Genomic DNA, 57,671 nt, shown 5'->3' on the forward strand with positions numbered 1-57,671 from the left:
AACCTGCTCCTCTATTTTGAAGGGTCCCGATAGCTATCGGAAGAGGAGAGGCCCTACCCTTTCAAATTCCTCTCATACAATTCGATCCAGCCTTGCACTGTCATTTTAGAGGCCAATTCGCCGATCAGTTCAAAGGGTATCGCCTCCGGCTTCTTGAAGCGAATACAGCTTTTGCCCATGTCAAGTTTGGTCTTTACGTGTTTGGGGTATTCAGCTGTGAACCAGTTAAGCAGTTCAGGACTGGCATACATTCCCATATGGTATACTGCGATAAAGTTCTTTTGCGAGGCAATGCTCAGGAACGGTAGCGGCAGCTTTGGATCGCAGTGATAGCCCGGCGCGTAAGCCGAATGCGGCACCACCCAGCCTATCATGCCGTAACTTATACGTTCATCAAAGCCTTCCGGTAAATTTTTATTGATAACTTCTCTAAGCTTCTGCATAGGAGCCTTCCTGTCCTCTGAAAGTGATCCTATATATTCACTGACCGTTCCCATTTTTATCGATTATATTATTCATAATTTACGATCGAGCAGGAGTGAAGCTCGATCTGAGATCTACGTTCGGAGATCTGAAATGGCTATTCTATTATCGCCTCCTGTATCACCTTCTGAATATCTTCCCTGATGTTCTCTTTAGACAGGCGGTTCTCCCCTGCCTCAGGATACGTCCTGTTGGAGAGGAAAACATATACTAGTCCTGTTTCCGGGTCGGCCCACGCCATCGTTCCCGTAAAGCCGGTATGTCCAAAGCTTTCTTTAGAAACGCACCCACAGGTCGGGCCCGGGTTGCTGCCTATTTGCGGCTTGTCGAAGCCCAGTCCGCGGCGGTTGCCCTGCTTGCAGGCATGGCAGGTATTAAAGGTTTCGAACGTCTTGGCAGAAAAATATTGCTTCCCTCCATAGTTGCCCTCCTGCAGGTACATCTGCATGATCTTGGCCACATCCATGGCATTGGAGAATAACCCCGCGTGGCCCCCTACCCCGTCCTGCATTGCGGCGGCCATGTCGTGTACATAGCCCTGTATCGTCTGGTAGCGGAAATAGTTGTCTATCTCAGTTGGCGGAATGTCGTCCATGTCGAATTTATGCAACGGGTTATATGTCGTAAAGGCAGCTCCCAACGGCTTGTAGAACTGCTGTTCGCTAAGCACGTCTATCTTCTTTCCTGTGTGCTTCTCCAAAAATTCTTTAAGCAGTATAAATGAAAAGTCGCTGTACTTGTATTCTTTCTTTTTCAGCAGCTTGCTTTGTGCGATCTTCGCAATGATGGTATCGGGGTAGTCCCTGCGCAGGTAAAGGTTTTCGGCCACCTGGTGTGGAAAATCATCACTAAAGCTTTTACGATAGTACATAGTATCGGGGTGCTTTCCGGCATCCAGCGTTTCCTGGTAGAATGGCATCCACGCCTGGAACCTCGCCTGGTGCAGCAGCATGTCCTTAAGGATTATCTTTTTCTTATCGGTCCTGGCAAATTGTGGCAACATTTCGCCCAGCTTATCGTCAAGCTTTACCTCGCCTTTATCATACAGCTGCATGATGTTAGGCAGGGTCGAGAGCACTTTCGTTAATGAAGCCACATCATAAATATCCGAATCCTTTACTTTGGTCATGCCGTCGTATGTATGGTGGCCAAATGATCTTTGGTACACTACCTTACCGTTTCGCGCTACCAATACCTGTAAGCCCGGGGTCATTTTCTCATCGATGGCCTTTTTCGCAAGCAGGTCGATCTTGGCAAGCACCTTCGAGCTCATCCCGGCATTCTCAGGAGTGGTAAAGCCCAGGCGGTTGGTGGTACCCGTCATGATACCGTGGTTTACCATGAACGCCGTACCTATAGATACCGGCAGCTTGCCTTTCGCAGCAAGCGCACCAAAGACTATCTCCGCAGCAACGGTTTGCGACATGGCGTTATTTTGATACGCCATGATAACACCCTCTATATTTGTATAATTTTTTATGGCACTCATGGCATACGGCTTGGCAAAAACCGTAAGTATCACTTTTTTGTTCTTTGCTATGGTATCCAGCCAAACCAGTTCTTTCGATGAAAAGTCGTGTTTCTTCCACGCGCCGTCGGCTTTATGATAGCCAACGATCACGGTCGAATATTCTTTCAGCCTGTTGCTCAAAAGGTGCAGGCTGTCCTCCTTCACTTCGGTAACATCGGCATATTTTTGAAGGGTGTTCAGGTAACCGGTGTGGTCGTCATCACCCATTTTTACAAAGGCTATCTTTTCGTTCTCCAATGCCATTACAGGCACGATCTCCTGGTCGTTCTTCAACACAGTGACCGCATTTTCATACAGTTGGTAGTTAAGGTCGTCGTACTCGTGGCCGTTAAGCTCCTGGTACAAGTTATTCAGGTCGATAGGCTTATATTTGTTCAGCCCGCCCCTGTATTTGTAGGCCAATATCTTCTTTACCGAATACTGCAGCCTTTCCTCGGACAACACACCATCCGTATAGGCTTTCCTGAATTTTTCTATCGCCACAGGAACATTTTCTGCGAACAACAGCACGTCATTCCCCGCAAGGAAAGCCTCAAGGTCTACATCGCCCGGTGCCATATAGCCGCTTGCCCCCTTCATGTTAAGTGCATCAGTGAAAATAAGCCCTTTAAAGCCCATTTCTTTTTTAACGATGTTGGTTACTACATTGTACGACAGTGAGGTCGGATAATTTGGCGTAGGCTCTATGCTGGGCACGTTCAGGTGTGCCACCATAATGCTGGACATCCCTTCGGCAAACAATTTTTTGTAAGGATAGAATTCTACATCCTCCAGCCTTTCCCTTGAAAAAGGCAGGTACGGAAGCGATGTATGCGAGTCGGTCCCGGTATCGCCATGGCCGGGAAAGTGTTTGCCCGTAGCAAAAACCCCTTCGCTCTGTATGCCACGCATCAGGGCCAGCGCCCTGTCGGTCACGTTAACCTTATCTTCTCCAAAGGAGCGATTCCCGATGATGGGATTGGCAGGGTTGATATTGACATCCAGCACCGGGGCAAAGTTGAAATGGATACCCATCCTGCGTGCCTGTATCGCCATCTGTTTCCCTTGCTTTTCGATGAGCTTCATGTCCTGCACCGCACCCAGCGTCATATTCCACGGATAGCGGTACGTAGAGTCCAGCCTCATGCTAAGCCCCCATTCGGCATCAATGCCAATGAATAAAGGCACTTTGGCTTCAGACTGGTAACGGTTGGTAAGCCTTGCCTGGCGCACCGGACCTCCCTGGAAAAAGATGAGCCCGCCCACTTTATAATCCTGTACCAGCTTGTCGATGCCTTTTACGTGCTCTATGTCTTTATTGGAATAGGCCGCGACCATGAACAGTTGTCCCACCCGCTCGTCAAACGAAAGGCTGTTGTATATGCTGTCCACCCATTTTTGCTCACCAGCATCGGCGTGCTCTTTAAACCCCACTGTCTTCTGTGCCGATGCAAATGCCACGGCGAACAGTAAAACTAAAACCAAATATCTCTTCAAAACTACTCTGTTTATTTAAAATGATAAAATCACCACTACCTTTTACATAATGATGATTCCTTGTTTTGTCCCTATGTGCGGTACGTTTTAAAAAAAACGGCTGTGCCAGCTTTCACCCGCCGGGACTTCCCAGTACTCCTGCCACTCTCCTACAGTGTTAACCAGGTTGTTGAATACAATGGTATTGGACGAGACCGATCTGTCTTTTACCAATTTCTTAAAATCGATGAGCGGCTTATAGGCAATGTGCTCACCGTTCTTAAAGGTAACATTCATCTTGTCCAGCAGGTCTACGCCATACTTTTGCTCCAGTGTCTGTATGAAATGTACCGAAGCATCTATCGAGCAGCCCGTGGCCGCTTGTGTATCCTGGTTAATGGCTATGATGATGAACCTGTTATACCTCAGTTGGTACGAAGCCTCAAGCCCCGCGCCGTGCGCCGTCCACTCCTCAAGGAAGTTTTTGAGCGCTGTCTCTATCTCCGCCATCTCATCGTCAGAAAATTTCCTGTTCGACTGGTAGATCCATATCCTGGATTCTTCGGGCAGTGTATCAAATGGAACGTACATAATCTCTTTTTCTTATAAATCTTTTGCATTGGCGATCAGTTCCGCCACATCCATAACTTTAACGTCGTGCTCCCTGTTCTTAGCTTTAACACCATCGGTAAGCATTGTATTGCAGAACGGGCATCCCGCCGCAATGATGTCGGGTTGTGTTTCCAGGGCATCTTCAGTCCTTTCCACATTCACATCCTTATTGCCCGGTTCCGGCTCCTTGAACATTTGCGCGCCACCCGCACCACAGCAAAGGCCATTGGCACGCGAACGCTTCATCTCCACCAGCTCGGCATCCAGCTTCTCCATCAGGTCACGCGGCGCTTCGTATATATTGTTTGCCCTTCCTAAATAGCATGGGTCATGAAAAGTTATTTTCTTGCCTTTAAATTGCCCGCCCTCTATCGTAAGCCTGCCGTCATCCAGCAGCGACTTCAGGAACTGGGTATGGTGTACAACTTCGTAAGTACCGCCAAGCCCCGGGTATTCATTTTTGATGGTATTAAAGCAGTGCGGGCACGCCGTTACTATCTTCTTTACTTCATAAGCGTTCAGTACCTCAATGTTGGTCATGGCCTGCATCTGGAACAGGAACTCATTACCCGCCCTTTTCGCCGGATCGCCGGTACAGCTTTCCTCAGTGCCAAGCACTGCAAAAGGAACATTGGCACGGTTTAATATCCGTACGAACGCCTTGGTTATCTTTTTGGCCCTGTCATCAAAACTACCTGAGCAGCCCACCCAGAACAATACTTCCGGCTGTTGCCCTGTAGCCATCATCTCGGCCATTGTAGGAACTTTCAAATCCTCACTCATATCTTCTGCTTAATCTTCGTCGTGTTTTCCGTCATCAAATACCTGTATGGTCACTTCTTTTTCGATCAGGTCGGTAAATTTACCCCTGTAGCGCGTTGCCTTGACCAAATGGTTGTCTATCCAGTGGTAGTTGCCCCCTCGCGGCTTGCCCATTACCATACCATGGTACTTAAAACCGTGCCTGTTGAGCCATTCTTCCGTAATTTCCCTGTGCGCTTCGGTACGGGAAGTAAAGAAGTAGATCACATGCCCTTCGTCATACCACCTGTTCAGTGTTTCAAGCGCATCGGGGTATATCTCAGCTGTAACCATCCTTTCGGGCTCCTCGTTAGGAATGTCATCGCAAATGGTCCCGTCAATGTCTATCAGGTAATTTTTGATATCCGGCGGGAGTATAGGGCTAAGGTGCTCACCATTCTCTGTTATTGGCCGCAGGTTCTTTTCTATGTCTTCTGCTTTCATTATGCTTCGTCTTTCCAGTTCAACCTGTCCATCTGGCTGTATTGCCATGGTGCTCCATTGTTCTCAATATTGGTCATCATCCCGTTAAGTTCCATTGGTGCCGCACTTTGCTCCATTACCAAATATCTTCTCATGTCCATGATTATGGACAATGGGTCAATATTCACCGGGCAGGCGTCCACACAGCCATTACAGGTAGTGCATGCCCAAAGTTCTTCGGGTGTTATATAGTCGTTCAGGAGCATTTTCCCATCATCGACAAATGTCCCTTTATTCTTATCGATATTGCGCCCAACCTCTTCCAGCCTGTCGCGTGTGTCCATCATGATCTTCCTCGGAGAAAGCTTTTTGCCTGTCTGGTTAGCCGGGCATACCGATGTGCATCGTCCGCATTCCGTACAGGTATAGGCATTCATCAGCTGCACCCAGTTCAGGTCCTGTACATCGCTTGCGCCAAACTTAGCAGGCACTTCACCTTCAGCAGCAGGCGGGGCCGCTGCGAACGGGTCTGCATTCGGGTCCATCATCAGCTTCACCTCATTGGTAACCGACTCCAGGTTCTCAAACTTGCCTTTAGGCTTCAGGTTAGCGAACCATGTATTCGGGAAGGCAAGCAGGATATGCAGGTGTTTTGAAAAGTAGAGATAATTCATGAACGCCATGATACCTATGATATGTAGCCACCATGCAGCCCTTTCGATAATGATCACCGTATTGATGCTCATGCCTTCGAATAACGACGACAGGAAGCCTGATACAGGAAAAGAACCCGCCTGTGCATAATGTTCCGCACCCTGCGACTGCAGGTAACCGTCTGCCCCGTTCATAGTAAGGAACAGCAACATAAGCACAGTTTCAAAATAGAGGATGATATTGGCATCGCTCTTTGGCCAGCCTTTGAGGTCGCTGTGCACAAAGCGCCACATTTTAATGACGTTCCTGCGGATCCAAAAGACTGTTACAGAAAAAATAACGCCAAAAGCGAGTATCTCGAAAAAGCCGATTAGGAAATTATAAAAACCACCCATGAAGGAGAAGAGGCGGTGCGTACCGAAAATACCATCAATAATGATCTCCAGCAGCTCAATATTAATAAGCACAAATCCCACATATACAATGATATGCAGGATACCCGATACAGGGCGTTTTACCATTTTCGACTGGCCGAGGGCTATCATTGCCATATTGGCCCAGCGTTCACCGGGATCATCGGTCCTGTTGATGTCGCGGCCCAGATTAATGTTGCGAACCAGTTTTTTTACATTGAATGCAAAGTAGCCAAATCCTAAAGCAAGGACTATAACAAAAAGGATATTATCTATATATGCCATACAATAATTGTGATCGGTCTGTGCGATGCGTTATTTTTTCTTAGGAGTTTCCTCATAAGGTGTGCCTTTTTTCCCGAATACCGAGAAATGCACATAGCGCTTCGGATTTCTCTTAAGGTCCGCCAGCAGTTCCTTCAGCTCGTTCGATGCATCAGCCAGGTTATTGTACATAGCCTCATCCTTAAGCAGTTTACCAAGCGTACCTTTTCCGGACTGTACTTCAGCCATCATCTTATCAACTTCTTTCATAGAATTCTCAAGACTGTTAATGGCAGATGCTATCTGTTCCGGATCGATCGAATCTGATATCTCCGCAAAGTTAGCAGAAGTCTTGTTAAGATTAGCCATTGTGGCATCAATATTTGTCTTATTCCCTGAAATCGTCGCATTCAGTGTTTTGGCAGCTTTGCTGAATTCAGACATCGTAATCCTCATCTCGGCAATACTGGCGCGGAGGTTTTCCTGCGTTTGCTTATCAACCACATTATTCAGGTTATGCAAAAGGCTGTCGGCGGTCACTACCGTAGCCTCAACCTTGGTTTGGAGCGGCGAAAGCTTCTCTCCAACTACAGACAGCATACCGGGCTTTAAGCCGGCTTGCAGCCGGTCGCCGTCCTCTGCAGGTGCCGGGTTCTTAAGATCGGGAACGATCGCGATCTGCTTTCCGCCAAGTAGTCCCGGCTCATACAAAGTGGCGTAGCTTGTTTTCGAAATGGGAAAATCTGTTTTCACCTGCATTTCTATCTGTAGCTGCCCGGTGGTGTGGTCGGTAAAGGTTATACCTGTAACCTTACCCACTACAAGCCCGTTAAGCGTGACAGGTGCAGAAGGAGAAAGCCCTTCAACATCCTTGTATATCACATAATAGGTTTTGTAAGAATTAAAAAGGTCCCTGCCTTTTAAGAACATATACCCCCAAATGAACAGAAGTATTGATCCTATTACTAAAATTGCCGTTTTTGCTTCTCTTGTTACTTTCAAAATCAGTATATTTTTTAACAAATGTAGGGCAAATATAAGTATTAGAATGTGAATATTATTGTAAAACAATGTTTCATATTCCCATTTATTCCCAACCAATTTTAACTTATGGGATATTCGGGGCATGCGTGCTTTGATGATCGCTTATTAAAACCCAGCCAGATCTCGAAGTTATAAAGTCAATACTCATAAAAAGGCCGCGATAACGCAGCCCTATATCTATCTGTTAATAACATCTAATTAACTCTTTTACCATCCCTGAAGGTGGCGATAAATGCCGATGTATATCCCTTAGCCTTGGCTTCGGCGAGCAGTGTTTTTGCTTTTTCACGATCGGGAGCTTCGCCATAAAAATATTTAATGATCGTACCGCCTTTTTCTTTGGTAATATTGCTTAGCCCATTAAAGTTTGCCGGCACAAGGTCGAGGTCCTTGCCGCTGGCCGCTATCTGTATCCTGAAGCTTTCGCCCTTTGACGAAGGAGCCGCATCGGTTGCAACAGGTTTTTTCTCAGGTGCTTTCTCGATCTTCTTCTCCGGTTTATCTGCCTGCGCTATGATCTTTGGCTCTTCTTTCGGCTCGGCATGATCTACGTTACCCGGAATAAAATATTCTTTCTTATAGGCAACAATGGCCTTGGCTATCGATTCAGCTAACTCATCCTGCCCGTCATCAGAATTAAGATATTCGCCTTCCGGCTTGTACGACAGGAATCCCAACTCGATCAGTATGCTTGGCATGGCAGTGCGGTGCAGTACCCAAAAAGGTGCCTGCTTCACGCCGCGCTTCTTCCTCTTAAGGTCATCGGTAAAGCGCTCCTCTACCCTGCTGGCAAGGTCGATGCTCTGGTTGAGGCCTTCTTCGTGCTGTAGGGTAAGCCCGATAAGCGTCTCCGGTTTGTTAGGGTCAAAGCCCTGGTATTTCTGCTTGTCCGATTCAAGATTGATCACCGAGTTCTCGCGTTTGGCGACTTCGAGGTGTGATGCGTTCTTGGTAGGCCCCATTACAAAGGTTTCGGTGCCGTAAGCTTGTTTTTTGGCCTCGCCATTACAGTGAATTGATACAAATACATTCGCGTTGGCCTTATTGGCGATGTTGCAGCGCTCGTCAAGTTCAATGAACACATCGGTCTTGCGGGTGTAAACCACCTGCACCCCTTGTTTTTCCAGAAGCTTGCCTACTTTTAGCGCCACATTAAGCGCAATGTTCTTTTCTACAAAACCGTGGTACACAGCACCATAGTCCTTAGCACCATGCCCCGGATCGAGCACAACACGAAATTTTGAATTGCCCTGCGCAAAAGCCGCGCCACAGCATACTATGAATACCAGGAAAGCCTGTTGTAGTTTTATCATCCCTTTCATTGCAATATCTTTTATCCTCAGGTTACACATATAGCAACGCCAATACGGTCATTACTTATATGCCGGACTCCAAAAAATAAGCCACTTTTTTACAAAAGTACTATTAATACCCTTGTTTGCAAACCCGGCTCCTACCTATTTATCATCAAATCCTCCAATGATACCTAAAATTTAACTCCCCTACCTTTTGATTAGCAGCAGTATAACGCGAATAGTACAAACACCAAAAAATTATTGTATTTTTCTTCCGTTCTTAAATATCACGATGAAAGCTTCGGCATATCCTTTTGCTTTGGCCTCAGCCAAAAGCCTGTCGGCCTGTTCTTTGTCAGATGTGTCTCCGTAGTAGTATTTAATGATGGTCTTGCCTTTCTCCTTTGTAATGTTCCTCAACCCTTTAAAGTTTGACGGCTCAAGTGCAAGGTCTTTACCGCTGGCTGCGATCTGCACTTTATACGTCTCCCCTTTTTTTGTTGCGGCAGGCTTTTCCTTTACAGGCTTTTCGGCAATGGGAGTAACATTTTTTTCCTTTGGCGCAGGCTCAGTATATTCAGTATCGCCCGCGACAAAATACTCCTGCCTGTACGCAACGATGGCTTTGGCAATGGAGGCCGCAAGTTCATCCTGGCCTGCTTCAGAATCGAGGTATTCGCCTTCAGGCTTGTACGAAATGAAGCCCAATTCGATGAGTATGCTTGGCATGGCTGTACGGTGCAATACCCAGAACGGGCCCTGCTTCACTCCCCTGTTCTTGCGCTTCAGGTCGTTAGTAAAGCCATCCTGTATCATGCGGGCAAGGTCGATGCTCTGGAATGCAGACTGTTCGTGCTGGAGCATCAGGCCTATAAAAGTTTCCGGTTTGGATGGGTCAAAGCCCTGGTATTTTGCTTTATCAGATTCGTAGCTTATAACAGAGTTCTCGCGCTTGGCCACTTCCAGGTGCGACGCGTTCTTGGCCTGTCCCATTACCCAGGTCTCGGCTCCCGAGGCTACATTTTTTGCCTCGGCGTTGCAATGTATCGACACGAACAGGTTAGCATTCGCCTTATTAGCAATGTTGCAGCGCTGATCCAGTTCTATGAACACATCGGTCTTGCGGGTATAGATCACCTGCACGTCCTCTTTGTCTAAAAGTTTACCCACCTTTTGCGCCACGCTCAGTACGACATCCTTCTCCTTAATGCCATTATAATGCGCGCCCGGATCCTCGCCGCCATGGCCGGGATCGAGCACTACCCTGAACCTGGCATTACCCTGCGACCACCCTGAGCCACAGCATACAATAAATACAAAGAAAACCAGTTTTAGCTTGATGTTCGTTGTGAATGCGATACCCATAATATACTTTTGTTATAATTACTTTTAACGGTTAATTTTGATAAATTTATTGTAAGTTTGACACTTCAAAAAATAGGCCATACTTTCTCAAAAATAGCATTAATGCGGGTGGATAGAAACGTACTGTACATAATTTTATCAGCAATTTTCCTAACAATTGGGACCACTGCAGTTTCTGCGCAGGAAGTACCCTCTAAAACCGCATCCAAACCTAACGACAGCCTTGTGCTGACACCTGCAGTCCTCGCTGTAAAAGATACTACAAAAACCGACTCCATCAAGCCAAAAAAGTCCGGGCTCGATGCGGTGATAAAGCGTAAAGCGAAAGGGTATGAAAAACTAGACCAGCGCAATAAGCTCCTCCTGCTTCATGATGAAGCCGAACTGTACTATAAAGATATAGAACTGAAGTCGGGCCAGATCACAATGAAGTACGAGAAAGATGAGATATTTGCAGGCAGGCTGAAGGACTCCACCGGAAAATATACACAATACCCTTATTTTAAACAAGGCAGTAATGTGGTAGAGGCCGACTCTATCCACGCCAATATAAAAACAAAAAAGATACGCATTTGGAACTCGCGCTCAGACCAGGGGGAATTCAGGATACGCGGCGAGCTTACCAAAAAGGAAAATGACTCCGTATATTACATTAAGAACGCGCGCTTTACCACATCTAAGGACATCGATAATCCTGAATATTTCTTTTTGACCGACAAAGTTAAATTCGTACCGGGCGAAAAGGCGGTCGTTGGCGTAACCCAAATGTGGGTAGCCGATGTGCCAACACCTTTAGTACTGCCATTTGGCTTTTTCCCGATGACCGATACGGCGGAATCAGGATTTATCGTCCCCACGTTCGGGGATAACACACGGCAGGGCTACTTCCTGCAGAACGGCGGATATTATTTTGCGCTGAGCGATTACTACGACCTTGCCATTTTAGGAGATTATTACACAAACGGCAGCTACGGGCTCCGGTTCCAGTCGAGCTATGGCCTGCGCTATAAGTTTACAGGCAACATGAACTTGCGTTTTGAGAACAACTTGCAAAGCGAAAGGGGCTTTCCTGACTATGCCCGATCCAAGCAGTACAACATACAGTGGTCACACAACCAGGACGCCAAAGCCAACCCCAACTCGAGGTTCTCTGCAAGTGTGAACCTTGGCTCGAGCCAATATTACAGGCAGTCGCTAAACATGAACAACGTTGGGGCAAGCCTTAACAACACCATGCAGTCGTCGGTATCCTACTCCAAGACGTTCCAAACGGTACCGCAGGTTAACCTGTCCCTGAGCGCTACGCACAGCCAGAACACCAATACTGAAAAGATCAACATGACCCTCCCTACCCTACAGGCGAGCGTGGACAGGATATTCCCCTTTGCTCCGGCAGATGCCCCGAAAAAAGGCATCATAAAGAACATCAACCTGCAGTACAACCTGCGCGGGGAGAACAGGGTCGAGACCTATGATTCACTATTCTTCAAGCCTGAGATGTTCCGTGACGCGAGGAGCGGGTTACAGCATACCATACCACTGAGCACCAACTTTAAGGTCTTTAAATATTTCAGCGTTTCGGCGAGCACCAATTACCAGGAAACATGGGTAATGAACACCATACGCAGGGAATATAACGCCGACAGCGCCGCGGCAGTGATACGCGATGTAAAAGGGTTTGACGCCTTTCGCACCTATAATTTCGCATCGAGTATAGGTACTACGATATACGGTACTTTTAATTTTGGACAGGATAAGAAGATCCAGGCCATTCGCCACGTTATCCGTCCGTCGGTATCTTATAGCTATGCACCCAGTTTTGACCAGTATTACGATTATTACCAATACGATGCTGCCGGCACGATACGCCAGTATACCCGTTTTGAAAGCGGCCTTTTCGGGCAGCCGGGACAAACGTACTCCAGCCAGGTAGGCATCGCGGTAAACAACACCTTTGAGGCCAAGGTACGCAATGACGATACAGACAGCGCCGATGCCGAACCTAAAAAGGTCATGCTGCTCAATAACCTGAACTTTTCCACCAGCTACAACCTTGCAGCCGACTCATTGCAGTGGGCCCCATTGCGGGTATCGGCAGGTACTAACCTTTTCAAGGAAAAAATGAACATTAACTTTGGCGCGACGCTAGACCCCTATGCCATTAACAATGCTGGGAACCGGATCAATACCTATAACATGGATAATGGCGGCAGCCTTTTCCGGATGACGAGCGCCAACGTTACCCTCAACTACTCGATAACCAGCGAAGACGGTAAATCGGGCGATGGTGAGGACAAAGATAGCCAGACCGCGAAGAATGGTGGGCGCGAAGACGACCTCTTCGGGCAGGCGACCGACCTGAGTGACCGCAGAAAGAGCATGTTCGACGAGGATGAGGACAGCACGAAGGAAGATAAGTCAGAAGGCGGGTTCTTTAACGCAAAGTTACCATGGGACCTGCGATTTGCCTACTCCCTTACCTATGCCAATGACCGCAGGGAACGAAAGATAGTTGGCAACTCCATCATGGTCTCGGGTAACCTCGATATCACGCCAAGGTGGAAAATGGGCTTCTCGTCGGGTTACGACTTCGTTCTGGATGGTGTTACCTTTACCCAACTCCGCTTTGAGCGCGACCTCCTCAGCTGGAGGATGGACTTCAACTGGATACCTTTTGGCGACAATACCTCATGGGGCTTTTTCATTGGTATAAAATCGTCGGTGCTCAGCGATATCAAGTGGGATAAGCGCAGGGTACCGGACAGGGTGATCAGGTAGCATGGAACGAGTATATAAAGGAAATATATACCTAAATGGCAACACGATAGTTATTGCCATTACCGGGATCTTATACTTATGGCTCCTGATATTTATTCGTACCACCTTAATATCTGTCGTCATTTTTTCTACAGCATGGCTTTACATTTTTATAAAAGTGAGCTTTCAGGTATATTACTTCATATTAAAGGATAATGTTTTAATGATCAGGAACCATTATTTACCTTGGATAGAAGATATTTTCCCCATAGAAGAGATACAGGGATCGAGTTTTGAAAAAAGGTTTAAAATGGCATATTCCCTAGAGATAAGCACCAAAGGCAAGTTGAGCAATTATTGCGGAAGTACACTTACAATAAGGAACTGGCTAACGCTAAAGGCCGATCTGGAAAGCAAAGGGTTGCATGTGAATAACGAATATATATCAGAATAATTACCATATCATGAAAAGAGTGATTTTTACCGAAAACGCGCCTGCACCCATCGGGCCATACAGTCAGGCCGTAGTGGCAGGGAGCATGCTTTACACATCAGGGCAGATAGCCCTGCATCCTGAAACCGGCGAACTTATTACCAGCGATATTGAAACCGAGACAAAGCAGGTAATGGAGAACATGAAAACCGTACTGGAGGCAGCGGGCACTAATTTCAGCAATGTTATAAAGGCAACCATATTCATCAGCGACATGGACGACTTCGCCAAGATCAACGGGGTTTACGGAAGTTACTTTGACGAAGCGGACGCACCCGCACGCGAAACCGTACAGGTAGCCAGGCTGCCTAAGAATGTGAACGTGGAAATATCAATGATAGCGATCGTATAAACATCATCATCCTAAAAAAAGAAAGGCCTGCATAATGCGGCCTTTCCTTATTTATATAAGCATATCGTGCTTAGTTGAGTTCGTGGTATTCGATAAGCCCGTCTATAGGCCTTCTCAAAACGTTGCCCAGCTTCAGGTTGTTCCTGCCTAAAACTTCAGCCAGTTCAGCCTTCAGATAGAAAGCTATCGATCCTACAAAGTGTACTGGCACCTCATGCGCGTTATCATATTGAGTAATGTAGTTATCCACAAATACCTGCATGGCATCTATAATAAGGGCCTTAATGAACGGCTCCTCGCGATTTTGTATCAGGAATTTGGCGAACGTAGCCAGGTAGGCGTTCGGGTTGGGTTCCTTGTACAGGTTATGTTTGATGGTATCCGGCTCAAGATCGTATTCCGACTCAAACTGTGTTGCTAAATGAGCAGGCATTTTATTAAAGTAGTAAGCACGTACAAGGTCGCGGCCAAAACGGTTGCCTGAACAGTCGTCCATAGCAATGTAGCCTAATGACTGCACTTTTTGATGAAGTTCCTCACCATCAAAATAGCTGCAATTTGATCCCGTACCTAATATACAGATGATAGCTTTATCGTTAGTTGGGTTCGTAGCATAAGCAGCCGCATAGGTATCTTCCTTAACAACCACAGAAGCATTCGGGAAAAATTCTTCGAATATCTCCTTCATGAATTTCTTCATCCTGTCGGTACCGCATCCGGCACCGTAAAAATACAGGCTGGTAACATCCTTGCGGTTATTGTAAATATCAAAGCGGGCCTCAAGCCTCTCTATCGCCTCTTCCTTATTGATAACTTCGGGGCTAAGGCCAAGTGTCTGCGAAGTAAAAAGCCTGTTGCCATTATCGTCGAGGGCGATCCAGTCGGCCTTGGTAGCACCACTGTCAACTAATAATTTCATAATAAATTTGGGTTATTTGGGTTAGTTTGGGTATGCGTTTGTTAGTATTGGGTTATGCTTGCGCGAAGTTAGTGTTAACTCCGCTTATTAAAAATAACATGTCCCGATCTTCACAGGAAAACCGGGACATATTATAAAATATTACAATGATGCGATGTGCACCGAAAGGTCGATAAGCTTGCTTGAATAGCCGTACTCGTTATCGTACCATGATACGATCTTGAAGAAGGTCGAATTAAGCCCGATACCTGCTTTGGCATCAACAATGCTCGTCCTTGGGTCAGAGATGAAATCCTGAGATACCACATCGTCTTCCGTAAAGCCCAGGATGCCCTTGAGTTCGTTCTCAGACGATCTTTTAAGCACAGCCATTATATCGTCGTAGCTGGTCTCTTTAGCTACTTTTACCGTAAGGTCAACTACCGATACGTCGGCAGTAGGTACCCTCATCGACATACCCGTAAGTTTGCCGTTCAGTTCCGGGATCACCTTGCCCACTGCTTTTGCAGCACCTGTACTTGCAGGGATGATGTTAAGCAGTGCAGCCCTGCCGCCACGGAAGTCTTTCCTTGAAGGCCCGTCAACCGTAAGCTGTGTGGCTGTAGTAGCGTGTATCGTGGTCATAAGTCCTTCCACGATCCCGAAGTTGTCATTGATCACCTTGGCTAGCGGCGCAAGGCAGTTTGTGGTACATGAAGCGTTCGATACGATCTTGTCAGAGGCTGTGGCTTTGTCATGGTTCACACCCATAACGAACATCGGCGCATCGGCAGATGGTGCAGAGATAACCACTTTTTTAGCGCCGCCTTTAATGTGGGCTTCGGCTGTTTCTAGGGTTGTGAAAATGCCTGTGCATTCTGCTACCACATCTACACCAACTTCGTCCCACTTAAGGGTCGATGGGTCTTTGGCGGCAGTTACCCTTATATGTTTACCGTTCACATAAAGCTGGTTGTCTTTAACCTCAACCTCGCCTGCAAAACGGCCGTGTACCGAATCATATTTTAAAAGGTAAGCCAGGTGATCTACATCAAGAAGGTCGTTTATGGCTACCACTTCAACATTATCCCTGTTGAAGGTTTCGCGGAAAACGATGCGGCCGATCCTGCCGAAACCGTTTATTCCTAATTTAACTTTAGTCATTGTAAATAGATGTTTTTTGGATTTGTTATTTGTGAATTTAGATGGAAACGATGTCCGATACGCGGATGAGCTCTTTGTCAACCTGCGTTTTGCCCTTCACGGCCTGCTCAAGCGGCGTGAGCACTATTTCGTCTTTTATTAAACCTACCATATAGTTGGAATTGCCTTCGATGAGGGTTTCTACCGCCCTTACACCCAGCCTTGAAGCCAGTACCCTGTCAAAGCATGATGGCGAACCGCCGCGCTGCATGTGACCGAGAATGGATACACGCACATCATATTCCGGCATGTTCTCCTCTACATAATCTTTCAGTTCAAAAGCGTTCTTGCCTATTTTATCGCCTTCAGCGATCACTACAATGCTCGATGATTTGCCGGAGGCCTTACTTTTCCTTAATGAATCAAGCAGCCTGTCAAGCCCCATATCTTCCTCAGGGATCAATATCTCTTCCGCGCCCGCGCCTATACCGGCGTTCAGTGCAATGTGGCCTGCATCGCGACCCATAACTTCTATGAAGAAAAGCCTGTTGTGCGAACTTGCCGTATCCCTTATCTTATCGATAACCTCAACTACGGTATTAAGTGCGGTATCATAGCCTAATGTAAAGCTGGTACCGAAAATATCATTATCAATGGTTCCCGGTATGCCTATTACAGGAAAACCGAATTCGTGGTTGAATAGCAATCCGCCAGTAAAGCTGCCGTTCCCGCCTATTACCACAAGTGCATCGATACCCTGCTTAACAAGGTTGGCATGTGCCTTTTGGCGGCCTTCGGCGGTCATGAACTCTTTAGACCGAGCCGACTTCAATATCGTTCCTCCTTTGTTGATGATGTTATTTACGCTTCGGGGACCCATTTCTTTAAAGTCGCCTTCGATCATTCCCTGGTAACCCCTGTAAATACCTGTACATTCAATATTGTGGAATGCGCATGTACGTACAACGGCCCTGATGGCGGCATTCATTCCGGGAGCATCGCCTCCGGAGGTTAGCACACCTATCTTTTTTACATTAATCGACATTTTTTAGTATTTGATCGTAAAATTAATAATTTAATATCAATTATATACTGTAGTTTGCTTTCTATTAGCAAATCTGCAACATTTCAATCGTTTTCGTTAATAAGTTTTCCTTATGAAGATGTTAAGAAGAGCAAAAAAAGCAGCTGGATTTGTAATATGCAACCGCTTTTTTTTCAGTATATGGAATTTTAAAGCTAAATATCTGACAAATTAAGATTTCGGATCAGTCAGTTTCCGGTATTGGCTGTGGCACATTGTCCTGAACCGGTGGTTTTTTCCTGCGGCGGCTCTCATCGAACTTGATGTAATCCGGCGCCAAGTCAGAGTCCGGCATATCCGTATCATTGTTACTTTCCGCCTCTTCCTCCTCTTTTTTGCCGAACAATTTACGCACCAGCTCCCTGAATGTATCAAAGTCGACTTCATACGTCAAACCGATGCCCTGTGTATAGTTGATACCTTCTCCCAGGAAATTAATATCGTTCTCCCTGTTGAATGCCCTTGCCTTAAGCGTGCCATCATCATTCACACGATACTGTACCTCGAAATTGCCCACGACAGCAGCATCGCTCACACCGTTTACCGGCACCCCAAGCTGGCCGTTCACAGTGATGCGGTCGTTGATCTGCGAAGAAACCGTAAGCCCCACCTGCGAGTTAGTCTCTACATACGGGTTCCTGTCCGGACCGGTATAGGTCACTCCTACATTCACTTTACCGTCACCATCGGAAAACAGGTCATTGAACAAACTGCTCGCCCTTTCAAAAAGGCTGCCGTATACCGCAGTACCCGTATTTGTCGGGCTGATGAAACCACCTGTTGATAATAATGCCAATGCCTGTGTCTGCCTCATGTCCATGTCGCTGAGCCTGTATTCAAGATCGGCTTTCAAAACAGAGCCTACGCCGGGGAAGCTTATCACAAAATCCGGTTCAGGCGCGGTAAGGTTTCCTGTGAGCACAATAGTTACCTCTGTGTCGATAGGCCTGCTGAAAGTTGGCGCCTCAAGCAGTACCGATGGATTGGCTTTGGTGCGGTATACTGCTTCAAGGTTCAGCCTTGCGCGGGTAGGGTCGCCTTCCCAGTTGATGGAACCACCCGGCTTTACTGAAAATTTCTTATCCAGAAGGCCTGCATACTTAAAGTTATATAAACCATTGACCACACTAAAGTCGCCCCACATATTGAATTTACCCAGCGTATTTATATCCAAAAGCAATGTTCCATATCCCGTAGCAACGAGGCTGTGTCCGGTATTTTTGTCAATGATCACCTCCAGTTTAGCTTCTGGTGTTACATCAAGCTCAAACTTCATCTCCAATCCCTTTACGGTCTTTGTTTCATTAACAATACCTTTCAGTCTGGCTTCCTTTTCCTCCGGGCTCAGGAAGTGGATGAATGCGGCCGTGCTGCCCGAGGCACCTGTATTATTTATCGGGATCTTAATATCAGTCCCCTTTGCCGACTCTGCGTTAACCTCGATATACAGACCGGTAGCCGGGCCGGTTATGGTAGCAGCACCCTTGATGAACGCAGTGCCATAATACATCGCGTCATCAGAATCTTCTGTATCAAGCACCAGGATCCTGTCCGATTCCATTTTAAGGTCGAGCGCCCAGTCTTTGAATACTTTGTGCTGCACACTGCCATTAAGCCTTGCCTTGGTGTCATATCTTGTATCGGTAAGCTCAATATTCCGGAAGAAAATGATCTCTTCGGTCATATCGATCACTGCGTTCTGCTCAAAATTATAATCCGTGTTCAGGTAACCCACCTTCAGCCCCGCGTCTTTCAGGTAGAGTCGCCCATCGATCTCGGGCTGCTTTACATTCCCAACGATCGCGGCACGTCCTGAAGCACGGCCCCGTATCTCAGGGAATACCGATTTCAGGAACACCGCAAGCGGCCCAATATCAAAATCTGTGAACTGCGCATCGAGCGAAAGCAGTGTCTGCTTGTCCACTATCTCTATATTACCAACTGTCGAGAACGTTTCCTTACCATCATTAGACAAAATGGTATTGACATTGAATTTCCTGAACGCCCTGTCTCCCGTTACCTGCAGGCTCATGTCGCCTAATATGAATTTATTCAGGCGGAGGCTGTCAACCGTGATCGAAGATGCCGGCTGGAACTCCTGCTTGTTCTGCTTGAGGCTTACCTCGCCGTTCACCCGTCCACCAAAAGACAAGCTGTCAATATCTGGGGTGATCTTATGCAGGTCAACATCGTTGAACGTAAGCCTAAGGTCTTTATGATCCTTACCTTTAAGCACACCCATCAGCTCCACCATCTGGTCGTTGTGCGACATCGTGAGTTTGTCTATCGAGAAATCCGTCAGCTTTTTATTGAATACTATCTTGTTGTCATCAGTATTATTCTCATTGATGTACCACATGTAATCCTTGAAGTTGATTTCAGACTTCTTGAAACCTACAACAGAATTATTGTTCTTGTCTATCGTATGGTAAAGATCAAGATTAAAAAAATCCTTCTCCTGGTTCCCACCTTTAAATTCCGACCTCAGGAACAGCGTATCATTTTGTGTCACATTGATAAGGCTGAAATCAGATATCTTATAATTCTTCATGCGCACGCTATCCATGCTAACATAGGCATTATAGAGTGGGTTCTTGTTATTCACATCGACCGAAATATTACTGAACTGGTTGTTGTAGGCGCTAATACTCGGAGAATCGAATGCCAGCACGAACTCACCTTTATCAGCATTGATGCGGCCGCTCAGTTTGGTATCCTGCCCCACTACCACATCGGGGAGCACTATCCCAACGATCTTATTATATACCATTAGGTCAAACTCCACGAACTGGCCTTTGCGTACTTTGTGTGGCGAATAATTGGTATAAAGGCTTCCGAGGGCGTTCTCTACAAGCTTCGGCAATTCTTTGGTATCATACTTGCCCCTCACGCTTCCTTCTATAATATCCTTGGAGTTGAAGGTTATGGTACGTACATTCTCTTCGTCAAAAGTCGATTCAATGAAGAAATCCTCGAAATAATAACTGTCGCGGCTGTTTTGGTAGGAAAGCCTGGATATCTGCAGCGTTCCGGCCATGTCGTTCAGGTTGCTTCCCGTGCCATTGAGCATTAGGTCGCCTTTAAAGATGGAGATCGTATCCTTCTTCATCAAATTGAGCATCTTCAGGTCGGCATAGTCGATCTGCGCGTGGAAATCGTAGCTATTGCGCAGCTTGCTCATATTTACAAGCCCGTCAAAGCTCATAAGCAGGTTGGGGTCGTTGCTGTCTATATTACCCTCGAATATTGGCCATTTAAAACGGCCATCAATGCTAATATTCCTGTAATTATAATTATTCAGGGCAAGCCTGGATATTTCTCCCTTTACTGAGGTATTTAACGACTCTTTATTCAGCCCTTTGCCTTTTACATCCAGGTGTAGCGAGGCATTTCCCAGCATCTTTTCATTAGCCAGGGCGCCAATATTAAAATTGTTCAGGTCGATGGTACCCTCATAGGTCGCTTTATCCTTTTGGTTGAAGTCATTCACAACAAGGTCAGCCTCGGCCTCGCCCAGTTCAGACATTACATACAAGTCGGTGGTGAGGTCTTTTTTGGTAAGGATCACTTTGCCAACCAGGTCAACACGGCCAAACTTTTCCAGTATCTCCGGAAGCGATCTGCCTAATATCCTGGGCATAATGCCGCGAAGGTTGGCGTAGTTGGATGTTACCCTGTCAAAATCGCCGTTCATGTAAAAGCCCGGCCCGGCTTTGTCGAACAGGTGGCGGAAGTTAACCGTACCAATGATCTCCGACCGTTCGGCATCCAGCAGCTTGAGATCGTGCAGGACAAAATTGTTCATAGGCCCAGTAAGCCTTGTAGAGAGGTAATATTTTTGGTCCTTCCCGAATTCGTTATAAAAAAGGTTCAGTTCGTTGGAGGATACCGTAGCGCGGTTTACTTTGAAGTCGAACTTCACACGGTTGACGAAGTCCTTCATATCGTCCTTACCATACGTAAGGCTCACCGCTCCCTTAAGCGCCGATTCGCTTGTAGCCAGCTCAAGGTTGTCGAGCTTCATGTGGGTTTTGGTATACGTAAAGCCGCCTGTCAGGTTTTTTACGAAAAGCTTACGGTGGTCCAGTAGCGACAGCTTTTTAATGTTAGCCGTTATATCGCTTCCTTTAATGAAGAAATCCTTTAACTCTCCGTTCAGCTTTTGAAAGTCGAGTATGCGGTGGGTAACGGCATTCTCGTTCGTAAGGCGGTAGCGCCCGTTGCTTACGGCAAGGTCGGCCACCCGCATCCTGAATTTTCCTGAGCCGGGCTTACCATTATCGAACGCTTTTACAAAATGGTCAAGGTTGGAGGTTTTCTCCCCCTTGTAGGTTTTCATGTGGAAGTTGAGCCTTTCTGCCTTTAGTGTGCCAAAGCGCAGGTCACTGTTAGTAGCGGCCCGAAAGCTGAGGATGTTGGTCTGCACCCTGTCGGCTGAGATAAGGGTATCGTTATGGTGGTCGAGTACGAGGACGCCCTTCAGCTTTACGCCCCCAAAAATGGATATGGCGATCTTGTCGATATATATGTTGGTGCCAAAGCTTTTATTAAGTTCATCGGTAGCGTAGTGGGCTATCTTGGTCTGGACAAAAGGCAGGGACAAAGCAATGCCAAGGAGTAGCAAAAACAGGACAATGCCTATCAGCGTGCGTACAAGTATTTTTTTAAGTTTTTTGATACCCCGTAATTGTTTAAATTTGTCCCCCCGGCGTTTTAAGCAATTTGGAACAAAAGTAGGAATTTTTACTCATGTTAAATTTGCTTTAACCCTTTTTTATAACTCAAAATCCGTGCCTTAATTATGTCAGAGGATCCCGTCTACATTTTAGCCATCGAAAGTTCGTGCGATGATACCGCCGCGGCAGTGCTCCAAAACAGTAAAATGCTGTCCAATATCGTGGCACGGCAGGATGTACACGAGCAGTATGGCGGCGTAGTACCTGAGCTGGCGTCGCGCGCGCACCAGCAAAATATAGTACCCGTAATTGATGTGGCATTGCAAAAAGCCGGTGTAGAAAAGTCGCAGCTTTCTGCCATTGCGTTCACGCAGGGGCCGGGGCTCATGGGTTCGCTTTTAGTAGGCAGCTCGTTCGCCAAGTCACTGGCGCTCGCTTTAGACATCCCGCTTATCGCCGTAAACCACATGCAGGCACATATATTAGCCCATTTTATTGATGAGGAAGGCTTCGACAAGCCGGAGTTCCCGTTCCTGGCCATAACCATTAGCGGAGGGCACACACAGATCGTGAGGGTTAGCGACTTTTTCGACATGGAAGTGATAGGCGAAACCACTGATGATGCCGTAGGCGAAGCGTTCGACAAAAGCGCGAAGATACTGGGACTGCCCTACCCCGGCGGGCCATTGGTAGACAAATATGCCAAAGAGGGCAACCCGAAAGCCTTTGCCTTTACCAAGCCAAAAGTACCGGGAATGGATTTCAGCTTTAGTGGGCTAAAGACACAGATACTCTATTTCGTACAGAAGAACATGGCCCAGGATCCCGACTTCATAAAGGATAATATGGCCGACATCTGCGCATCCATACAACATACCATCATCAACATACTTATGGATAAGCTGAAGCTGGCCGTAAAGGAAACCGGAATTAAGCAGGTGGCCATAGGCGGCGGGGTTTCTGCCAACAGCGGCATACGGGGCGCCATTAAGGATGCTGAAAAAAAATATGGCTGGAAAACCTTCATCCCTAAATTTGAATATACTACCGATAATGCAGCCATGATCGGCATTGTGGGCTACCAGAAATACATCCAGGAAATGTTTAACGATGCTTCGGTAGCATCAAAAGCAAGAATTGAACTGTAATGCAGCTATTTTACAACCCCGACATACAGCCCGGCGACAATGCTTTTACCTTCGATAAGGAAGAAAGCCGCCATATTGTAAAAGTGCTTCGTAAGAAAGAAGGCGATAAGATCCATATTACCAACGGCAAAGGCCAGCTCTTTACGTCGGAAGTGATCTTTGCCAATGAAAAGAAGTGTGAGGTAAAGATCACTGCCGAAGAGACTTTCGAACCCACCCCCTACACCCTGCACCTTGCCGTAGCGCCGACCAAAATGAACGACCGGTACGAGTGGTTCCTGGAAAAAGCTACCGAAATAGGTGTACACGAGATAACGCCTGTCATCTGTGAGCACAGTGAGCGCACCAACTTCAAAGCCGACCGTTTTGAGAAGATACTGCAAAGCGCCATGAAGCAGTCGGCGCAGTTTTACATGCCAAAACTGAACGAGCCTGTGCATTTTGATATTTTTGTAAATGCGCAATTCGAAGGCCAGCTGTTCATTGCCCATTGTGAGGAAACCGACAAGAAGCTTTTAAAGAACGTACTTCAACCGAAACAGCAGGTTACCATCCTCATTGGCCCGGAGGGTGATTTTTCGACTAAAGAGATAAAGCTGGCCCTAGATAAGGGTTATATTCCCGTATCCTTAGGAAATACAAGGCTGCGCACTGAGACTGCGGCTGTTGTGGCGGCGCATAGTGCGGCGTTTGTGAATGAGTGATGGCAAGGACGGACAAATAACTTTGTTTTCCTATATTTACATTCCAATTTCCACGTTATCCAACCATGAAGAAACTCCTCTACATATTCCTCCTGTCCCCTGCCCTGCTGATGGCGCAGGAGATCGCCGTGCTTAAATACTCGGGTGGTGGCGACTGGTACGGCAACCCGACCTCCCTGCCTAACCTGGCCAAATTCTGCAACCAGCAAATCCATACCAAAATAAACACTAAGACAGCGACTGTAGAAGTCGGCAGCGCCGACCTGTTCTCCTATCCGTTTATACATATGACGGGGCACGGCAACGTGGTGTTCAGCGATAATGACGCAGCCAACCTGCGCAATTATCTTACCTCGGGCGGCTTCCTGCATGTTGACGATAATTATGGCATGGACAAGTTCATCCGCAAGGAGCTGAAAAAGGTTTTCCCGAATAATGAATTAGTGCAGGTTCCCGTGAGCCACGAGATATACAAAGGGCCATTTGCCTTTCCGCAAGGTATGCCCAAGATCCACGAGCACGACAATAAGCCGCCACAGGCATGGGGTATCTTTGTAGAGGGAAGATTGGTACTGCTATACACTGTTGAGACTGACCTTGGTGACGGCTGGGAAGATGCCGAAGTGCACAACGACCCACGCGAGGTTAGGGAAAAAGCACTGAAGATGGGCGCGAACATCCTGAACTACGCTTTTAATAATTAAGATCTTGAAGCTGTTACGTTATGCAATGTAATATAACATGACCATAGAAAGAGCCATACCAACAGACCATGATGTCCTTACAGCAATAACAAAGCGGTCAAAAGCCTATTGGGGCTACTCGCAGGAACAGCTTCAGGAATGGGACGCGCTCCTTACGTTCACACCGGAATATATTACCAACACCGAAACCTATAAGCTGGTTTCGGAAGGTGTAGCCATAGGATATTATTCTGTTTTCGTGGCCGACCCGCAAACCCTCAAGCTGGACAACCTTTTTATTGTACCGGAATTCATTAGCAAAGGCTTTGGTAAAAAATTGATGGAGCATCTTTTTGAAAAAGCGGCTTTGTACAAATGCGCTGCCATCCTCCTTGATTCCGACCCAAATGCCGAAAGCTTTTACAGCCGCTTTGGGTTCGTTACCATTGGGCAAATCGAGAATGCCCATAAAACAAGGTTTTTACCGGTAATGAAAAAGTCACTCTAGCGACTTTCACCTCGTAAACCTGCATGAAATACAGCTTCCGGCAGCCTTGGCACAACTCTTAATCTTGTATTAAAGGCAGGAGCGTTCCCTTATTTTTTTCTTACATTCGGGAAACCAAATTTTAACAAAACATGGTCACCTCAAAAACTATAGCCAACGGCATACTGCGCGCCGTAGGTATCGGCGCGGCAATTTACTTAGGCTTACTGTTCCTATACAAGATCCAATCGGTCATCATCTATCTATTTGTAGCGCTTATCCTTAGTATGATCGCCAGCCCTATAGTTTATTTTCTGAAACACAAGCTTAAATTTCCGCACGTTGTAGCCGTTATCACTACCCTGTTACTATTCCTTGGGATGCTGGTCGGTTTTGTATTGCTGTTCGTGCCACTTATCGTTTCGCAAAGCGAAAACCTCTCGCTGCTCGACACCGCCCAACTGGAGCAGGACATCAACAGCCTGATGCTGCAGGTGGATAATACCTTTAACATCGATACTAAAAAGATTATGCGGGAGGCAGACTTTACGTCCACGATCGATTTCAACTTCATCCCTAATTTCATTAACTCACTGCTTGGGATATTAAGCGGCTTCGGAATGGGGCTGGCATCAGTACTGTTCATCAGCTTCTTTTTCCTCAAGGACAGGAAGCTGTTTACCATCAATGCCAAAAAAGTGCTGCCGGATGCCCACGAAGAAAAGATACTCGTTTCCCTTCGCAAGATCAACTACCTCCTGAGCCGTTACTTCATCGGGCTTATTGTACAAATGACCATACTTTTCGTAATGTACCTCATTGTCCTGCTCATATTCGGGGTGGAAAATGCTTTCATCATCGCCTTTATAACGGCATTGCTCAATATCATCCCTTATATTGGCCCCATCATTGCTACAGCGCTTGTGGTGGTGCTTACCCTTTTAGGCCACATAGGGCCCGAAGACCAGGCCACAATGTTCTCGACCACGCTATATGTAGTGATAGGCTACTGCGCGGCACAGTTCATAGATAACAATATCAGTACTCCTTTGATATTTTCAAACAGCGTGAATTCGCACCCATTGGAAATATTTATCGTAATTTTGGCGAGCGGGTTTGTTTTCGGTATCCTGGGCATGATCGTAGCCGTACCGGTGTATACCATCTGTAAGGTTGCCGCCAAGGAATTCTTCCCAAAAAACCCGGTAGTCAAAGTACTCACCAAAGACATATAGCATTTTGTTCTCACAGCTTTTAGACCTTAAGGTCCAGCAGTTCATAAAAGACAATACCGGCAGCCCCACAGACAGGCTGGCGCTGCAAAAGAACCCTTTTCCCGAACTACAATGGGCAGATATCCTGAACCAGGTCTCAGCACGGGCTAAGGCTAAAGTCAAGCTGCCAACCTGGTTCGAGACAGAGGGTATTATTTACCCATCCAAAATATCAGTGGAGCAAACCTCATCCGAAACTGCCGCGGAATATAAAGCCGGACTGGTATCGGGCGAAAGCCTCATCGACCTTACAGGAGGCTTCGGCATCGATGACTATTACTTTTCTAAAAGGATGGGCAACGTGACCCACTGCGAGCTCAACCTTGAGCTTTCGGCCATTGCAAAGCACAATTTTGAAATGCTCGGTGCAGAAAATATTGAATGCCTGCCGGGTGATAGCCTTGACATACTCGAACTGTTAGACAAGCAATGGGATTGGATGTATATTGATCCTTCCCGCCGGAGCGATGCCAAGGGTAAGGTTTTTCTGCTGAAGGACTGCCTGCCGAATGTGCCAATGCTCCTCGATACGTACTTTAAATATACCAAAAGGATCCTTGTAAAGACCGCTCCCCTGCTCGACATAAGCGCAGGGCTGGGCGAACTGCATTCGGTTAAGGCAATACATATCGTGGCGGTAAATAATGAAGTAAAAGAATTGCTTTGGATGCTTGAAAAAGGTCATGAAGGGGCACCAATGCTCTATGCCGCTGCCTTGACAAAAGACAGCCTGGAGATCTTTGAATCGGCATACGATGATCCGGATGAAGCTTTTTATGAGCTGCCCCAAAAGTACCTTTACGAACCCAACAGCGCCATTATGAAGTTGGGGGCGTTTGATGCGGTCAGCCGCCACTACAGCGTTGCCAAGCTGCACAAGCATACCCAACTGTATACTTCAAATGAACTTATTGATCTCCCCGGCAGGCGGTTTGTTATCAACGAGACAATCCCATTCCAAAAAGACCTAATGAAGCAGTTTCAAGGTGAAAAAATGAACATTACCGTGCGCAATTTTCCCATATCGGTAGAAGAGCTCCGCAAAAAATGGAAGCTGAAGGACGGCGGGGATGTATATGCATTTTTTACTACTGATAAAAAGGAAGAGAAAGTAGTATTGATGTGTTCGAAAGTTTAGCTTACTACTCTATCGGGACTAACTTATAGATCGCCGCGGCAGGTTGTTCTACAGCTACATAAATAAACCCGTCAGGAGCCATGCGCACATCGCGCACACGACCAATGTTCTTCAGCAGCTTTTCCTCGCCTGTTATTTTTGTACCATCGAGATACGAAAGGTTCAGGTACTGGAAACGCAGTGAGCCCGACAGTATGGCACCCTTCCATGGCTTGTATTTATCTCCTGTAACAAATGCCAGCCCCGATGGCCCGATAGACGGTATCCAGTAATGCTGTGGGTCGGTAATGCCGGGTGCAGTTGTTTTATCGGTAATAGTAGTACCATTGTAATTGATGCCATAGCTTGTTAGGGGCCAGCCATAATTTTTGCCCGGCTGGAGGATATTGATCTCATCACCCCCGCGCGGGCCATGCTCGTTTTCCCAAATTTCACCTGTAAGAGGATGCAGTGCAAGTCCCTGAGGGTTGCGGTTGCCATAGGTATACAGCGAGGTTACCTTACCTGAGCCATCTTTAATTGGGTTATCTGCCGGGATGGTGCCATCATCATTGATGCGGTGTACTTTTCCTAATTGATTATTATCTGTAGCCTGTGGGTTTTCGCGTTCATTGCCGCGCTCCCCAACCGAGATGAACAGGTGTCCTGTGCCGTCAAATACCAGACGGCTGCCGTAGTGGTGGCGGGTAGATTGGTACGGTAGCGCTTCGAAAATTATCTTTTGCTCCGATAACCCTGCCCTGCCCAGTTTGGCACGCATAACGGCTGTAGTAGCAAGGCGTTTGTTATCAGGATGTGGCTTTGAGTAGGAGAAGTAAACCAACTGGTTCTTTACAAAATCAGGGTGGATCGCAACATCCAGAAGGCCGCCCTGCCCTTCGGCAACTACTGGCGGTACGCCTTTGATCTCTTGTTTTTGCTTATTGAAAACTTTGTACATTTTGCCCCCGCGGTCAGTAACCAGCATTCCACCGTCAGGAAGGAAAGCCATACCCCATGGCACATCGATACCGGTCGCAACAATTTCAAGTTTTACCGTCAGCTTTTCTGTTTTAAAAACATCCGATCTTGGCCTGTCATCAAAATCATATTCCCTGCGTTCTTTTATACCGGTAAGGATATATTGCGCCAGTTCCTCGATCTCTTTATCGCTAAAGGTTTGCGCAAAAGCAGGCATGCCATCGTCGGGCCAGCCATTTTTTATGCCTTTTACCAGATCTTTCAGTCCGTTGCCATGTTTCCAGTCGCGGTCAACAAAAGCATTCATCTTTTCGCCGTGGCAGCCTGCACAGTAGGCAGCATAGTTTTCCTGAGGACCGGCATTAACTTCAACAGGGACCTTATCCGCTGCTGTATAGGGTTTATTTTGCTTGATACAGCATATGGCAGTAACAGCGGCGAGGGTAATGCCGGGAAGTAAGAGGTAGCTTTTCATGATAGTGTTTCTTGGCAAGGATAAAGCTACCACATTCCGTTTGAAATAGCAACGACCCAAAAATTAAATTTGTGTTGGCATTACATTTGTACCTATATTTGGAACCTTTACCATAAACGATGAAGAAATTTTTATTATTTGCTTTTACTATCTTATCCCTTTCGGTTACCGCACAGACAGAATGTAAGACCACCGAAGAAAAGAATGATGACGGTACTGTTATAAAGTCGACCCCGGACCACCTGATGTATGAAAAGGTATTTGCGGGATCGTCGCAGTTCCTGTTCTTTTCGCTTTCGAGCCATGACGGCACACCGGTACTCAATTTACAGTTACTCGCTAAAAGCAAGGAGTTCCCCAAAGCCTATTGCCTTGACAAGACCTCCAGGGTCTTTGTACAGCTTACCAATGGCAAGATCGTTACCCTTATAAGCGCGCTGGAAGAGCAATGCTCCGGCCTCGTTTATGACTCGGCTGAGAAGAACAACATCAGGGTCCTTACTGGTATGTTCCTGTTCACCAAAGGATCGTTAGAAGAACTTGAAAATAACCCCATCTCGTTCATCAGGGTAAAATATGCCACAGAAACAGTAGACTACCCTGTAAAGAAGGAACTGAACAGCGAAACCATGGCTGTGAAGTATTATCCGGAAAGTTATTTCATCAATACGCTAAAGTGTATTAAATAATTAAGAATGTATTGTGCTGACTGCTAAATACTTTAAAAATACATTTCAAAAAAATCAAAAAAACCTTAAAAAATAGTTGCAGATAATAATATCAAAAGTTACATTTGCAACCGCAAAAAAGGCTAAATGCCTTGGCTAGCAGGAGAGGTGCCGGAGTGGTAACGGAGCAGATTGCTAATCTGTCGACGTGCAAACGTCGCCAGGGTTCGAGTCCCTGTCTCTCCGCTTTTTTTTCGGGGTGTAGCGTAGCCCGGTCATCGCGCCTGGTTTGGGACCAGGAGGTCGCAGGTTCGAATCCTGCCACCCCGACAAAAGCCGGACAGTAATGTCCGGCTTTTTTGTTTTTTACAACATACAATATAATATTCACCGGTCTATATATCGCTATAAAAAGTAAAAACATCGGGCGATTTTGCAGAACCTTAGCTTTTATCAAATCTTTTACTATCTTTGCACCCGCAAAACGGTCGCGTAGCTCAGCTGGATAGAGCACCTGCCTTCTAAGCAGGCGGTCTCAGGTTCGAATCCTGACGCGATCACCTAAACCCGTTCAAATGAGCGGGTTTTTTGTTTTTTAATAATTCTCAGATGCAGTTTTAGTCCCAACTACCCCCTGTCATTGTCGCTTTTTCACATAGGCGTATCTTATATACATAATGTACCTTTGGATAAACCAAACAAAGAAAAGATGAGAAAGATAATTTCGTTCATACACATATCACTCGACGGATTTGTGGCAGGCCCCAACGGTGAGATGGACTGGATCACCGTTAACCAGGAGATATTTGACCATGGGGAAAAGCGCATAAGCAAGGGAGATACTGCGTTATACGGACGCGTAACCTACGACATGATGGAAAGCTACTGGCCTACCGCTGCCGATAAGCCCAATGCTACAACGCACGACATCAATCATTCAAAATGGTATGCCGGTGTGCATAAGGTAGTCCTGTCAAGAACGATGGAAGGGGCTGATCTGGATAAAACAACCATAATAAGCAATAACCTTCAGGAGAGGATCAAGGAAATAACGCAGCAGCCCGGCGAGGATATCCTGCTTTTCGGCAGCCCGACAGCCACACATTCGCTGATCGGGCTAAATATGATCGATGGTTACTGACAGTTTGTCAATCCGGTTATCCTTAGCAAAGGCATTCCGCTGTTTAAAGGCGTTCAGGACAAAACAAAATTGAAGCTGCTAAACACCACCAAATTTGATAGCGGGGTAACCGAATTGAATTATATTGTAGAGAGGTAATAAATAGTCTGTGCAAATAGTATAAACCCGTTCTACATTGAGCGGGTTTTGTTTTTAGGGATCATACTATTAAATCTCCGAACAAATACTAGTTACTGCTCCTTTTCATGTATTTTTTCCCATCATTTTCACTACCTTTATTCCTGAAGTTCCGCTTTTTGGGCGGAGCGAATACTAACTTCAAAAACATTTATGGAAACAACACAAGCTAAGGCCTTTGGTACCGAAACGACTATAGCGCCTTTACAACCAATGACCATCGAAAGAAGGCAGCCCACCGCTAAGGATGTGGAGATCGACATACTGTACTGCGGCGTATGCCACTCTGATCTGCATACGGCACGCAACGACTGGGGTGGGTCGGTTTACCCTGTCGTTCCCGGCCACGAGATCGTGGGCAGGGTACTGTCTGTTGGCGGCGGGGTAACAAAAGTAAAACCCGGCGATCTTGTTGCCGTTGGCTGCATGGTCGACTCCTGCAAACAATGCTCAAGCTGCGAAGAGGATCTGGAGCAATACTGCCTAAACGGTTTTACCGGCACTTACAACGGCAACGACAAGCACCTTAATATCCAAACCTATGGCGGATATTCTGAAAAAGTGGTGGTAGATGAGCATTTTGTACTCACCATGCCGGAGAACCTTGATCCTGCCGCAGCGGCTCCGCTATTGTGCGCAGGCATTACTACGTGGTCGCCACTGCGCCACTGGAATGTGGGCGAAGGCAGCAAAGTAGCGGTTGTAGGCCTTGGAGGCCTTGGCCACATGGCGATAAAACTGGCCAATGCACTGGGCGCGCACGTAACGCTTTTCTCGAGGACACCCGGAAAAACACAGGACGCGCTGGACTTAGGTGCGCACGAAGTAGTCATATCTACTGACGCAGATGACATGAAAAAGGTTAACGGCAAATTCGACATCATCATCGATACCGTGCCGTATGTACATGACCTGAACCCTTACGTTGCAACACTGGCCATCAACGGTACATTGGTGGTAGTGGGTTACCTTGGGCCGCTTGAGCACATGCTCAATACCGTGCCTATGATCCTTGGGCGTAAGACGGTGGCAGGCTCTGTTATCGGAGGTATTGCCGAAACCCAGGAAATGCTTGACTTTTGCGGAAAACACAATATCGTTTCGGAGATCGAGACTATCAAGATACAGGACATCAATGAGGCTTTCGAGCGCATGGTTAAAAGCGACGTACGATATCGTTTTGTGATCGATATGGCTTCGCTGAAAGGGTAAACTATCGTAAACAGTTTTCAGGAACCCGTTCGTTATGGACGGGTTTTGTTTTATGTACCATACTATAACCACTGCCTGTAAGTTATTATACACAAACCAACCTAAACGAATGAAAAAATCCCTTACTGTAGTAGCACTACTCCTGCTCCCTTTTTTATCAAGATCGCAAACTGAACATTTTACTTTAAAAGCTACCGTAAAAAATACCGGGCAGGACTATGTTACCCTAAATTATGAACCGCGGTTAAGGGGCACGTTAAGCCCTGAAGGCTATCAGGCAACAGGCGCAGTAATTGACAGTAAAGGAAACTTCAAACTGGGATCTGACAGGATAGCTGATGGCGCCGAATACTACCTTGACTTCAACAAGAAGATCATACGGCTGGTACTTTTCAATGATGATGAGCTGAAACTGGAGGCTGACCTCGATAATTTGCAGGGATCGATATTTGCTACCGGAAAGGGTGCGGGAAAGATCAACGTGATGTACCTGCCACAATTTGAGTACAAGCTAATTGACACAAAACTATCTTTAAATGAGTTTGTTGCCAGGAACGACAGCACCGTTGCATCGCGCCTCACACTGTTAGAAGCTATTCACTCTAAAAACACACTATCTCCAGCCATTGTCAGTGCACCGAATTCACAAAAGATGCAGCGTATCATAAAGGAAACTCCATTATCCCAAAAGGAATATGACTTTTTGAAATTGGATATAGAGGTCCAACGGTACCTGGTATCCGACTACATTTCAGCGACATCAGAAACCGCAAGTTATAGCAATGTAGCAATAAACCCCGAAAGTCAATTCTTTAATGCTTTTAGGAGAGACGATCACCGGAAAATTAAAAACCTCAATCACTATCATTTCGGCAATGCGGCAGAGCAGATATTGAAGTTTGAATTCATAAGGACAAAACTGGAAGCGAACACTACGCTCACTTATAAAGATTGGAACAAAACCATAGTGTGGGAAGAATATAGTGCCTGGATAAAGCAATACCTAAGGGATAATTTTACAGCCGAGGTACACGACAGCTACTATACCGATATCCTTAACTGGTATGCGACCATGGGAATAGATGATGCGTCATTATACCAATATCTCAAAGATAATGCTTACAACAAAGAATGCCTCAACCGTTACGATGTCTTCAAAAAGCTATTGGACAACGGGCTCAATGATGCTAACTACGATTTGAACAAGAAAACAATGATGCTTGATAAACCGGCTTTTGACGCACTGTTGCAAAAACACAAAGGTAAGAGCGTACTGTATGTATTTTGGTCGGCCCAGTTTGCCGGAGCATCGGTACTCAACTGCCTGCCTGCCGTTGCCTACCTTGAAAAACAATACGGGCTTATCGTCATTAACATTTGCGTAGACAGGGCCGAACACAAAAACCTTTGGGCGGCACGCATAATAGATAGCGATTGGAAAGGCAGTCATTACTTCATGCCTGTCGAGAATAATGCCGATACACTGGAAGCTTTCGGGAACAGCAATATCGGCTCATTCTGTTCCGGCGGAGCGGCTTACATCCTGGTAAATAAGACGGGCGATATCCACAAGGACATAACGAGGCCGACGGAACTAACAAGTACTAAAATGGCTTCATATCTAAAATAGCCAATGTACTAATCTAAACCTTGAAAACCACTTTTAACAGATCTCACAAAAAATTGATAATAAAAATTATATTTTATCTATATTTAGCCAACATAAACATACAATCTAAAACAATCGTTTAAATGAGATCTTATTCCATTAAAGAGGTCAGCGATCTGGTAGGCGGAGAAATTGTTGGCAGCTCTGCCGATGCCATCTCCTGGCCCCAACAGATCGAAATGGCCGAACCCGGAAACATTACCTTTATCGGGAATGCTAAATACGAAAAACTTTGGGCGGCCTCAAAAGCATCGGTTGCTATCGTTAACGACAACATTTCCATAGAGCCCGGCGAAGGCAGGGCTTTCATCAAAGTGAAAAATGCCGACCTGGCCATGTCGAAAGTACTGGAGCTGTTCAACCCGGCGCCACCCCGTTTTGACGATGCCATTCACCCCAGTGCGGTGATCCACCCTACGGCCACAATTGGCGAAGGCACAAAGATCGGGGCCAATGCATACATAGGCCCTAATGTACAGATCGCAGAGAACGTAACCATCTATCCCAACGTTACCGTTCTCGACGACTGTACTATTGGCAAAAATACCATCCTCTGGCCGGGTGTCGTGATGCGCGAACGATGCCATGTAGGCGCACACTGCATACTCCACCCTAATGCAGCAATAGGTTCAGACGGTTTCGGGTTTACCCCTTGTGCCGAACGCGGCCTGGCGAAGATCCCCCAGATAGGCAATGTAGTTTTGGGGAATGCCGTAGAGATAGGTGCCAACTCCTGTGTGGACCGCGGCAAGTTCAGTTCTACCATTTTGGGCGATGGCTGTAAGATCGACAACCTCGTACAGATAGGCCACAACAGCGTTCTGGGCAAATTCTGCATCATGGCGGGCAACAGCGGCCTGGCAGGCTCAGTAACGCTCGGCGACGGCGTGATAATCGGCGGAAGTGCATCGATAAAAGACCACAGCACTTTAGGATCAGGCGTAATAATTGGCGCTGGTTCGGGTGTGACGGGCGATGTCCCTGCCGGGAAAACCATGCTGGGCTACCCTGCCGTAGAAGCACGTACCGCACTCAAGCAGTGGGCGGTTTTGAAAAGGCTGGCGGAGAATAAATAATATTTTTGCCACGAATTATACCAATTTTTCCAATTCAGGTTTTGTGAAAATTAGTGTAATTCGTGGCTTATTTTATCCTTTAAGGCCACTTATCGCATTAATAAAATACGGCGAATCGTTCCACTGTATCCTCCGGTAGCGCTTTCCCTGCCGCAACGGTTCAGGAAGTGATCCCCATAGCGATGCCTTTATTTTTTCGAGCAGCAGCTTTCGCGTAAAACTGTCTGAAATTACCAAACTGATCTCACGCGATGGTGCAGGTTCCTGAAATCGTTTGTAAGTCATTGATGCATCATTAATAACTGATAATTCAGGCACAATGGCAAAACCAAGCCCGGCACGCACCATATTCTTAAGTGTTTCCACCGAACTGATATCATAGCTGAATTGCTCAGCAATAGGTCCATTCGCATTTTTAATACCGCAAATATCCAGCAACTGGGCATTGTAACAGTATTCCTGCCGCAACAGCAGGAGATCTTGCATATCGCCTGGGTTGAGCTGGTAGAGGCCTTCAGTAGTTATGGCTGAACTATTGGGCAATGCCACAAAAGGCTCATTGAACACTACATGTTCCCTTAGTTGCGGATGGCCCGTAGGCGTCGCCATGAGCGCGATGTCGATAGCTCCGGTAAGCACGCCTTCCATCAGTTGGCCGGTGTTCATTTCCTTTATGATGAATTGTATTTTGGGTGTTTCAAGGCCGATCGCCTTCATGAATTGCGGGATAAGGTAAGGCGATAACGTACTGATCACCCCAATGGTGACCGATCCTTCAAGGTCATCCTTTTGCCGAATGACAAAGTCGCGTATTCCGTCTGCCTCGTGCAATGTTTTTTTAGCCCGCAAGATGATCTCCCGGCCTGCTTCAGTAGGCTTTAGGGGTACTTTGTCACGATCAAATATCTTGATGCCTAATTCTTCTTCAAGGTTTTTCAGTTGTATGGTCAGCCCGGGCTGGGTAACCATGCAAACCTCTGCGGCTTTAGCAAAATGGCGGTGATCATCCAGCGCGACAATATATCGGAGTTGTTGTAGTGTCATGATCATAAAAATAATTAATAAAATTATAAAATTATTAATTTGATTCAACAATACTTCCTGCATAAATTTGCTTTATAATTCAACGGAATAATAATCTTAAATCAATAACCATGAAATTTACAAGAAAAGCAAATGCCAACTGGAAAGGTTCAGGCATGGAAGGACAGGGAACGATCAGCACACAGAGCACAACGCTTGACAAAGCACAGCTATCGTTCAAAACCCGTTTTGCCGAAGGCGTGGGCACTAACCCCGAAGAACTTATCGCTGCGGCACATTCCGGCTGCTACACCATGCAATTGAGCTTCCTGCTGAGCGAACTTGGCTTTACGCCCGAGAACCTTGACACCGAAGCACAGCTTACTTTTGAGGACGGCACGATCACGAAGATCCACATGAAACTGGAAGCTACCGTTCCCGGAATCACTGAGCAGGATTTTCAGGCGACAGCTCAAAAAGCTAAGGAGATCTGCCCGGTATCAAAAGTGCTAAATGCAGAGATAACGCTTTCGGCAACTTTAGCATAATTTATATTTAGCCATGAATTTCACTAATTCAGAATTGGTGAAATTCGTGGCAAATTATTTTTACCTGTAAACAAACTCTAGCGTAACCACGTCGCCATTGATGGCATAAATCCTGGCCCTGGCATTATTTTGACTTACTTTTGTGAAAAGTTCGTAGTCGGTCACGTTACCGAGGTGAACAGATGTCCACGAGGTTTCCTGCGCATGGATGCTAACAGTTTGTGTTTCGCCGGTAAGCTCGAGCGTTACTGCATCGCCAACGTCTATACCCGATGTTTTTACGGTCTCAACCGGCACTGTAAGGTTGGCCGTAACAAAATATTCTTTTTGCCTTTCCGGAGACTTGTCGCCGCCGCTTACCAGCTTTACGATACCAAGAATGAGGGATATGACAGTAATAACGATCGAAATGGCTTCCATAGGTTGGTTTTTTGATGCAAGTATATGAAGAAATAAAATGCGTTACCCTATCAGCCGGATTATTTTTCAGATGTCAGATCGTATATATTTGTAAGATAAACAGACGTATAATGAAAGGTAATTGGGAAGGATATTACAGATATGACCATAATTGGGTACGCGAAGCCAAAGGCGTTGAAAAGACGGGCTTTAGCATAGAGATAAAAATATTTGACGGTATTAATTTTGAAGGCACTGTTAATGATGATGTCGCCACAGGCGGAATGGCCGAAACGGGCAGGATAATTGGCACTGTATCAAAAAATATTATACGTTTCAGGAAATTCATGCCGGTAGGATCTGAAATACATCCTGACGGGAGCAGCCGTAAAACAGGGAGGGAACACAAGACCATTTATTATTCAGGCATCTTATCTGAAGACGGAACTACTATTACGGGACAATGGAAATTCAGGCGTTCAATAGCTTTTTTATATGGCTTTATCCCCTTCCCATACAGCCCCGGTACAGGAACGTGGCGTATGACCAATAAGCCCTGATCTTTATTTCCTAAAATTCAACAAACCAGTTATTTTGACCAACATTTTTATGTACTTTATTTTTATCTGTACCAAAATTCATTAATTTCGCAACCACAACAAACAAAAGACACATAACATTATGAATAAGAAAGTAGTTATCGTATCGGCAGTACGTACGCCAATAGGCAGCTTCATGGGCGCATTGTCAACCGTTCCGGCTTCACAACTTGGAGCAGCAGCTATCAAGGGCGCACTTGAAAAAATAAACCTTGACCCTAAGCATGTTGATGAAGTGATAATGGGCAACGTAGTACAGGCCGGTGTAGGCCAGGCTCCCGCACGCCAGGCATCACGCCACGCAGGTCTTCCTGACAACGTTATTGCCACTACAGTAAATAAAGTATGCGCATCGGGCATGAAAGCCGTTATGCAGGCCGCACAGGCCATACAGCTTGGCGATGCCGATGTGGTCGTTGCAGGCGGCATGGAGAACATGAGCCTTATACCACACTACGTACAAATGAGGACAGGTGCTAAATTTGGCCCTGCCACAATGATCGACGGCATGCAGAAAGACGGCCTTAGCGATGCTTATGACAACAATGCCATGGGTGTACACGCTGATGCCTGCGCTACTGAATACAGCATTTCCCGTGAGGACCAGGATAACTTTGCCATCGAATCGTACAAGCGTTCTGCCAATGCGTGGGATGCCGGTAAATTTGACAATGAAATAGTTCCTGTAGCCGTACCACAACGCAAAGGTGACCCGATCATGGTAACCAAAGACGAAGAATACAGCAATGTAAAACTGGATAAGATACCTGCACTTAACCCTGCCTTTACCAAAGAAGGCACGGTAACTGCAGCCAATGCTTCTACCATCAACGATGGTGCTGCCGCATTGGTGCTTATGAGCGAGGAGAAGGCAAATGAGCTTGGCCTGAAGCCGCTTGCTTACATCAAAGGGTACGCTGATGCCGAGCAGGAGCCAAAATGGTTTACTACTGCCCCTGCAAAAGCGCTTCCGAAAGCCCTTGACAAAGCAGGCATCTCAAAAGACGATGTTGATTTCTTCGAATTCAACGAAGCGTTCTCGGTAGTAGGACTTGCCAACTGCAAGATACTTGGCCTTGATGCCGGCAAAGTGAACGTGAACGGTGGTGCCGTATCGCTTGGGCACCCACTGGGATGTTCGGGCGCGAGGATCATCGTAACGCTTATCAATGTTCTTGAGCAGAACAATGCCAAAACAGGCGCTGCGGCTATCTGCAACGGTGGCGGTGGTGCATCGGCTATCGTTTTGGAACGTGCTTAAAAATTGATCTTTATTTAATAAAGTTGTTATTAACTTCGGTGAAAACAGCGCTCAGCATATAACGCTGCTTCGGGAATATCCGCTATATTTGCGGTAAACGGGGCAGCGTTAGCTTTTTTACGCAACGCTCAACCAACAGAGGATAGGAAATAATAAATAATCAATCAGAAAATGTTCGGCATTTGCGATCTTGCTATTGTACCCCTTCGTTTAGAGCCAAGTGACAGGAGCGAAATGACCTCACAAGTCCTTTTTGGGGAACATTTCAGGATACTCGAGCAAACCCAAAAATGGTCGCGTATCGAAATGGGCTACGACAGCTACGAGGGATGGATCGATAACAAGCAGTTCCGCATCATTTCTGAAAGCGATTACCATACATTGCAAAGCACCCCGGCAGTACTTAACGCCGACCTGATAGAATATACTACCGGCAGTAACAACAGCCTTATGCCCATTCCTTTGGGAGCTGCCGTTACATTTCTTGACCATCCAGCGCTTAATGTTGATAATTTTGCTTTCGAAGGGCTTAAAGCCAGCGGCATGACCAGCAAGCAAAGCCTGGTCCAAACCGCTTACATGTACCTCAACGCGCCGTACTTGTGGGGTGGCAAAACACCTTTCGGTATCGACTGTTCGGGCATGGTACAGATGGTATACAAACTTAATGGCTACGACCTTTTACGCGATGCATCGCAACAGGCTACACAAGGCGAAGCGCTCAGTTTTATTGAAGAAAGCGAACCCGGCGACCTTGCTTTTTTCGATAATGAGGAAGGCCGGATCATACACGTGGGTATCATCATGGAGGATAACTATATCATCCACGCCCATGGCAAAGTACGCATTGACCGCCTGGATCACCTGGGCATTTATAACATTGACACCAAAAGGCATACGCACAAACTTCGTGTGATCAAAAAGATCATCTAATCCATTGGCCGGGCGCGTAGTGTAATTACCCCTCTACTGTGATCATAGCAAAAGGGCATAAAATTTGCTATCTTTACAGTGCTATGAAAAAATACCTATCACTCCTACCCCTGCTGTTCCTGTTCTTGATAACGGGATGCAGCTCTGACGACTCCACTACCGATGCCCCGCTAACAGCGCGCAATATCCTTAACGTAGCCTATGGGTCCGACGCACAGCAATCCATGGATGTGTACCTGCCTGCGGGACGCGATGAAGATACTAAGGTCATTGTGCTGGTGCACGGCGGCGCGTGGACTTCCGGCAGTAAAGATGATATAACCTCCCTTGTATCTCTATTGCAGCAGCGTTTTCCAAGTCATGCCATAGTGAACATCAACTACAGACTGGCTACTGAGAATAGTCCTGCCATGCCCAAGCAGATCGATGACATTGAAAGCGTGCTAAACCATCTCGAAGCAAGCGATTACCATGTATCGGACGATTATGCCTTTATTGGATTTAGCGCGGGCGCTCACCTTTCTATGCTCTACGCCTATGCTTACGATACGGAACATGATGTGAAAGCTGTGGTGGATGTAGTAGGCCCGGCGGACTTTACCGATCCGGAATACCTGGCGCACGACCTTTACCCGGTCGCGGCATTGTATCTGGTTGGCACGTCGGCTCCAACTACCGCACAAATTGCTTCAATTAGCCCTGCAAGCCATATTACAACACAATCGCCGCCTACCCTCTCCTTTTACGGCGGTGTAGACCCTTTGGTACCCGCAACACAGGGGCCAAGGCTAAAGGCAAAGCTGGACCAGGCAGGTGTGTACAACGAATTCAATTTTTATCCTGATGGTGGCCATGGCGATTGGGACGTTGCCACTTACGCTGAAGTTTACAATAAAGTTGAAGCCTTTTTAATGAATAGGTTTTAACGCAAAATGCTTAACAATTCACAAAGAAAAGTTATTTGGTAAAGATCACGAAACTTATCGTGCAATGATCACGTAGAATAAACAGATCACCTCACTTCTATAGTTATCATATTAATTTTTACCAAAACAAATGCAGAAGTTTATGAAGGCCGAAGTGAAAGCACCATTTATCCAACTATTTTTTTCAACCAGTAAAGAGCATCCAACACATCAAACCCAGGTACTTCTTGATGTTGCCTACGGCAATGACCCGGAACAGAAAATGGATCTGTACCTTCCCATGAGAAGGAATGAGGACACCAAAGTATTCATCCTGCTGCACGGCGGTGGCTGGAGCGGCGGTTCGAGGGACAGGCTCCATTATTTCATCCCGATGCTGCGGGAAGAATTCCCGGACCATGCGATCGTGAACATGGATTATAGACTGGCATCGTTCGAGAGCCCCGCTTTCCCCAAACAAGTGCAGGACGTTGAGACTGCCATTGCTTTCATTGAGGAAGGCAATTATAACATCGGGAACCAATATACTTTTATTGGTATGAGCGCCGGGGCACATCTTGCCATGCTGTACAGCTACAGGCATGATATGCACCGTAATGTGAAAGCCGTTTGCAGTATCGTAGGCCCATCGGATTTTACCGACCCCTTTTATGTGAGCCATCCCTATTACCAGTATGCGGCCATGTACCTGCTTGGGCATTCCAAAAGCCATGAGGATGCTGTATTCGGCATTAGCCCGGCGAATTTCGTAAATCCGTTATCGCCGCCTACCATACTTTTTTACGGCGGAAAAGACCCGCTGGTCCCAAGGTCGCAGGCTGAAAGGCTGAAGGCTAAACTGGATGCGAATGGGGTTTACAATGAATATTATCTTTACGAGAACGGCGGGCACAGCAAATGGGAAGCCTCTATCGCGGAGAATTTCAGGACGAAACTTGTCGCTTTTATCAAGGCAAAATTTTAATTAGAGTAAATATCTGGGAGGGGCGGAAAAATAATTTTCATCCCTCCCAACCTTTTTATGAAAATCGGCCTCTTACTATATATGAAGCCGATACAACTATCCATTCCCGAACCATGCCATGAAAACTGGGCTGCCATGACACCTGTTGATAAAAGCCGCTTTTGTGGGTCGTGCCAGAAGAACGTTCGCGATTTTACTACTGCCTCTGACAGGGAAATATTGGAAGCAGTGAAGATCGGCGGACAGGCCTGCGGGCGGTTCAGGGCATCACAGCTAAACCGTGACCTGGTGGTGTCAAGGGAGAAAAGCAGGTTTTGGGCAGCGGCAAGCGCGGCAGCGATCACATTGCTGACCGTAGGTGTGAATGAGCTCTCGGCACAGACTCCGACAGGCTACGAGCAGCGGGAAAACCAAATTGAAAATGGGTGCAGAAAAATGGAAATGGATACTATAAAAATGATAAGCGGTGTTGTAAATGATGCACAGGGAAACCCAATTCCGGGTGTCAATGTAAAAGTTAAAGGCGGGATCAAAGTTGTACAAACTGATCTTGACGGATTATTTACGATCCAAGCTGAACAAGATGATACATTGGAATTTACCTATGTAGGAATGGTACCGCAAGAAATAAAGGTTTCAGATGTAGTAACATATACTATTACCCTTCTTGATGACCCGACAACTTTAGAGAATATTATCGTAGGTTCCTATAGTTATGGCGACTGGCTTATAGGTGTCGCTCGCGAATTTAAGTTTGACTATTAATCAAAGTTTCAAAATATGAAAAATATTATTTCGATCATTACTATAGCGATCTTCTTTTTAGGTTTTAACGCATTTGCCCAAAATAAGGTCAAACCCACTACCAACGTCGCGCTAATTACCGGAACCGTAACGGATGAATACGGAATGTCATTACCGGGTGCCAACGCGCGAATATTGGGAACAAATTCAACGTATGTACAAACCGACATCGATGGCCAATTCTCACTTAGCGCGAAGGAGGGTGATAAAGTTGAGATCTCATACATTGGGTTTAGGACGGAAATTTATACAGTAAATAAAAATATCGCTTACAAAATTATACTTAGGGAAGAATTTCAGGATACAGGGCTTGTAGTTTATGCAAAATATAGCGGGCGGTTACGCGGTGTTGCTGCCTACTATATGTTTGGCTATTGATAACAGCTAAAGGCATCATCTTTTCCGCACTTTTCATACCTTTAAGGCAAATTATCCAAACATCATTCACAAAATTTGCTTTAACTAATGACAAACAAATTCAAATTGGTATTGCTTATCCTCACGCTTGGCGGATCGCTGGCTTCGTGCAAATCATATTCCACATACGGAGAGAACGGCAAGGTTTACAAGGGCGCCATCCCCAAAACAAAAGGTAAGGAAATACTCGATGCCAATGGCAGCCCCATCACCCTGAAAGGCACCAACCTGGGCAACTGGCTCGTTCCCGAAGGCTATATGTTCAAAATGGGTAAGGTAAGCTCGCCCCGTAAGATCGATGAGCTGCTGCACGAAATGGTAGGCCCCGACAGCCTTACCACCTTTTGGCATAAGTACCTTGATAACTACATTACCCTCGAGGACATCAAATATCTCAAGCGTACCGGCTCTAACCACCTGCGACTGCCGTTCCATTACAAGCTGTTTACCAACGACCTCTATATGGGCAAGCGTAATGCAGGTTTTGAGTATTTTGACCGGGTGATCGAGTGGTGCCGACAAGAAAACCTATACGTGCTGCTAGACATGCACTGCGCACCAGGCGGGCAGACGGGCGACAATATTGATGATTCCTATGGCTACCCGTGGCTGTACTTCAGCAAAACGGCGCAGGACGAAATGAGCGAGATATGGGTGCGCATTGCCAAACGCTACAAGGACGACCCAATAATAATTGGCTACGACGTGATAAATGAGCCGTTCGCACACTATTTTACCAAGGACATACCTGATTACAACCACAGGCTGTTCCTTGTTTATGAACGAATGGTCAAGGACATCCGTACTGTCGACAAAAAACACACCATCTACCTGAACGGTTCGGTTTGGGCAGGTGATTTTGGTGTATTCGAGCGTGTACTGGACGATAACGTGGTCTATGAGTTCCATAAGTACTGGTTCGACATTAACCAGGAATCGATCCAAAAGTACATCGACTTCCGCGACAAGTACAATGTGCCTATATATATTGGCGAGACAGGCGAGAACACCGACGAGTGGGTTATGGAGTTCCGCAAGCTGCTCGATGCCAATCAGGTGAACTGGGCATTTTGGCCTTACAAAAAGATGGACAACCTGCGCGGCATTATGAACTTTAAGCAACCGGAAGATTTCCCGCTCATCACCAAGTACGCCGACAGCGACCGCAGCTCTTTTGAGAAAGTCCGCGAGAACATGCCCGACCGTGCCAAAGTACAGAAAGCCCTGAACGAATACCTTGAAAACTGCAAGTATAAAAATAACTTCCAGAATAAGGGTTATGTAGAAGGATTAGGTTTTACTGTTGAATAGTTTTTTGTTGATGGGTTGATCTGGTTATTTGGTTATTCGGGTGTTGCGTATCAGTCAGAGCGAAAGCGAGTCGAAGGATCTCTTTAGTTCATTGAGATCTCTCCACTCCGTAAGCTCCGGTCAAAATGGAAGACCTCATAAATTATAATAAAAACGCCCCGCAATTGCGGGGCGTTCGTACATATTGGACTATTGCTTACTGCGCGTAAACTGTATAAACCACATTATGGAATTCGCCATTAGTCACCACATAATTTTCAGGCACGCTCATGCCTTCTATATCGCCAACTTTATAATTGGTAAATTCAAAAGTACCCGAAGCCTTTTTATTACTGTCATTGAATGATGTAATAGACACCTCGCCTGATTCCGGGAAATGCACCATATAGGAGTTAGACCCAACCAAATAGCTGTTGCTGAACAGCGCATTACCCGCGGCCTCCTGCTCGAACGTATAGCTTGTCAGTGGCATCGTTACTCCGTAGGGCGCTTCGCAGGCGATCTGAATGCGTTGCCCGTCGCCTTCGGCAGTAATGTCGAAACGCTGGCTTCCCATGCTCTGTACCTTAAGGAGGGTAGCGCTTTTAACGGTACCTTCCCATTCCTCACCATTGATAACAGCTGTAATGGTACCCTGCCCGTTGTTATTGTTGTTGTTCGTCGATTCGCTGCTGTCGTCACCACTGCAACTCATCAGGCTCATTGTCAAGGCTAAAAGCCCAAATCCGAAGATCTTCTTCATCATTTCGATTAAAAATTGGTTAGGCTGCCAATTAACAATATTTAAATTTGATATGCAACAAAAAAACGCCCCACAATTGCGGGGCGTTCTCTATTATCTAAAAGTCTATTATCTCTTCGTCTAAAAAGATTACTTCACTTCCTCAAAGTCAACATCCTGAACGTTGTCGCCTTCTGCCTGGCCTGCTTCAGGCTGTGCCTGTTGCGCACCGCCCTGGTCACCACCCTGCTTGTACATCTCCTCAGAAGCATTTTTCCATGCCTCGTTGATCTTGTCAAGTGCCGGCTGTATAAGTGCCGCGTCTTTAGCTTCGTATGCCATCTTTAGCTCGGTAAGCGCCATGCCTATGGCATCCTTGTTGCCTTGCGACAACTTATCACCAAACTCTGTCAATTGCTTTTCTGTCTGGAAGATCATGGCATCCGCCTCGTTCAGTTTTTCAACCCTTTCACGTGTTGCTTTGTCAGCATCAGCATTGGCCTCAGCCTCCTTACGCATCCTGTCGATCTCTTCCTGGGTAAGACCTGAAGAAGCCTCGATACGGATATCGTGTGACTTGCCTGTACCTTTATCTGTAGCCGATACCTTGATGATACCATTGGCATCAATATCGAACGTTACCTCAATTTGTGGTATGCCCCTTTGTGCAGGAGGTATACCGTCCAGGTGGAAACGGCCTATCGTTTTGTTGTCGGTAGCCATTGGCCTTTCACCCTGCAATACGTGGATCTCGACAGATGGCTGGTTGTCAGCAGCCGTAGAGAATACCTGCGATTTTTTGGTAGGGATGGTTGTGTTCGATTCGATAAGCTTGGTCAATACACCGCCCATGGTCTCGATACCAAGGGAAAGCGGTGTAACGTCAAGAAGCAGTACGTCTTTCACATCGCCTGACAGTACGCCGCCCTGGATAGCCGCGCCGATCGCCACGACCTCATCAGGGTTAACACCTTTTGAAGGCTTCTTGCCGAAGAATTTTTCCACTTCTTCCTGTATCCTCGGGATACGTGTAGAACCACCTACAAGGATCACCTCATTAATATCCGATTTAGAAAGGCCTGCATCTTTAAGTGCTTTTGCTACAGGCTCCATAGAACGTTTTACAAGCTCATCTGCCAATTGCTCGAATTTAGCCCTTGTCAGGGTTTTTACCAAGTGCTTAGGCCCTGAAGCCGTAGCAGTAACGTATGGCAGGTTGATCTCTGTCTGCGATGAGGCAGAAAGCTCGATCTTCGCTTTTTCAGCAGCTTCCTTCAAACGCTGTAGCGCCATTGGGTCTTTACGAAGGTCTACACCTTCTTCGCTGTTAAAGTCACCGGCAAGCCAGTCAATGATCACCTGGTCAAAGTCATCACCACCCAGGTGCGTATCACCATTTGTAGAAAGTACTTCGAATACACCGTCACCCAACTCAAGGATCGAGATATCGAACGTACCGCCACCAAGGTCATACACTGCGATCTTTTGGTCGATACCCGCTTTATCCAGGCCGTAAGCAAGCGCTGCCGCCGTAGGCTCATTGATGATCCTCCTTACTTTAAGGCCCGCGATCTCACCGGCTTCTTTGGTAGCCTGGCGCTGTGCATCATTAAAGTAAGCCGGAACAGTGATAACCGCTTCGGTCACTGTTGTGCCAAGGTAGTCCTCAGCTGTTTTTTTCATTTTCTGCAATGTCATGGCAGAAAGTTCCTGCGGCGTGTACAGGCGGCCGTCGATGTCCACACGCGGGGTGTCGTTATCGCCTTTGGCTACATGGTATGCCACATTCGATGCTTCTTTTGAGCTTTCAGAGTATTTGTTACCCATGAAACGCTTGATCGAAGCTATTGTCTTTGTCGGATTGGTCACTGCCTGCCTCTTGGCCGGGTCACCAACCTTGATCTCCCCACCTTCAACAAATGCAATTACTGACGGGGTTGTCCTTTTACCTTCAGCATTAGGAATAACCACCGGTTCGTTACCTTCCATTACGGCAACACACGAGTTGGTAGTACCTAAGTCAATTCCGATTATCTTACTCATACTTTTCGTTTTATTTTTGTTTTGATTCTATGTTTTGTTAAACCTGCCTCTCTAAAGACAATGATCGTGCCAATATATCAATGTCAGGATTAATATGACAACATGGCACAGTGCAATTATTAACTAATTATTTGTCATATAGATAAATTAGGGACAATAGTGTTATATTACTTAAAAAGGTGATTAAAATTTCGACAGTATTACTACTTTCGTAATATTAACAGTTGTTTACATGCCAATTGTAAAGTCAAAATATAAAAATTATATAGTTGCTGTCTGTATCCTGGTAATGGGATACGGCATTTATGTATGGATATATTGCCTCGGGCTTGATGGCGGTATTTTTAATGTCCGCAAGACAGGCCATCTCCCCATAGCCATCGATGCCGCAAGTTGCTTCATTGCTATCTCTGCATCGTTGCTGCTGCAGGTATGCTACCATTCCCGTATCTCGTTATTGCTTTCAAGAGCGTTAGCCTCAGGGGTATTTACATGGTGCCTGCTTATGCTTATCAGGGACTTCACATCACTCCCTGTCAATTACATAACTTTTGGCATATCACCGCAAACTGCTGTTTGCTTTGTTATTCTGTCAATTGCCTTCTTTTTTATAAGAACAGGAAAGCTCGTCTATGTACGCATAATACAGCTTCTGTTACACATGGTGACCCTGGTAGGGTGCATTGCGACTTTGGGGCATTTCCTGAACATTCCCGAATTTTACGAAATGTCATTCATACCCATGGCCGTATATACCGCTATATCCTTCATACTGCTGTCAGCAGCTGCATCTTTAGTAAATTGCAATACGGGTATTACAGCATTATTTACGGGAAAAATGATAGGCAACATTATGGCAAGGCGGCTGTTTTTACGTCTCCTGCTTGCCACATTGGCGATAGGCTACATTCGGATATTATCCCATCGCAATGACTGGATCAGCCCAGAGCTTTCAATAGCCTTTGCGACATCGGTATATATTATCATCAGCCTGTTCCTGATCCGCAGTACCTCATCAAAACTAAATGCCATTCACCGTAAAAGGCTGATCGCGGAAGAAAATTTCCGGATCGCCGTATATGCCGCGCCTTACGCGCTGATAATTTCCGACAGGGGAGGAAATATCATTACTGTAAACGAATGCACCAAGCTTTTGTACGGATACAGGAAACGGGAATTGATAGGCCGTAATGTAAAGACCCTTCTGCCGCCAATGCTGCATGAAGATTACGATGCAAAAAAACGAGAATTTTATGACACCCTCCGTGTTATGAAGCTTGGTTTTGAAAAACAAATACTGGCACGAAAAAAAGACGGGACCGAATTTCCTGTCGAGATCATACTCACCCCCGTCAGATCATCTTATGAAAATTTTATGCTCGCCACCGTTATCGATATTACCGAGCGCAAGAAACAGGAAGAAATTATCCGTGACCAGCTGATAGAGCTGCAATTAAAAAATGAGGAAATGGAGCAGTTCAACTATATATCTTCTCATGATCTGCAGGAGCCGCTGCGTACAATGTCGAATTACATCGCTATGGTGGAAGAGGACTACTCGGAAAAGCTGGATGATGAAGTAAAGGCACATTTAGGCGCAATGAATAATGCAGTTGAACGGATGACCCACGTTGTACGTTCGCTGCTGAATTTTGGAAAGCTGGGCCGTAAAAGAAAATTGTCGGCAACGAACTGCAACGAGATCGTGCAGGAGGTGATCGCCGACCTCTATGATCTTATACAAAAGAGTGAAGCAGAAGTTAAGATAACCTGCCGCCTGCCGGAATTTTATGCCTTTAAGACCGAATTGAGGCAGGTTTTCCAAAACCTTATTTCAAACGCCATTAAGTTCCAGGCCGGAGATGAACGTCCCATCGTGAAAATAAGCAGTGAGAAGAAAGGGAATTTCTACGAATTTTCGGTTGCAGACAATGGTATCGGAATAGACCCAAAGCACCATGAAGCCGTTTTTCGTATTTTTGAAAGGTTAAATTCTGAAGAGCAATATCAAGGCCACGGCATTGGGCTAGCCAATTGCAAAAAGATAACTGAAATGCATGGCGGAAAAATTTGGGTAGAAAAAAATGCAGATAAAGGAACTATCTTTAAATTTACGATACTGAACCTTGAGCATGAATGATCCTGTAAGCAGCATAATGCTGATAGACGACAACAAGACGGATAACTTTTTCCATGAAAGGGTTATCCTGAAAAATAATGCTTCACAGTCGGTTGTAGCATTGGGATCGGCATTCGAGGCGCTGGAGTATCTTAAAGTTGGCGAAAGGCTTCCCGATATAATTTTTCTCGATGTAAACATGCCGGGGATGGGCGGGTATGAGTTCATAGCCGAATACAAAAAACTTGGCCTTACCATTAAGTGCCTTGTAGTGGTAATGACAGGCGACTATGATGACCCAAAAGACGAGGCCATTGAAGCCGTAAAGGGCATATTCCATGACTTCAGGCCTAAACCGCTTACGGCAGAGATCCTGGATACTGTTTTAGAAAAATATCATTCCGCACCAAAGCCGATCTAAAAAATATCCTTCACAATGATGTCCATCGCCAGGTAATTAGCGTCTGCCATTTGGCTCCCGTGCCCCATAAGGTCATTCATATAGCCAATGTCAAAAGTAACGGGAATGTTCGTAGGCGAAAGGGAATAGTAAAGGCAAGATCTGCTTTCTTTATACCCCATGCCATCCCAACCGTGGTGGCTGTCCCTTGCTGCCGAGAACAAGGCTTCGGCGCTCCATAAGATGGTATTGTGCGATCCATGATCTAATGGTATCACCACCTGTGTCTTTAGCCTTGTGCGCAATTGGAAGCCGTTGTCCACATCAGAAAAGTCGTCGGCATAAAACCTTCTTGCTTCTTCCCTTAAGGTATTGTTCCATTTTAAATTGCCAATTTCCAGGCCATATTGCAACCTGCCATATACCCTGAATTCCTGCTTTATTTCATCTGTTCCGGCCATTCCCGGACCTGCCTCATATTCATGCTGGCGACGATAGCTCAAGGCACCGCTGTATTTCCAATGTGTAGATAACTTATGATAAACCTCCTCATTCACTACGAATATCGATGGCTTATTCATAACACCATCTTCCTGAATGCCACTGATGCGGCCGACGCCAACGTAGGTCATGGAATTATCTATCTCGGTTATCTTTTGGCTTAGCCCAATAGCCGACCAGTAGGCTTCTTTGGTTTCACCCATTCCCGGTGGGCTAAGCTGCGCGGTGGCAGCACCTGCAAAGCAAAGGCATGCCATAATTGCGGATCGTATCTTCATCCTGTTTCATTTTATTGATGCAAGATGGGTAAGGAATTTGGAAAGACTTTGGAATTTTCAGGCTTTAGCAAAAGTTTAGTAACAATGCTGCCTACTCAAAATACTCGAACGCATCAATGATATCCAGGTATACACCATCGAATCCTGCATCAGTAATTTTGGTAAGGTACGAATCGCTATGCCCAAAAATAAGCGCCTGCCACTCGGCATTCCAGTATTTAACTTTGTAATTGCCTGGCCAGTCAGGGTTTTCAGCAGCGATCCACGACGGCCGGTCGTTGTTCCAGCTATTCTGCCAGTAATATCGGTAATCCTCAGCCTCGCCTATCGACATGTAGCAGATCACGAGCCTCTTGCCGCCATTGGCCTTATTGCGCAGCTGGTTCACTTCCGAAGCAGCAAAGGACTCATCGTTCATGAAAAGGTCCATGATCACCACGTCATAATTCGTTGCCGTAACCGCATCGATGAACTGCTGTTTCGTGTTGAAGTTTACCGGATTGATGAAAAAGATATGGTTCTTTGCCTGTGCCAAAGACGTGATCACATCGACATTCTCATTATATGGGGCACTGTCAGGGATAATGGTAAGGTTACGGTCTTCGGCAGCGTAGGATATGTAATCCGCGGCCTGGCTCTTAGTATACGAATCCGTCACCTTATCAGCCGACCAACAGTAGTCCGTCACCAATATCTTTTTACCTGCATTTTTAGATACATCGAGGAAACTCCGCAGGTAGTTTGTTGTAGCCGAAGGTGTAGCCACATTATCATCGTTGTAACCGTAAAACAGGTCTTCCTGCCCATTCCCGTCAATAGCGTTCAGGTAGGCCGTTGCGGGGGCGCCGCCCTGTTCTCCATTGGCAGTGACCAGTTCAATGCCATTTTGGGGAATTACCGCAAAGTTGGGGTTTACCGCTTTTGCCGCCTGGCTGATGCCGATGACAAGATCGCGCATATCCTGCCTGTGATCGCGGTCCTCATTATTGTTTTCGTTAGGGGTATCATCGCTGCCGCATCCTGCCAGTACGAGCAGCAGGAGGCCTGTAAGGAATGTCTTCATGGGTGGGGTCATTTTATATAACTAACGGCAGTAATTTGTTTTTTATTGCAGAAAGTTAACCACATAGGTACATAGATTGGATAGACCGTAAGAGCCGGATAGCGATGCTCTTGGCACATAGCCTGTAAACCTAAAACTATTATTGTGCAGCTATCATAACCTCTGAAGGAACTCCTAAAACTATGTGCCTATGTGGTTAAATGAAAAAAACACTAATCAACTAAAAACAACGCATTGCTGAACAGCAGGTTGCCATTCTCCCAAAACCCACGGAACAGCGGATTGTCGACCATGTAAATGACCTGTCCCCTGCCCTTTTGCTCCACGGCAAAGGTTACGGTGTTTTCCAGCTTCTTTTTCAGGCTGCGGCCAATGAACCCAAAGTTCTTGTACCCCGCAGGGACATACGCCACATTCCAGACATTCTTCAGCAATTGGTAACGGCTGTCAGAAGTCTTGAGGCTGAAATACCTCTCCCCCAAACCATACGACAGCGGGTGCGTTTTGTCCAGCATGTTCTCTACGATCGCTCCCGGAACCGAGCCTGAAATGGCACGCCTTTCGGCATTTTGGTAATCGAAGTAACGGGCCTTCAGGGTTTCCTCGTCGGCTTCGGCAGTGTCTTTATCCTTATCCGAAGGTGTTGCAAAACGCGTAAGGCTGTACCCTGCCCTATCCTCAAACAGGTTGAGCGCGCCACCCATGGCGATAACTTTGCCGCCATCATTTATAAAGGCATCAATGCTGTTCTTCTGTCCGTCATTAAGGCTGTACCACCCGTCGGGCATTATGATCGTACTAAAGTCCGATAGTTTTATCCTGCCCAGATTTTGCGTTTCGACAATAGTTACGGGGTAGTCCACCACCTCATCCATATAGAACCACGCCTGCCCGAAGTCGGTCGCGCTCACATCGCTGCCTGCAAGCAGCAGTACCTTAGGAGCCTGCAATAGCGGGTAATGTTCCCCGCCCAGATCACCACCGCTTAGCGAATATCCGCTCTCGATCACCTCATGGTCAGGCTTGCCATCCAGCAGCATCGTCATTGTATTCTTAAAGTCGTTGATCTGTGGGTTGTCGCCTTTAAGGATAACCAGATCGCCGGGGCTGACTTTTATCCCACGGAAAGCCGAGGCTTTTCGTGCCGACCTTACCTTTACATTGTTCTTAAAAAGCAGCGCCAGCGTTCTTGCCGATGCCCTGCCATTCCACGGCACGTAATAAGCATACACTCTTTCATATTCAAATTTGCCTTTGTACGATGGCTGGGATTTCGTTCTTAGGGAAATATCCCTTTTCACGGCATAGCTTTCAACACCATACGCGTGTGGCAGTGCCCATGCGGTAATGTCATACGAAAGGCTGTCGGTAAGCCTTGGAGATGGCTCGAACAGCACCTGTGTCAATGTAGACTTTGGCTGGTTCGCCGATATGATCATGTCGTTCGGCTCTACGGTAAAATCTCTTTCCTTATCGGTTTGATAATTGTAGCCCGACAGTTTTTTGCTTTCATCCGCGTAAGTGAACTGTATACGGTTACGCTTCAGAAGCTGCGCCAGTTCCTCGTTCTTGCCGCTGTTCTTTACAATGTAAGTTTTATAGTTGCCTTTCGGGCCGTCCTTAAAATAGGCCCTGAAGTTGCGCACCAGCTTATCCTTTTGCCAGGCTGCAGTTTCTACCGCGGTAAGTACGGCTGTGGTATGGTGATCGATCCTGTCTTTCAATGTGAGGACGCTGCCGTTGCGCATAGTTACTGCACGGCCCGCGCCAATGCCACCTTGCTCGTACGTCATGCCGACGGCGCCGTTAAAGCTGGGGTAGGTATCGCCATAGCTGGGGTAAAACAGGTCGAAGCGCTCGCGGGTGTAGTAGTTCCAACCCTGCGCGTCAAATTTTTTGGAGGTCATCTCCCCTATTGCGTTGTGGAAATCCTTTTGCCCCTGCGTAATGAACTCGTGCATCGGCTCGGCGGCAGGCGGGAAAAAATAAGGTTCATTGTAGCCCATTTCGTGAACGTCCACATGTACCATCGGCATCCAGTCGTTGTACAGGATAATGCGTTGCTGTGTCTCGGCCTGCGTTTGCCATGCCCAGTCGCGGTTCAGGTCGTAGGCATAGTGGTTTTGCCTGCCGCCCGGCCACGGTTCCATGTGTTCGCGGTCATAGCCGTTTGGGTTCGGTTCCTTGCCCGATATGTCCCTTAGCCAGTTGCCGTAGCGCGCATAGCCGTCGGGGTTAAGGCACGGATCGAGTATCACGATGGTATTTTTGAGCCACTCTTTTGTGGCAGTGTTCTTTGGATTAATGAGCTCATACGCCACGCTCATCGCGCTTTCGGCAGCAGCGGGCTCATTGCCATGCACGTTGAAGCTGAGCCATACAATGGCTTTTTCCCCTACATTAGAATGCTTTCCTCCCATCCCGATAGCGTACAGGTGGTTGGCACGGATGCTCTCTATATCCTTAATGTTCTCCGGTGTAGAAATGATGTAGGCGTTCAGGCCGCGCTCCTGGTTGGTTTGTCCGTACGCCTTATGTATGACCATATCTGAATTTTGGGCCAAATGCGCAAAATAGCTATCCAACTGGTGGTAATAGCTGACCTGCTTCGCGTAATTGGGCAGGAATTCAGATGGGCTTTTGAGTTGCGCCTGCAACGTAATGCCCGATAAGAGAACAAGTGCGTAAAAAAAATGCTTCATAAGAATTTTTAAAAAATCAAATGTAAGGAATTTAGGGAAGTGGTGACGGGATATTGTTACTACAATTGGCGTTGTTTTTTGTGCAGTTTTCTACAACATTTATGGGAAATAATTGATAGTAAAGTGTAATCCAAAGCCCCCATACAATTATATTGTTCAAAAACATATCTTTGGAAATAGAATTAAATCACTAGTAATTAACTATCAATAAACTCTTGAAATTATCAGAGTTAGTACTTAATATCAAAATAAAATAATTCATCAGTCATGTTTATCCAACACATATTTTCAATTTTCCTTCTATTAAGCGTAAACATTTCTTTTGCGCAACATCCAAAAACTGTTTATTTATTGTTCAAACAAGACTCTTTATGCTCATGTGAACTTAGTATGTATAGGAATGGGGCCGAGAAAGAGAAATTAGAATATATTCAAAAAAAAGAGGTCATTGATGAAAGAGTAATTTTTAGTTTGTGCAGACAATCATTTGAATATTTCTCTAACAAAAGTAAGCTAACTGAAATAGATAATATTAATAGCATTACAATAATGTCAATTAATGACCTATTTAAAAAAGTCGAGATTAATTGGCCAAAAAATAATACCAAAAATTTAGATATATATTGGAAAAGAAAATTGATGGTAGATATCATAAGTATAAAGTAAAATGGCTTGAAATATAGCTGAAGATCTTTTTTGAGAGAAAAAATATTGTTCAATTTTAAGAGGCTGCGGCCTCTTTTTTAGTTTACTAAATTCCATAACAGTTAAGCCGTTTGTAACTGTTCTTTCCCACATAATCATTATCTTTGCGTGCTTTAAAAACAAATTACAAATGCGCATCTCGTACAACTGGCTGAAACAATTCATTAAACTCGACTGGAAATCTGAAGAAACCGCCGCCCTGCTTACCGACCTTGGCCTTGAGGTAGAGGGCGTGGACAAGTTTGAGTCGCTTAAAGGCGGGCTCGAAGGTGTTGTGGTAGGCCATGTGCTTACCTGCATCCAGCACCCCAATGCCGACAGGCTGCGTATTACCACTGTCGACATCGGCGAGGGCACTCCCGTACAGATCGTATGCGGCGCGCCCAACGTGGCGGTAGGCCAGAAAGTTCCGGTGGCAACCATCGGGACAACACTATATGACAAAGAGGGCAATCCCTTCCAGATAAAAAAGGGAAAGATACGCGGCGAGGAAAGCCACGGCATGATATGCGCCGAAGATGAGCTTGGCCTTGGTGAAGGGCACGACGGCATCATGGTACTGAAGGACGACCTGAAGCCGGGTACGCCAGCCTCCAAAGTATTCAGCATTGAGACCGACGAGGTTTTCGAAATAGGGCTTACCCCGAACCGCGCCGATGCCATGAGCCATTGGGGCGTGGCGCGCGACCTGCGTGCCGGGCTTACCCAAAAGAACGTGAACACCGAGCTACTTACACCATCGGTAAGCAACTTCCGCATTGACAAGCGTACCCTGAAAATGGACGTGAAGGTGGAAGACAGCAAGCTGGCGCCAAGATACTGCGGCGTGACCATATCGGGCATTACGGTAAAGCCGTCGCCGGCATGGCTGCAAAACAGGCTCAAGGCTATAGGGCTTACGCCAAAGAACAATGTGGTAGACGTGACCAACTACGTGCTGCACGAACTCGGGCAACCGCTGCACGCCTTTGATGCCGCAAAGATAAAAGGCAACAAGGTGATCGTAAAAACGCTTCCGGCAGGAACGAAATTCACAACGCTTGATGATGTGGAAAGGACGCTGCACGAGGAAGACCTGATGATATGCGACGAGAATGGCCCGATGTGCATTGCGGGTGTATTCGGTGGGAAGAATTCCGGTGTGACCGAAACTACTGCTACGATATTCCTGGAGAGTGCTTACTTTAACCCGGTTTCCATACGTAAAACGGCCAAGCGCCATACACTTAGCACTGATGCTTCGTTCCGTTTTGAAAGGGGCATCGACCCTACCATAACAGAGTACGCACTAAAAAGGGCAGCACTGCTGATACAGGAAACGGCAGGCGGTGAGATCACTTCGGACCTGACAGACATTTACCCCAAGAAAATAGAGGACCATTCGGTGCTTTTAAACTTCGCCAATGTAACACGCACCATAGGCCAGGAGCTACCCAAAGAGACCATCAAGAAGATATTGGTATCGCTGGACATTAAGATCAGTACTATGTCCGACGCCGGGCTTGGACTGGTGATCCCTGCCTACCGCGTAGACGTGACCCGCGAGATCGACGTGATCGAGGAGATCCTGAGAGTTTACGGCTACAATAACATCAACTTTACTACGAAACTGAACGCGTCGATATCCAACTCGTCGCGTACAGAAGATTATAAATTGCAGAACATCATTGCCGAACAGCTGGCATCGCTCGGCTTTAACGAGATGATGGCCAACTCGCTTACTACTCCTGAGTACATAAAACTTTCGGAAAGCCTCAAGGAGGAGTTTAACGTAATGATGCTGAACCCGCTAAGCAACGATCTTGCGGCCATGAGGCAGTCGCTGCTATTCAGCGCGCTCGAGGCCGTGTCGTTCAACATTAACAGGAAAAGGGCCGACCTGAAACTGTTCGAATTTGGCAAAACCTACCATAAAATGCCGGGTGGCTACGATGAGAACAAACACCTGACGCTTACCGTAACAGGCAGCCGCCTGCCGGAAAGCTGGACGTATGCACAGAAACCATCCGACTTCTTTATGTTCAAAGGGTTCGTAAACTTAGTATTGGGTAGGCTTGGCATCACTAAGATGGAAGCACAGCCGGTTGCTTCAGATGTTTTCAGCGAAGGTGTGGCACTGGTATCGGGTAATGAGGTTCTGGTAGAATTCGGCAGCATCAAAAAGAACATTCGTAAGCATTTCGACATCAAGCAGGAGGTTTTCTTTGCCGACTTCAATTGGGGCAATATCATCCGCATTGTATCGTCTAAGATCAGGTATACTGAAATATCGAAGTTCCCCGAAGTGCGCCGCGACCTTGCATTATTGGTTGATATGGCTGTTACATTTGACAGCATTTACACCACCGCAAGGCAGGCCGAGAAGTCACTGCTCAAGGATATCAGCCTCTTCGATGTATACGAAGGCAAGAACCTTCCGGAAGGTAAAAAGTCCTATGCTATAAGCTTTACACTACAGGATAGCGCCAAGACCCTTACCGACGAGCAGATCGACAAGATCATGGGTAAAATAAGGCAAAACCTTGAAAAAGAAACAGGCGCTCAACTGAGATAAACGTTTCTTTACATCATAAAAAACTCCCGCAGGTATACCACTTGCGGGAGTTTTTGTTTTATCTGTGATGTCACTTCGAGCGCAGTTGAGCAGCATCAGGAAAATGCCACATTTCGAGTGCGCTCAATATGACATTTTCTTTCGTGATCGCGTTACCTCAAACTCGCCAGACTCTGCTCTATCGTAGCGATCTTAGCCAGTGCATCGGCCTCTTTCTGCCTTTCGGCTGCTACTGCTTTTTCAGCAGCGTTGTTAACGAATTTCTCGTTAGAAAGCTTCGCCTGTACCGATCTTAGGAATCCTTTATTGTAATCAAGCTCCTGCGTTAGCTTGGCTATCTCTTCCTCCACATTTATCGCGCCCGTTACCGGGATAAAGTATTCATTGGAACCTGCCCTGAACGTCAGCGCACCGTTCACCTTCTCGGCAGTATAATCGAGTCCGGCAATATTGCCTAACTTTTTGATGATACTGTCAAATTCCGTAGACCAGGCTTCATTATTCAATACTTTCATATCGATGGTATCTTTGAACGGGATGTTCTTGTCCTTCCTTATGGTACGTATTCCTGCTATAACTTCAGACGCATTTTCAAACAAACCTATAAGCCTTTCATCCGCCTGGTTGGCAGTTGGCCATTTAGAGATAATAAGTGCTTCATCGGGAGTCCTGTCAGCTATGTAGTGCCAAATGTCCTCGGTCAGGAACGGCATGAACGGGTGTAGCAGCTTCAGGTTGGCTTCCAGCAACTCAATAGCCTTATCGAATGTTGCCTTGTCTATCGGCTGCTGGTAGGCCGGCTTTATCATCTCGAGGAACCAGTTACAGAAATCGTCCCACACCAG

At 46.4% G+C, this 57,671-nt stretch carries 48 protein-coding genes and 3 tRNA genes (1 of these 51 cut by a window edge); 29 read left to right on the forward strand and 22 right to left on the reverse strand.

Annotated features, from left to right (window positions below):
• Window positions 1-53 precede the first annotated feature (53 nt).
• From ACT6R0_RS16480 to ACT6R0_RS16520, 9 genes are all read right to left on the reverse strand, one after another.
• A complete protein-coding gene (locus tag ACT6R0_RS16480) occupies window positions 54-497 on the reverse strand; it encodes a DUF1801 domain-containing protein (RefSeq protein ID WP_444654796.1) in 444 nt (147 codons plus the stop codon).
• Window positions 498-580: 83 nt separating this feature from the next.
• Window positions 581-3,490, reverse strand: coding sequence for a glycoside hydrolase family 3 N-terminal domain-containing protein (locus ACT6R0_RS16485; protein ID WP_444654798.1), 2,910 nt, complete (start codon window positions 3,488-3,490; stop codon window positions 581-583).
• Between the two features lie 87 nt (window positions 3,491-3,577).
• On the reverse strand, window positions 3,578-4,060 hold the full coding sequence (locus ACT6R0_RS16490) for an ABC transporter ATPase (protein ID WP_444654799.1): 483 nt from the start codon (window positions 4,058-4,060) through the stop codon (window positions 3,578-3,580).
• A 12-nt stretch (window positions 4,061-4,072) separates the two neighbouring features.
• Window positions 4,073-4,864 (reverse strand): (Fe-S)-binding protein, encoded by a 792-nt coding sequence (locus ACT6R0_RS16495; protein WP_444654800.1) that lies wholly within the window; start codon window positions 4,862-4,864, stop codon window positions 4,073-4,075.
• A gap of 9 nt (window positions 4,865-4,873) precedes the next feature.
• Entirely contained in the window at window positions 4,874-5,326 is a 453-nt protein-coding gene (locus ACT6R0_RS16500; RefSeq protein WP_444654801.1) for an LNS2 domain-containing protein, read from the reverse strand.
• Entirely contained in the window at window positions 5,326-6,657 is a 1,332-nt protein-coding gene (locus tag ACT6R0_RS16505; protein WP_444654802.1) for a 4Fe-4S dicluster domain-containing protein, read from the reverse strand. Before ACT6R0_RS16505 ends, ACT6R0_RS16500 begins: the two co-directional genes overlap by 1 nt.
• Window positions 6,658-6,687: 30 nt before the next feature.
• A complete protein-coding gene (locus ACT6R0_RS16510; RefSeq protein ID WP_444654804.1) occupies window positions 6,688-7,638 on the reverse strand; it encodes an MlaD family protein in 951 nt (316 codons plus the stop codon).
• A gap of 236 nt (window positions 7,639-7,874) precedes the next feature.
• Window positions 7,875-9,002: an N-acetylmuramoyl-L-alanine amidase gene (locus ACT6R0_RS16515; protein ID WP_444654806.1), complete on the reverse strand. Its 1,128-nt coding sequence runs from the start codon at window positions 9,000-9,002 to the stop codon at window positions 7,875-7,877.
• A gap of 231 nt (window positions 9,003-9,233) precedes the next feature.
• Complete coding sequence (locus ACT6R0_RS16520; RefSeq protein ID WP_444654808.1) at window positions 9,234-10,340, reverse strand: N-acetylmuramoyl-L-alanine amidase; 1,107 nt, start codon at window positions 10,338-10,340, stop codon at window positions 9,234-9,236.
• A 102-nt stretch (window positions 10,341-10,442) separates the two neighbouring features.
• Between ACT6R0_RS16520 and ACT6R0_RS16525 the strand changes: the two genes are divergently transcribed.
• From ACT6R0_RS16525 to ACT6R0_RS16535, 3 genes are all read left to right on the forward strand, one after another.
• Window positions 10,443-13,118 carry a putative LPS assembly protein LptD gene (locus tag ACT6R0_RS16525; RefSeq protein WP_444654809.1) on the forward strand — a complete coding sequence of 892 codons (2,676 nt, stop codon included), beginning with the start codon at window positions 10,443-10,445 and terminating at the stop codon, window positions 13,116-13,118.
• Between the two features lie 289 nt (window positions 13,119-13,407).
• A complete protein-coding gene (locus ACT6R0_RS16530) occupies window positions 13,408-13,551 on the forward strand; it encodes a hypothetical protein (RefSeq protein WP_444654811.1) in 144 nt (47 codons plus the stop codon).
• Between the two features lie 10 nt (window positions 13,552-13,561).
• Window positions 13,562-13,942, forward strand: a complete 381-nt coding sequence (locus tag ACT6R0_RS16535) for a RidA family protein (RefSeq protein ID WP_444654812.1) — start codon at window positions 13,562-13,564, stop codon at window positions 13,940-13,942.
• Between the two features lie 70 nt (window positions 13,943-14,012).
• Here ACT6R0_RS16535 and ACT6R0_RS16540 read toward each other — a convergent pair whose 3' ends face one another.
• The 4 genes from ACT6R0_RS16540 to ACT6R0_RS16555 all read right to left on the reverse strand — a co-directional run bounded on the left by ACT6R0_RS16540 (window position 14,013) and on the right by ACT6R0_RS16555 (window position 21,691).
• The gene (locus ACT6R0_RS16540) at window positions 14,013-14,861 is read right to left on the reverse strand and encodes an N-acetylglucosamine kinase (RefSeq protein ID WP_444654813.1); all 849 of its coding nucleotides are present in this window, start codon (window positions 14,859-14,861) and stop codon (window positions 14,013-14,015) included.
• A gap of 141 nt (window positions 14,862-15,002) precedes the next feature.
• Window positions 15,003-16,004 (reverse strand): type I glyceraldehyde-3-phosphate dehydrogenase, encoded by a 1,002-nt coding sequence (gene gap, locus ACT6R0_RS16545; RefSeq protein WP_444654814.1) that lies wholly within the window; start codon window positions 16,002-16,004, stop codon window positions 15,003-15,005.
• Window positions 16,005-16,041: 37 nt separating this feature from the next.
• On the reverse strand, window positions 16,042-17,028 hold the full coding sequence (pfkA, locus tag ACT6R0_RS16550; RefSeq protein ID WP_444654815.1) for a 6-phosphofructokinase: 987 nt from the start codon (window positions 17,026-17,028) through the stop codon (window positions 16,042-16,044).
• Between the two features lie 223 nt (window positions 17,029-17,251).
• The gene (locus ACT6R0_RS16555; protein ID WP_444654816.1) at window positions 17,252-21,691 is read right to left on the reverse strand and encodes a translocation/assembly module TamB domain-containing protein; all 4,440 of its coding nucleotides are present in this window, start codon (window positions 21,689-21,691) and stop codon (window positions 17,252-17,254) included.
• Window positions 21,692-21,868: 177 nt separating this feature from the next.
• On the opposite strand from ACT6R0_RS16555, the gene tsaD reads away from it, so the two are divergent.
• The 6 genes from tsaD to ACT6R0_RS16585 all read left to right on the forward strand — a co-directional run bounded on the left by tsaD (window position 21,869) and on the right by ACT6R0_RS16585 (window position 27,177).
• Window positions 21,869-22,891 (forward strand): tRNA (adenosine(37)-N6)-threonylcarbamoyltransferase complex transferase subunit TsaD, encoded by a 1,023-nt coding sequence (tsaD, locus tag ACT6R0_RS16560; RefSeq protein ID WP_444654817.1) that lies wholly within the window; start codon window positions 21,869-21,871, stop codon window positions 22,889-22,891.
• Window positions 22,891-23,595, forward strand: a complete 705-nt coding sequence (locus ACT6R0_RS16565; RefSeq protein ID WP_444654819.1) for a 16S rRNA (uracil(1498)-N(3))-methyltransferase — start codon at window positions 22,891-22,893, stop codon at window positions 23,593-23,595. Before tsaD ends, ACT6R0_RS16565 begins: the two co-directional genes overlap by 1 nt.
• A gap of 65 nt (window positions 23,596-23,660) precedes the next feature.
• On the forward strand, window positions 23,661-24,299 hold the full coding sequence (locus tag ACT6R0_RS16570) for a DUF4159 domain-containing protein (RefSeq protein WP_444654821.1): 639 nt from the start codon (window positions 23,661-23,663) through the stop codon (window positions 24,297-24,299).
• Between the two features lie 37 nt (window positions 24,300-24,336).
• A complete protein-coding gene (locus ACT6R0_RS16575) occupies window positions 24,337-24,786 on the forward strand; it encodes a GNAT family N-acetyltransferase (protein ID WP_444654823.1) in 450 nt (149 codons plus the stop codon).
• Window positions 24,787-24,917: 131 nt separating this feature from the next.
• Entirely contained in the window at window positions 24,918-26,000 is a 1,083-nt protein-coding gene (locus tag ACT6R0_RS16580; RefSeq protein ID WP_444654825.1) for an AI-2E family transporter, read from the forward strand.
• A gap of 4 nt (window positions 26,001-26,004) precedes the next feature.
• Window positions 26,005-27,177 carry a THUMP-like domain-containing protein gene (locus ACT6R0_RS16585; protein WP_444654826.1) on the forward strand — a complete coding sequence of 391 codons (1,173 nt, stop codon included), beginning with the start codon at window positions 26,005-26,007 and terminating at the stop codon, window positions 27,175-27,177.
• 4 nt (window positions 27,178-27,181) lie between these two features.
• Here ACT6R0_RS16585 and ACT6R0_RS16590 read toward each other — a convergent pair whose 3' ends face one another.
• Window positions 27,182-28,612 (reverse strand): PQQ-dependent sugar dehydrogenase, encoded by a 1,431-nt coding sequence (locus ACT6R0_RS16590; protein ID WP_444654828.1) that lies wholly within the window; start codon window positions 28,610-28,612, stop codon window positions 27,182-27,184.
• Between the two features lie 119 nt (window positions 28,613-28,731).
• On the opposite strand from ACT6R0_RS16590, the gene ACT6R0_RS16595 reads away from it, so the two are divergent.
• The 8 genes from ACT6R0_RS16595 (at window position 28,732) to lpxD (ending at window position 34,555) form a co-directional block, all read left to right on the forward strand.
• Window positions 28,732-29,301 carry a hypothetical protein gene (locus ACT6R0_RS16595; protein WP_444654830.1) on the forward strand — a complete coding sequence of 190 codons (570 nt, stop codon included), beginning with the start codon at window positions 28,732-28,734 and terminating at the stop codon, window positions 29,299-29,301.
• A gap of 141 nt (window positions 29,302-29,442) precedes the next feature.
• A tRNA-Ser gene (locus ACT6R0_RS16600) sits at window positions 29,443-29,526 on the forward strand.
• A gap of 9 nt (window positions 29,527-29,535) precedes the next feature.
• A tRNA-Pro gene (locus tag ACT6R0_RS16605) sits at window positions 29,536-29,610 on the forward strand.
• A gap of 156 nt (window positions 29,611-29,766) precedes the next feature.
• Window positions 29,767-29,840 (forward strand) — tRNA-Arg (locus ACT6R0_RS16610).
• Between the two features lie 149 nt (window positions 29,841-29,989).
• Complete coding sequence (locus ACT6R0_RS16615) at window positions 29,990-30,421, forward strand: dihydrofolate reductase family protein (protein ID WP_444654832.1); 432 nt, start codon at window positions 29,990-29,992, stop codon at window positions 30,419-30,421.
• 330 nt (window positions 30,422-30,751) lie between these two features.
• Complete coding sequence (locus ACT6R0_RS16620) at window positions 30,752-31,810, forward strand: NAD(P)-dependent alcohol dehydrogenase (RefSeq protein WP_444654834.1); 1,059 nt, start codon at window positions 30,752-30,754, stop codon at window positions 31,808-31,810.
• A 109-nt stretch (window positions 31,811-31,919) separates the two neighbouring features.
• Window positions 31,920-33,440, forward strand: a complete 1,521-nt coding sequence (locus tag ACT6R0_RS16625; protein WP_444654835.1) for a hypothetical protein — start codon at window positions 31,920-31,922, stop codon at window positions 33,438-33,440.
• Window positions 33,441-33,562: 122 nt separating this feature from the next.
• Window positions 33,563-34,555 carry a UDP-3-O-(3-hydroxymyristoyl)glucosamine N-acyltransferase gene (gene lpxD / locus ACT6R0_RS16630; protein WP_444654837.1) on the forward strand — a complete coding sequence of 331 codons (993 nt, stop codon included), beginning with the start codon at window positions 33,563-33,565 and terminating at the stop codon, window positions 34,553-34,555.
• Between the two features lie 72 nt (window positions 34,556-34,627).
• Here lpxD and ACT6R0_RS16635 read toward each other — a convergent pair whose 3' ends face one another.
• On the reverse strand, window positions 34,628-35,599 hold the full coding sequence (locus ACT6R0_RS16635; RefSeq protein ID WP_444654839.1) for a LysR substrate-binding domain-containing protein: 972 nt from the start codon (window positions 35,597-35,599) through the stop codon (window positions 34,628-34,630).
• A 110-nt stretch (window positions 35,600-35,709) separates the two neighbouring features.
• Here ACT6R0_RS16635 and ACT6R0_RS16640 point away from each other — a divergent pair, with 110 nt between their 5' ends.
• Window positions 35,710-36,126: an OsmC family protein gene (locus ACT6R0_RS16640; protein WP_444654841.1), complete on the forward strand. Its 417-nt coding sequence runs from the start codon at window positions 35,710-35,712 to the stop codon at window positions 36,124-36,126.
• 60 nt (window positions 36,127-36,186) lie between these two features.
• Here the strand turns inward: ACT6R0_RS16640 and ACT6R0_RS16645 are convergent, their stop codons facing one another.
• Window positions 36,187-36,546 (reverse strand): hypothetical protein, encoded by a 360-nt coding sequence (locus tag ACT6R0_RS16645; protein ID WP_444654843.1) that lies wholly within the window; start codon window positions 36,544-36,546, stop codon window positions 36,187-36,189.
• A 110-nt stretch (window positions 36,547-36,656) separates the two neighbouring features.
• Between ACT6R0_RS16645 and ACT6R0_RS16650 the strand changes: the two genes are divergently transcribed.
• From ACT6R0_RS16650 to ACT6R0_RS16685, 8 genes are all read left to right on the forward strand, one after another.
• The gene (locus ACT6R0_RS16650; protein WP_444654845.1) at window positions 36,657-37,085 is read left to right on the forward strand and encodes a hypothetical protein; all 429 of its coding nucleotides are present in this window, start codon (window positions 36,657-36,659) and stop codon (window positions 37,083-37,085) included.
• A 121-nt stretch (window positions 37,086-37,206) separates the two neighbouring features.
• Window positions 37,207-38,385: an acetyl-CoA C-acyltransferase gene (locus ACT6R0_RS16655; RefSeq protein WP_444654846.1), complete on the forward strand. Its 1,179-nt coding sequence runs from the start codon at window positions 37,207-37,209 to the stop codon at window positions 38,383-38,385.
• Window positions 38,386-38,556: 171 nt separating this feature from the next.
• Window positions 38,557-39,318, forward strand: a complete 762-nt coding sequence (locus ACT6R0_RS16660) for a C40 family peptidase (protein ID WP_444654848.1) — start codon at window positions 38,557-38,559, stop codon at window positions 39,316-39,318.
• An 83-nt stretch (window positions 39,319-39,401) separates the two neighbouring features.
• On the forward strand, window positions 39,402-40,244 hold the full coding sequence (locus ACT6R0_RS16665; protein WP_444654850.1) for an alpha/beta hydrolase fold domain-containing protein: 843 nt from the start codon (window positions 39,402-39,404) through the stop codon (window positions 40,242-40,244).
• Between the two features lie 130 nt (window positions 40,245-40,374).
• Window positions 40,375-41,208, forward strand: coding sequence for an alpha/beta hydrolase fold domain-containing protein (locus ACT6R0_RS16670; protein WP_444654851.1), 834 nt, complete (start codon window positions 40,375-40,377; stop codon window positions 41,206-41,208).
• Window positions 41,209-41,289: 81 nt separating this feature from the next.
• Window positions 41,290-41,973: a carboxypeptidase-like regulatory domain-containing protein gene (locus ACT6R0_RS16675; protein ID WP_444667422.1), complete on the forward strand. Its 684-nt coding sequence runs from the start codon at window positions 41,290-41,292 to the stop codon at window positions 41,971-41,973.
• A gap of 15 nt (window positions 41,974-41,988) precedes the next feature.
• The gene (locus ACT6R0_RS16680; RefSeq protein ID WP_444654854.1) at window positions 41,989-42,390 is read left to right on the forward strand and encodes a carboxypeptidase-like regulatory domain-containing protein; all 402 of its coding nucleotides are present in this window, start codon (window positions 41,989-41,991) and stop codon (window positions 42,388-42,390) included.
• An 87-nt stretch (window positions 42,391-42,477) separates the two neighbouring features.
• Window positions 42,478-43,740 carry a glycoside hydrolase family 5 protein gene (locus tag ACT6R0_RS16685; protein WP_444654856.1) on the forward strand — a complete coding sequence of 421 codons (1,263 nt, stop codon included), beginning with the start codon at window positions 42,478-42,480 and terminating at the stop codon, window positions 43,738-43,740.
• Window positions 43,741-43,936: 196 nt separating this feature from the next.
• Here the strand turns inward: ACT6R0_RS16685 and ACT6R0_RS16690 are convergent, their stop codons facing one another.
• Both ACT6R0_RS16690 and dnaK read right to left on the reverse strand, forming a co-directional pair.
• A complete protein-coding gene (locus ACT6R0_RS16690) occupies window positions 43,937-44,485 on the reverse strand; it encodes a DUF6252 family protein (RefSeq protein WP_444654858.1) in 549 nt (182 codons plus the stop codon).
• A 126-nt stretch (window positions 44,486-44,611) separates the two neighbouring features.
• Window positions 44,612-46,504, reverse strand: a complete 1,893-nt coding sequence (gene dnaK / locus ACT6R0_RS16695) for a molecular chaperone DnaK (protein WP_444654860.1) — start codon at window positions 46,502-46,504, stop codon at window positions 44,612-44,614.
• Window positions 46,505-46,736: 232 nt separating this feature from the next.
• On the opposite strand from dnaK, the gene ACT6R0_RS16700 reads away from it, so the two are divergent.
• On the forward strand, window positions 46,737-48,644 hold the full coding sequence (locus ACT6R0_RS16700) for a sensor histidine kinase (protein WP_444654861.1): 1,908 nt from the start codon (window positions 46,737-46,739) through the stop codon (window positions 48,642-48,644).
• A complete protein-coding gene (locus ACT6R0_RS16705) occupies window positions 48,637-49,044 on the forward strand; it encodes a response regulator (RefSeq protein ID WP_444654863.1) in 408 nt (135 codons plus the stop codon). Before ACT6R0_RS16700 ends, ACT6R0_RS16705 begins: the two co-directional genes overlap by 8 nt.
• Here the strand turns inward: ACT6R0_RS16705 and ACT6R0_RS16710 are convergent.
• The 3 genes from ACT6R0_RS16710 to ACT6R0_RS16720 form a co-directional block, all read right to left on the reverse strand.
• Window positions 49,041-49,802 (reverse strand): DUF2490 domain-containing protein, encoded by a 762-nt coding sequence (locus ACT6R0_RS16710; protein ID WP_444654864.1) that lies wholly within the window; start codon window positions 49,800-49,802, stop codon window positions 49,041-49,043. The two genes, ACT6R0_RS16705 and ACT6R0_RS16710, sit on opposite strands and share 4 nt — an antisense overlap.
• A gap of 91 nt (window positions 49,803-49,893) precedes the next feature.
• Window positions 49,894-50,865 (reverse strand): endo alpha-1,4 polygalactosaminidase, encoded by a 972-nt coding sequence (locus ACT6R0_RS16715; protein WP_444654865.1) that lies wholly within the window; start codon window positions 50,863-50,865, stop codon window positions 49,894-49,896.
• Between the two features lie 212 nt (window positions 50,866-51,077).
• Window positions 51,078-53,567, reverse strand: a complete 2,490-nt coding sequence (locus tag ACT6R0_RS16720; protein WP_444654867.1) for a M14 family zinc carboxypeptidase — start codon at window positions 53,565-53,567, stop codon at window positions 51,078-51,080.
• Window positions 53,568-54,402: 835 nt separating this feature from the next.
• Between ACT6R0_RS16720 and pheT the strand changes: the two genes are divergently transcribed.
• Window positions 54,403-56,826: a phenylalanine--tRNA ligase subunit beta gene (gene pheT, locus ACT6R0_RS16725; RefSeq protein ID WP_444654869.1), complete on the forward strand. Its 2,424-nt coding sequence runs from the start codon at window positions 54,403-54,405 to the stop codon at window positions 56,824-56,826.
• 152 nt (window positions 56,827-56,978) lie between these two features.
• Here the strand turns inward: pheT and ACT6R0_RS16730 are convergent, their stop codons facing one another.
• Window positions 56,979-57,671, reverse strand: the 3' portion of a protein-coding gene (locus tag ACT6R0_RS16730; RefSeq protein ID WP_444654870.1) for a valine--tRNA ligase. 1,938 nt of this gene lie beyond the right edge of the window; the window shows 693 of its 2,631 coding nt (coding positions 1,939-2,631); its start codon lies off the right edge, out of view; the stop codon is at window positions 56,979-56,981.

This window comes from Flavobacterium sp. (assembly GCF_052437795.1).
Lineage (GTDB): Bacteria > Bacteroidota > Bacteroidia > Flavobacteriales > Flavobacteriaceae > Flavobacterium.

Coding starts and splice junctions, on each gene's coding strand:
- ACT6R0_RS16675 (WP_444667422.1), top strand. CDS start 41,290: ATGAAGCCGATACAACTATCCATTCCCGAACCATGCCATGAAAACTGG.
- gap (WP_444654814.1), bottom strand. CDS start 16,004: ATGACTAAAGTTAAATTAGGAATAAACGGTTTCGGCAGGATCGGCCGC.
- ACT6R0_RS16640 (WP_444654841.1), top strand. CDS start 35,710: ATGAAATTTACAAGAAAAGCAAATGCCAACTGGAAAGGTTCAGGCATG.
- ACT6R0_RS16500 (WP_444654801.1), bottom strand. CDS start 5,326: ATGAAAGCAGAAGACATAGAAAAGAACCTGCGGCCAATAACAGAGAAT.
- ACT6R0_RS16535 (WP_444654812.1), top strand. CDS start 13,562: ATGAAAAGAGTGATTTTTACCGAAAACGCGCCTGCACCCATCGGGCCA.
- ACT6R0_RS16480 (WP_444654796.1), bottom strand. CDS start 497: ATGGGAACGGTCAGTGAATATATAGGATCACTTTCAGAGGACAGGAAG.
- ACT6R0_RS16685 (WP_444654856.1), top strand. CDS start 42,478: ATGACAAACAAATTCAAATTGGTATTGCTTATCCTCACGCTTGGCGGA.
- ACT6R0_RS16655 (WP_444654846.1), top strand. CDS start 37,207: ATGAATAAGAAAGTAGTTATCGTATCGGCAGTACGTACGCCAATAGGC.
- ACT6R0_RS16575 (WP_444654823.1), top strand. CDS start 24,337: ATGACCATAGAAAGAGCCATACCAACAGACCATGATGTCCTTACAGCA.
- ACT6R0_RS16710 (WP_444654864.1), bottom strand. CDS start 49,802: ATGAAGATACGATCCGCAATTATGGCATGCCTTTGCTTTGCAGGTGCT.
- ACT6R0_RS16505 (WP_444654802.1), bottom strand. CDS start 6,657: ATGGCATATATAGATAATATCCTTTTTGTTATAGTCCTTGCTTTAGGA.
- ACT6R0_RS16705 (WP_444654863.1), top strand. CDS start 48,637: ATGAATGATCCTGTAAGCAGCATAATGCTGATAGACGACAACAAGACG.
- ACT6R0_RS16670 (WP_444654851.1), top strand. CDS start 40,375: ATGCAGAAGTTTATGAAGGCCGAAGTGAAAGCACCATTTATCCAACTA.
- ACT6R0_RS16580 (WP_444654825.1), top strand. CDS start 24,918: ATGGTCACCTCAAAAACTATAGCCAACGGCATACTGCGCGCCGTAGGT.
- ACT6R0_RS16530 (WP_444654811.1), top strand. CDS start 13,408: ATGGCATATTCCCTAGAGATAAGCACCAAAGGCAAGTTGAGCAATTAT.
- ACT6R0_RS16720 (WP_444654867.1), bottom strand. CDS start 53,567: ATGAAGCATTTTTTTTACGCACTTGTTCTCTTATCGGGCATTACGTTG.
- ACT6R0_RS16515 (WP_444654806.1), bottom strand. CDS start 9,002: ATGAAAGGGATGATAAAACTACAACAGGCTTTCCTGGTATTCATAGTA.
- ACT6R0_RS16595 (WP_444654830.1), top strand. CDS start 28,732: ATGAAGAAATTTTTATTATTTGCTTTTACTATCTTATCCCTTTCGGTT.
- ACT6R0_RS16590 (WP_444654828.1), bottom strand. CDS start 28,612: ATGAAAAGCTACCTCTTACTTCCCGGCATTACCCTCGCCGCTGTTACT.
- ACT6R0_RS16660 (WP_444654848.1), top strand. CDS start 38,557: ATGTTCGGCATTTGCGATCTTGCTATTGTACCCCTTCGTTTAGAGCCA.
- ACT6R0_RS16495 (WP_444654800.1), bottom strand. CDS start 4,864: ATGAGTGAGGATTTGAAAGTTCCTACAATGGCCGAGATGATGGCTACA.
- dnaK (WP_444654860.1), bottom strand. CDS start 46,504: ATGAGTAAGATAATCGGAATTGACTTAGGTACTACCAACTCGTGTGTT.
- ACT6R0_RS16635 (WP_444654839.1), bottom strand. CDS start 35,599: ATGACACTACAACAACTCCGATATATTGTCGCGCTGGATGATCACCGC.
- ACT6R0_RS16665 (WP_444654850.1), top strand. CDS start 39,402: ATGAAAAAATACCTATCACTCCTACCCCTGCTGTTCCTGTTCTTGATA.
- ACT6R0_RS16690 (WP_444654858.1), bottom strand. CDS start 44,485: ATGATGAAGAAGATCTTCGGATTTGGGCTTTTAGCCTTGACAATGAGC.
- ACT6R0_RS16565 (WP_444654819.1), top strand. CDS start 22,891: ATGCAGCTATTTTACAACCCCGACATACAGCCCGGCGACAATGCTTTT.
- pfkA (WP_444654815.1), bottom strand. CDS start 17,028: ATGTCGATTAATGTAAAAAAGATAGGTGTGCTAACCTCCGGAGGCGAT.
- ACT6R0_RS16620 (WP_444654834.1), top strand. CDS start 30,752: ATGGAAACAACACAAGCTAAGGCCTTTGGTACCGAAACGACTATAGCG.
- ACT6R0_RS16645 (WP_444654843.1), bottom strand. CDS start 36,546: ATGGAAGCCATTTCGATCGTTATTACTGTCATATCCCTCATTCTTGGT.
- pheT (WP_444654869.1), top strand. CDS start 54,403: ATGCGCATCTCGTACAACTGGCTGAAACAATTCATTAAACTCGACTGG.
- ACT6R0_RS16615 (WP_444654832.1), top strand. CDS start 29,990: ATGAGAAAGATAATTTCGTTCATACACATATCACTCGACGGATTTGTG.
- tsaD (WP_444654817.1), top strand. CDS start 21,869: ATGTCAGAGGATCCCGTCTACATTTTAGCCATCGAAAGTTCGTGCGAT.
- ACT6R0_RS16570 (WP_444654821.1), top strand. CDS start 23,661: ATGAAGAAACTCCTCTACATATTCCTCCTGTCCCCTGCCCTGCTGATG.
- lpxD (WP_444654837.1), top strand. CDS start 33,563: ATGAGATCTTATTCCATTAAAGAGGTCAGCGATCTGGTAGGCGGAGAA.
- ACT6R0_RS16540 (WP_444654813.1), bottom strand. CDS start 14,861: ATGAAATTATTAGTTGACAGTGGTGCTACCAAGGCCGACTGGATCGCC.
- ACT6R0_RS16520 (WP_444654808.1), bottom strand. CDS start 10,340: ATGGGTATCGCATTCACAACGAACATCAAGCTAAAACTGGTTTTCTTT.
- ACT6R0_RS16700 (WP_444654861.1), top strand. CDS start 46,737: ATGCCAATTGTAAAGTCAAAATATAAAAATTATATAGTTGCTGTCTGT.
- ACT6R0_RS16490 (WP_444654799.1), bottom strand. CDS start 4,060: ATGTACGTTCCATTTGATACACTGCCCGAAGAATCCAGGATATGGATC.
- ACT6R0_RS16625 (WP_444654835.1), top strand. CDS start 31,920: ATGAAAAAATCCCTTACTGTAGTAGCACTACTCCTGCTCCCTTTTTTA.
- ACT6R0_RS16525 (WP_444654809.1), top strand. CDS start 10,443: ATGCGGGTGGATAGAAACGTACTGTACATAATTTTATCAGCAATTTTC.
- ACT6R0_RS16650 (WP_444654845.1), top strand. CDS start 36,657: ATGAAAGGTAATTGGGAAGGATATTACAGATATGACCATAATTGGGTA.
- ACT6R0_RS16715 (WP_444654865.1), bottom strand. CDS start 50,865: ATGAAGACATTCCTTACAGGCCTCCTGCTGCTCGTACTGGCAGGATGC.
- ACT6R0_RS16680 (WP_444654854.1), top strand. CDS start 41,989: ATGAAAAATATTATTTCGATCATTACTATAGCGATCTTCTTTTTAGGT.